General features: G+C 64.1%; 52 protein-coding genes and 1 pseudogene. 22 read left to right on the forward strand and 31 right to left on the reverse strand.

All coding sequences use genetic code 11. From position 1 onward, the window contains the following. The first annotated feature begins 108 nt into the window (after nt 1-108). Entirely contained in the window at nt 109-1062 is a 954-nt protein-coding gene (locus L6639_RS36965; protein ID WP_237866429.1) for an alpha/beta hydrolase, read from the forward strand. A 187-nt stretch (nt 1063-1249) separates the two neighbouring features. After that, nucleotides 1250-1495: a hypothetical protein gene (locus tag L6639_RS36970; protein WP_237866430.1), complete on the forward strand. Its 246-nt coding sequence runs from the start codon at nt 1250-1252 to the stop codon at nt 1493-1495. 87 nt (nt 1496-1582) lie between these two features. On the opposite strand, the gene L6639_RS36975 is transcribed toward L6639_RS36970, so the two are convergent. Next, nucleotides 1583-2656, reverse strand: a complete 1074-nt coding sequence (locus L6639_RS36975; RefSeq protein ID WP_237866431.1) for a TauD/TfdA family dioxygenase — start codon at nt 2654-2656, stop codon at nt 1583-1585. Nucleotides 2657-3849: 1193 nt separating this feature from the next. On the opposite strand from L6639_RS36975, the gene L6639_RS36980 reads away from it, so the two are divergent. The 3 genes from L6639_RS36980 (at nt 3850) to L6639_RS36990 (ending at nt 5701) form a co-directional block, all read left to right on the forward strand. After that, complete coding sequence (locus L6639_RS36980; protein WP_237866432.1) at nt 3850-4545, forward strand: helix-turn-helix transcriptional regulator; 696 nt, start codon at nt 3850-3852, stop codon at nt 4543-4545. 60 nt (nt 4546-4605) lie between these two features. Continuing rightward, nucleotides 4606-4989, forward strand: a complete 384-nt coding sequence (locus L6639_RS36985; protein ID WP_237866433.1) for a VOC family protein — start codon at nt 4606-4608, stop codon at nt 4987-4989. Between the two features lie 145 nt (nt 4990-5134). Beyond that, nucleotides 5135-5701, forward strand: a complete 567-nt coding sequence (locus L6639_RS36990) for a hypothetical protein (RefSeq protein WP_237866539.1) — start codon at nt 5135-5137, stop codon at nt 5699-5701. Between the two features lie 20 nt (nt 5702-5721). On the opposite strand, the pseudogene L6639_RS36995 reads toward L6639_RS36990, so the two are convergent. Then, nucleotides 5722-5859, reverse strand: a pseudogene (locus tag L6639_RS36995) (sulfite exporter TauE/SafE family protein); the annotation flags it as partial. Nucleotides 5860-5927: 68 nt separating this feature from the next. Between L6639_RS36995 and L6639_RS37000 the strand changes: the two are divergent. Both L6639_RS37000 and mdoH read left to right on the forward strand, forming a co-directional pair. Continuing rightward, nucleotides 5928-7439, forward strand: a complete 1512-nt coding sequence (locus L6639_RS37000) for a glucan biosynthesis protein G (protein WP_237866434.1) — start codon at nt 5928-5930, stop codon at nt 7437-7439. Then, a complete protein-coding gene (mdoH, locus tag L6639_RS37005) occupies nt 7427-9568 on the forward strand; it encodes a glucans biosynthesis glucosyltransferase MdoH (RefSeq protein WP_237866435.1) in 2142 nt (713 codons plus the stop codon). Before L6639_RS37000 ends, mdoH begins: the two co-directional genes overlap by 13 nt. A gap of 39 nt (nt 9569-9607) precedes the next feature. On the opposite strand, the gene L6639_RS37010 is transcribed toward mdoH, so the two are convergent. From L6639_RS37010 to L6639_RS37030, 5 genes are read right to left on the reverse strand one after another with little or no spacing between them, the layout of a single operon-like run. Continuing rightward, on the reverse strand, nt 9608-10375 hold the full coding sequence (locus tag L6639_RS37010; RefSeq protein WP_237866436.1) for a sulfite exporter TauE/SafE family protein: 768 nt from the start codon (nt 10373-10375) through the stop codon (nt 9608-9610). Further along, on the reverse strand, nt 10372-11625 hold the full coding sequence (locus tag L6639_RS37015; protein ID WP_237866437.1) for a CCA tRNA nucleotidyltransferase: 1254 nt from the start codon (nt 11623-11625) through the stop codon (nt 10372-10374). Before L6639_RS37015 ends, L6639_RS37010 begins: the two co-directional genes overlap by 4 nt. A gap of 10 nt (nt 11626-11635) precedes the next feature. Next, on the reverse strand, nt 11636-11899 hold the full coding sequence (locus L6639_RS37020; protein ID WP_237866438.1) for a DUF6111 family protein: 264 nt from the start codon (nt 11897-11899) through the stop codon (nt 11636-11638). Then, nucleotides 11896-12567 carry a CoA pyrophosphatase gene (locus L6639_RS37025; protein ID WP_237866439.1) on the reverse strand — a complete coding sequence of 224 codons (672 nt, stop codon included), beginning with the start codon at nt 12565-12567 and terminating at the stop codon, nt 11896-11898. The genes L6639_RS37020 and L6639_RS37025 overlap by 4 nt, the downstream gene beginning before the upstream one ends. Further along, nucleotides 12564-13175, reverse strand: a complete 612-nt coding sequence (locus L6639_RS37030; protein ID WP_237866440.1) for a DUF1285 domain-containing protein — start codon at nt 13173-13175, stop codon at nt 12564-12566. The genes L6639_RS37025 and L6639_RS37030 overlap by 4 nt, the downstream gene beginning before the upstream one ends. Before the next feature lie 261 nt (nt 13176-13436). On the opposite strand from L6639_RS37030, the gene L6639_RS37035 reads away from it, so the two are divergent. From L6639_RS37035 to L6639_RS37060, 6 genes are all read left to right on the forward strand, one after another. Next, complete coding sequence (locus L6639_RS37035) at nt 13437-14435, forward strand: AAA family ATPase (protein WP_237866441.1); 999 nt, start codon at nt 13437-13439, stop codon at nt 14433-14435. Next, a complete protein-coding gene (locus L6639_RS37040) occupies nt 14435-15379 on the forward strand; it encodes a DUF58 domain-containing protein (RefSeq protein WP_237866442.1) in 945 nt (314 codons plus the stop codon). The genes L6639_RS37035 and L6639_RS37040 overlap by 1 nt, the downstream gene beginning before the upstream one ends. Beyond that, nucleotides 15376-18189, forward strand: coding sequence for a DUF4159 domain-containing protein (locus tag L6639_RS37045; protein ID WP_237866443.1), 2814 nt, complete (start codon nt 15376-15378; stop codon nt 18187-18189). Before L6639_RS37040 ends, L6639_RS37045 begins: the two co-directional genes overlap by 4 nt. Before the next feature lie 7 nt (nt 18190-18196). Then, nucleotides 18197-20260: a hypothetical protein gene (locus tag L6639_RS37050; RefSeq protein ID WP_237866444.1), complete on the forward strand. Its 2064-nt coding sequence runs from the start codon at nt 18197-18199 to the stop codon at nt 20258-20260. A 157-nt stretch (nt 20261-20417) separates the two neighbouring features. After that, complete coding sequence (locus L6639_RS37055) at nt 20418-20828, forward strand: DUF2946 family protein (protein ID WP_237866445.1); 411 nt, start codon at nt 20418-20420, stop codon at nt 20826-20828. A gap of 150 nt (nt 20829-20978) precedes the next feature. After that, nucleotides 20979-23246: a TonB-dependent receptor gene (locus L6639_RS37060; protein WP_237866446.1), complete on the forward strand. Its 2268-nt coding sequence runs from the start codon at nt 20979-20981 to the stop codon at nt 23244-23246. Nucleotides 23247-23301: 55 nt separating this feature from the next. Here L6639_RS37060 and L6639_RS37065 read toward each other — a convergent pair whose 3' ends face one another. The 4 genes from L6639_RS37065 to L6639_RS37080 form a co-directional block, all read right to left on the reverse strand. Continuing rightward, nucleotides 23302-23685 (reverse strand): RidA family protein, encoded by a 384-nt coding sequence (locus L6639_RS37065; RefSeq protein WP_237866447.1) that lies wholly within the window; start codon nt 23683-23685, stop codon nt 23302-23304. Between the two features lie 25 nt (nt 23686-23710). Further along, nucleotides 23711-25321, reverse strand: coding sequence for an N-acyl-D-amino-acid deacylase family protein (locus L6639_RS37070; protein WP_237866448.1), 1611 nt, complete (start codon nt 25319-25321; stop codon nt 23711-23713). A 10-nt stretch (nt 25322-25331) separates the two neighbouring features. Then, nucleotides 25332-26651, reverse strand: coding sequence for an MFS transporter (locus tag L6639_RS37075; protein WP_237866449.1), 1320 nt, complete (start codon nt 26649-26651; stop codon nt 25332-25334). A gap of 277 nt (nt 26652-26928) precedes the next feature. Next, on the reverse strand, nt 26929-27699 hold the full coding sequence (locus tag L6639_RS37080; protein ID WP_237866450.1) for an IclR family transcriptional regulator: 771 nt from the start codon (nt 27697-27699) through the stop codon (nt 26929-26931). Between the two features lie 444 nt (nt 27700-28143). On the opposite strand from L6639_RS37080, the gene L6639_RS37085 reads away from it, so the two are divergent. Continuing rightward, on the forward strand, nt 28144-31326 hold the full coding sequence (locus tag L6639_RS37085) for a hypothetical protein (RefSeq protein WP_237866451.1): 3183 nt from the start codon (nt 28144-28146) through the stop codon (nt 31324-31326). 116 nt (nt 31327-31442) lie between these two features. Here the strand turns inward: L6639_RS37085 and L6639_RS37090 are convergent, their stop codons facing one another. The 5 genes from L6639_RS37090 to L6639_RS37110 are packed head-to-tail and all read right to left on the reverse strand — an operon-like array spanning nt 31443 to nt 35133. Further along, nucleotides 31443-31910: a DUF1801 domain-containing protein gene (locus L6639_RS37090; RefSeq protein WP_237866452.1), complete on the reverse strand. Its 468-nt coding sequence runs from the start codon at nt 31908-31910 to the stop codon at nt 31443-31445. Nucleotides 31911-31937: 27 nt separating this feature from the next. Then, nucleotides 31938-32453, reverse strand: a complete 516-nt coding sequence (locus L6639_RS37095) for a GNAT family N-acetyltransferase (RefSeq protein WP_237866453.1) — start codon at nt 32451-32453, stop codon at nt 31938-31940. 57 nt (nt 32454-32510) lie between these two features. Further along, on the reverse strand, nt 32511-33446 hold the full coding sequence (locus L6639_RS37100) for a glycosyltransferase family 2 protein (protein WP_237866454.1): 936 nt from the start codon (nt 33444-33446) through the stop codon (nt 32511-32513). Further along, complete coding sequence (locus L6639_RS37105; protein ID WP_237866455.1) at nt 33443-34594, reverse strand: hypothetical protein; 1152 nt, start codon at nt 34592-34594, stop codon at nt 33443-33445. The genes L6639_RS37100 and L6639_RS37105 overlap by 4 nt, the downstream gene beginning before the upstream one ends. A 47-nt stretch (nt 34595-34641) precedes the next feature. Beyond that, nucleotides 34642-35133 (reverse strand): NUDIX domain-containing protein, encoded by a 492-nt coding sequence (locus tag L6639_RS37110; protein ID WP_237866456.1) that lies wholly within the window; start codon nt 35131-35133, stop codon nt 34642-34644. Nucleotides 35134-35237: 104 nt separating this feature from the next. On the opposite strand from L6639_RS37110, the gene L6639_RS37115 reads away from it, so the two are divergent. Continuing rightward, nucleotides 35238-36119 carry a metallophosphoesterase family protein gene (locus L6639_RS37115; RefSeq protein WP_237866457.1) on the forward strand — a complete coding sequence of 294 codons (882 nt, stop codon included), beginning with the start codon at nt 35238-35240 and terminating at the stop codon, nt 36117-36119. Nucleotides 36120-36155: 36 nt separating this feature from the next. Here L6639_RS37115 and L6639_RS37120 read toward each other — a convergent pair whose 3' ends face one another. From L6639_RS37120 to L6639_RS37130, 3 genes are all read right to left on the reverse strand, one after another. After that, entirely contained in the window at nt 36156-36713 is a 558-nt protein-coding gene (locus tag L6639_RS37120; RefSeq protein WP_237866458.1) for a hypothetical protein, read from the reverse strand. Between the two features lie 191 nt (nt 36714-36904). After that, complete coding sequence (locus L6639_RS37125) at nt 36905-37114, reverse strand: DUF4170 domain-containing protein (protein WP_008137787.1); 210 nt, start codon at nt 37112-37114, stop codon at nt 36905-36907. A 23-nt stretch (nt 37115-37137) separates the two neighbouring features. Next, the gene (locus tag L6639_RS37130; RefSeq protein WP_237866459.1) at nt 37138-38772 is read right to left on the reverse strand and encodes an isocitrate lyase; all 1635 of its coding nucleotides are present in this window, start codon (nt 38770-38772) and stop codon (nt 37138-37140) included. Between the two features lie 233 nt (nt 38773-39005). Here L6639_RS37130 and L6639_RS37135 point away from each other — a divergent pair, with 233 nt between their 5' ends. Continuing rightward, nucleotides 39006-40451: a helix-turn-helix domain-containing protein gene (locus L6639_RS37135; protein ID WP_237866460.1), complete on the forward strand. Its 1446-nt coding sequence runs from the start codon at nt 39006-39008 to the stop codon at nt 40449-40451. A gap of 139 nt (nt 40452-40590) precedes the next feature. Here the strand turns inward: L6639_RS37135 and L6639_RS37140 are convergent, their stop codons facing one another. Further along, a complete protein-coding gene (locus L6639_RS37140; RefSeq protein WP_074120044.1) occupies nt 40591-40884 on the reverse strand; it encodes an antibiotic biosynthesis monooxygenase in 294 nt (97 codons plus the stop codon). Between the two features lie 229 nt (nt 40885-41113). On the opposite strand from L6639_RS37140, the gene L6639_RS37145 reads away from it, so the two are divergent. Both L6639_RS37145 and L6639_RS37150 read left to right on the forward strand, forming a co-directional pair. Beyond that, entirely contained in the window at nt 41114-41926 is an 813-nt protein-coding gene (locus L6639_RS37145) for a hypothetical protein (protein ID WP_237866461.1), read from the forward strand. Nucleotides 41927-42101: 175 nt separating this feature from the next. Continuing rightward, the gene (locus tag L6639_RS37150) at nt 42102-42470 is read left to right on the forward strand and encodes a hypothetical protein (RefSeq protein ID WP_237866462.1); all 369 of its coding nucleotides are present in this window, start codon (nt 42102-42104) and stop codon (nt 42468-42470) included. Between the two features lie 13 nt (nt 42471-42483). Here L6639_RS37150 and L6639_RS37155 read toward each other — a convergent pair whose 3' ends face one another. From L6639_RS37155 to htpX, 3 genes are all read right to left on the reverse strand, one after another. Further along, nucleotides 42484-43125, reverse strand: a complete 642-nt coding sequence (locus tag L6639_RS37155) for a tetratricopeptide repeat protein (protein WP_237866463.1) — start codon at nt 43123-43125, stop codon at nt 42484-42486. Between the two features lie 172 nt (nt 43126-43297). Beyond that, the gene (locus L6639_RS37160) at nt 43298-43477 is read right to left on the reverse strand and encodes a hypothetical protein (protein WP_237866464.1); all 180 of its coding nucleotides are present in this window, start codon (nt 43475-43477) and stop codon (nt 43298-43300) included. Between the two features lie 254 nt (nt 43478-43731). Next, nucleotides 43732-44664 carry a zinc metalloprotease HtpX gene (gene htpX, locus L6639_RS37165; RefSeq protein ID WP_237866465.1) on the reverse strand — a complete coding sequence of 311 codons (933 nt, stop codon included), beginning with the start codon at nt 44662-44664 and terminating at the stop codon, nt 43732-43734. 182 nt (nt 44665-44846) lie between these two features. On the opposite strand from htpX, the gene L6639_RS37170 reads away from it, so the two are divergent. From L6639_RS37170 to L6639_RS37185, 4 genes are all read left to right on the forward strand, one after another. After that, nucleotides 44847-46148 carry a lytic murein transglycosylase gene (locus tag L6639_RS37170; RefSeq protein WP_237866466.1) on the forward strand — a complete coding sequence of 434 codons (1302 nt, stop codon included), beginning with the start codon at nt 44847-44849 and terminating at the stop codon, nt 46146-46148. 109 nt (nt 46149-46257) lie between these two features. After that, entirely contained in the window at nt 46258-46761 is a 504-nt protein-coding gene (locus L6639_RS37175; RefSeq protein ID WP_237866468.1) for a DUF1993 domain-containing protein, read from the forward strand. A gap of 178 nt (nt 46762-46939) precedes the next feature. Next, a complete protein-coding gene (locus L6639_RS37180; RefSeq protein WP_237866470.1) occupies nt 46940-48040 on the forward strand; it encodes an alkene reductase in 1101 nt (366 codons plus the stop codon). A 132-nt stretch (nt 48041-48172) separates the two neighbouring features. Continuing rightward, entirely contained in the window at nt 48173-48979 is an 807-nt protein-coding gene (locus tag L6639_RS37185) for a tetratricopeptide repeat protein (protein WP_237866471.1), read from the forward strand. On the opposite strand, the gene L6639_RS37190 is transcribed toward L6639_RS37185, so the two are convergent. The 8 genes from L6639_RS37190 to glpD form a co-directional block, all read right to left on the reverse strand. Continuing rightward, complete coding sequence (locus L6639_RS37190) at nt 48968-49678, reverse strand: hypothetical protein (RefSeq protein ID WP_237866472.1); 711 nt, start codon at nt 49676-49678, stop codon at nt 48968-48970. The genes L6639_RS37185 and L6639_RS37190 overlap by 12 nt on opposite strands. Nucleotides 49679-49846: 168 nt before the next feature. Beyond that, nucleotides 49847-51628: an ABC transporter substrate-binding protein gene (locus L6639_RS37195; protein ID WP_237866473.1), complete on the reverse strand. Its 1782-nt coding sequence runs from the start codon at nt 51626-51628 to the stop codon at nt 49847-49849. A 75-nt stretch (nt 51629-51703) separates the two neighbouring features. Next, nucleotides 51704-52033, reverse strand: a complete 330-nt coding sequence (locus L6639_RS37200) for a DUF2160 domain-containing protein (protein ID WP_237866475.1) — start codon at nt 52031-52033, stop codon at nt 51704-51706. A gap of 10 nt (nt 52034-52043) precedes the next feature. Continuing rightward, nucleotides 52044-52850, reverse strand: a complete 807-nt coding sequence (locus L6639_RS37205) for a carbohydrate ABC transporter permease (RefSeq protein WP_237866476.1) — start codon at nt 52848-52850, stop codon at nt 52044-52046. Continuing rightward, nucleotides 52850-53824, reverse strand: a complete 975-nt coding sequence (locus L6639_RS37210; protein ID WP_237866477.1) for a carbohydrate ABC transporter permease — start codon at nt 53822-53824, stop codon at nt 52850-52852. Before L6639_RS37210 ends, L6639_RS37205 begins: the two co-directional genes overlap by 1 nt. Further along, a complete protein-coding gene (locus L6639_RS37215; protein ID WP_237866479.1) occupies nt 53824-54909 on the reverse strand; it encodes an ABC transporter ATP-binding protein in 1086 nt (361 codons plus the stop codon). Before L6639_RS37215 ends, L6639_RS37210 begins: the two co-directional genes overlap by 1 nt. A gap of 12 nt (nt 54910-54921) precedes the next feature. Continuing rightward, nucleotides 54922-55998, reverse strand: a complete 1077-nt coding sequence (locus L6639_RS37220) for an ABC transporter ATP-binding protein (RefSeq protein ID WP_237866480.1) — start codon at nt 55996-55998, stop codon at nt 54922-54924. After that, nucleotides 55995-57545, reverse strand: coding sequence for a glycerol-3-phosphate dehydrogenase (gene glpD, locus L6639_RS37225; protein WP_237866481.1), 1551 nt, complete (start codon nt 57543-57545; stop codon nt 55995-55997). Before glpD ends, L6639_RS37220 begins: the two co-directional genes overlap by 4 nt. Between the last annotated feature and the right edge of the window lie 126 nt (nt 57546-57671).

A 57671-nucleotide genomic window follows, 5' to 3' on the forward strand; every position in this document is an offset into this window, starting at 1 on the left:
ACCACCCATGAATCATTGAAAAATTGATTCGGGAATCCTATAAATCGCGGCAAAATCAACAATCTGCCAAAGTAGTGCTAGCCTTCTGAACTCGGCGGGACGTATCGGATGAAGGTCACCAGAGAAATGGTGGATGAAGACTTGCGCGGCCGATATGCCTTTGGGCGGATCATCGCAAGCTTCGTTCACACGCGATGGTTCTCTCTGCTTGTGTTCCGCTTCTCTGCGGCGATCTTGCGGGGAAGCAACATCAGGGGACTTGTCAACGAAGAGCGACACATTCCAAGCAGGAATGGCGGGGCGCCTATTCGTGTGAGAATCTATCGGCCAACCGCGGCGATTGGGCCGCTGCCGATCATGCTCTATTTGCACGGTGGCGGTTACGTTCACGGGGTGCCCGAGCAATTCGGCTCGATCCTCAAGGACTTCATCGATACGGAGCCGTGCATCATCGTCGCGCCGGACTATCGAAAGGCCGCTCAATCCCCGTACCCGGCCGCATTCAATGACTGCTACGACACCTTGCTATGGATAAGGGATCATGCGGCCTCCCTCGGCGGAAGGACTGACAAATTCATCGTGTCGGGCCATAGCGCGGGCGGTGGGCTTGCAGCCGCCGTCTCGCTCAAGGCGACCGATACCGGCGACGCAAAAATCGCGTTTCAAATGCCGCTCTATCCAATGATCGATGACCGGCAGAATAGCGCATCTGTTGTTGGAAACGACGCACCCGTTTGGGATGAACGAGCCAACAGGCTGGCGTGGTCGCGCTATCTCGAGGGCGTGAAGACCATTACGCCCTACGCGGCTGCGGCACGCTGCACGGACTATACGAAGGTGCCGCCGACGATCACGTTTGTCGGCAGTCTCGAGCCATTTCGGGATGAAACGAAAATCTACGTCGAGAACCTTCGTCGGGCCAACATTCCGGTTGAGTTCGAAATGTTCGACGGCGCGTATCACGGTTTTGATATGATGGTGCCAGACGCTCCGATCAGCAAGCGCGCACATCGGTTCTTGATGGAAAACTTCCGGAAGTTTGCTCAGCGGTATTTCAATTAGACTTCAAAACGGTGGAGCGATGCTGCGTGGACAGACATCGCTTGAGGTCGCCAGGCAACATTTGCCAAATCGCACGACTGCTCACGCGGCCCGCGATGCCGGGAATGTGACCCGTCGTAACGCCGTGATCCGTTGGGGCTTTGCGGTCGCGCGCTAACTAAGGGCGACGGCATCTGGAGAAAAAGCGATGCGTTCCATTCTGGCTTTGAGCCTTTTGATTTCCCTATGCGGCGTTGCCAACGCCGCGCCGGTGCACCATCCCCACCGCCATCCGGTTCGCGCTTCGAGCTATGCCTACGTGCCACCTCGGGAGACGCTCCGGGACCGGCCCGGCACGGCGGACTGCAACAAGCCTGAACCGTATTTCGGCGCTTGTCAGGGTTATGCGCCTGGCGAGAAGGAGCGCTTCCTCCAGAGCGTATTCAGCCCGTGAACGCTCGAAGCGGGGAAATCACTTACATTTCGCTGGCGACCCCATTGGGACGAATGCCGTCGCGCGACGCACTTCTGGCTTCGGCCCTCAATCCAGCGCAACGTTCAAACTGGTCCCTTTGACGATGATGCCGCCGCGGTTGCCGATCTCGATCGAGCCGTAGCGCTGCCTGAAGCAATCGGGCAGCGGCCGGTCGCCTTCCATGCTGAGCCACAGCCGCAACAGATGACGCTTCTGGCTGACATCCGGCCAGTCGCGGAATCCGGTCCGATCGTGCAGCAGGGCATGATTGTACACGAACTGCATGTCGCCCGGCTGCAGCCGCATGCCGAAATGCAGATTGGGGTCATTTGCAAGCGCGTCAAACAGATCGAGCGCCTCGACGTGATCGGGCGTCAGCCTCATCGCATCGGGAAAGCGCTGCGCACTGTCGATGTACTGGCGCTGGTAGAACCCGGTGAGGAATCCCGCGTGCCAGTTCAGCACCGGGATTTCGAGATAGGGCTTTTCGTTCTCCGGCACCTCGCCGCGCCGGTCCGTCGCGATTGGATCGAACAAGAGAGCAACAAGATCCGGGCGTCTGGCCAACATCTCGTTGTAGATCGTCGACGTGCTGACAAGGAGAGAGTCCCCTCCCTCCATCGCCTCGCGGATGCACAGCAATCCAACCACATCGGACGAGTCGGTGTGGAATGTTTGCCGTTCCGACGTCTGATAGATCCTGACGTTCGGATCCTTCGCGTCGGCACCGACGTCGCGGACATGACCGAGAATATGCCCCGCGGCATTTTGCGATCGCGCCGATCCCAAATGCGCACCCACCCCGCAGAAGATGGTCGCAGCAAGCTCCTGGGTATACTTTGCGACCGGCAGGCCGCGGATGACTTCGAAGCCAAGGCCAGTGAGCAGCGTTGTCTTGAGCTGTTCCAGGTGCGCGCCGAATTGAGGCAGCGGAAAGCTCTCCTTCGTGATCTCGGCGATCTTCCTGCTCCGCCCCAGATAGGACTCAGCCGCGTTCTCGAGCTCGGCGATCTCGCCGGCGTTGAGCGATACCAACCAACGATCGGGATTGGCCTTCATCTCGGCGCCCAGCCAGGCGGAGGGGATGTCGATCTTCCCCGGAGGGCGATTGATCGCGCGGGGTGCAGAGACATCGTTCATATGACTGGTTCCTGGGAAGTGCGGTCGTCAGACCGGGCGTCGAACAATCGACGGTATTGTGCCGACCGCTTGTTTGCAACTTGGCGAGACCGATCGCCCGAGAGCAAACCGTGGGATGGATTGCGCGATGGTGAAACGAAGGCGCGGCCAGTCGCGCACGCGTTTCATCACAAATTGCTTGATCGGGTTGGCGTGCGACCATGTCGGACGGCTAGCGCGAGACAAGAGCGATGGATTTCGCAAGAGCTCAACTCATCCTGCAGCTCACACTGCGGTCACTCGCGAACATCACAGGATGTCACAGAAGAATCGGAAGCCGGCATCGCAACCGCACGAGCGGCCTGCGTTCTGTTGGCGACCATGTCGATGGCGCAGACGATCATGCGGCCTTTGAATTTGTCGGTATTGGAGTGCCGTGATACAACCCTTGGCTGTCGGGACGGCTGTTCCGTCCCCGATTTGGGAGGCACCTCATGAGATTCTCGTTAGGCTTCGCCGTGCCGTCAGTCGTCGCGACCTTGTCAACTGTCTTGCTGTGCAGCAGCGCGGCAATGTCGCAACCCACACCGAACTCCTCGCTTCCCGCCGTCTCGGTCGAAGCACCGAAGGCAAGACAAACCGTTGTGCCGAGGCCGGGGCCAACGACCGCGACATCCCATCACCGGACATCTGGCTCATCGACGGCTCAGAATCCGGCGTTCGCGCCGGGTACACCATTGGCAAGGCTTGCCAAGCTGGAGCGATCCGCCAGCAGCTGCAACGGTGGTTGCGAAACCAGCTATCGAGTAGGCAACGCCCCGTGGGTCGGATGCAGCTTCAGCAGCGGCTCTGAGCCCTTTACTTCTCATTTCTCGCCAACGTGCCGGGACACGCTGACCTACAATACCTACGCGCAGTGCGTCGAGACCAAGTCCTTCCTCGGCGCATCGCCCCGAGAGACCAGGTGGCTTTGCACCAGCCTGCTGGCCGGGGGCAAGCTGGCCGGCGAAAAGCAAGTCGCCGAAAGCCGCCGCTAGTCCACACCCGCAATCGGGAGCGCCGCCCGGAATGCCGGGCGGCCGCTTCTGGTCTGCCCCGCCGCGATCCCGTCAGCTGATCTTTGCCGCAGCCCTCGGCGGCGTCACGGACGACGCCCAGCCGAGCTGGACTTCGATGCTGACAGAATCTGGCAGTAGCGCGTGATATCAGCCGGTATGTCGCGCGCTCAACGCCTTCTTGATGTGATCCAGCTCCTGCGCAGGCATCGTCGGCCGGTCGCGGCATGCCGGCTGGCCGAGGAACTGGGTGTCTCTCTCCGGACGATCTATCGGGACATCGAGACGCTGAAGGGCCAAGGCGCCCACATCGATGGCGAGGCCGGCATCGGCTATGTGCTACGGCCGGGGTTCATGTTGCCGCCGCTGATGTTCTCGGAAGAGGAGATCGAGGCGCTGGTGCTGGGCGGCCGGTGGGTTGCCGCACAGCCGGATGAGCCGCTCGGAAGGGCGGCCAAGAACGCGCTTGCGAAGATCGCCGCCGTATTGCCCGACGATCTGCAGCGGAGCCTGGAAACGTCAGGCCTGATGGTCGCTCGGCGCGATCCGGCGGCAGGTGACGCCGAATTGCCGATCATTCGCGCCGCCATCCGCAGCGAGCGCAAATTGCGCATCGTCTACAGCGACGAACGGGACAACCGCACCAGCCGCACGATCTGGCCGATCGCGCTCGGATTCTTCGATCGGGTCCGCATGGTGGCGGCCTGGTGCGAGAGCCGCGGCGACTACCGCCATTTCCGCACCGACCGGATCCTGTCGATCACGCTCACGGAGCGCCGCTACCCGCGACGCCGCACCGATTTGCTGCGGGAGTGGCGGCAGCGGGACAGCATTGGCGAGCAGCAACCATGCTGACAGAAACTGGCAGCACCTTCCTGTAAGCGTCGGCCATCGCCAGCTGAACGGGAGATGCAAATGGCCGACTTCAATCTCGTGGTGCTCTATGTCAACGATGCGCAAGCGAGCTCCACTTTCTATCAGACCCTGCTGGGGTGCCCCGTCGCGCAATCATCCCCCAAATTCGTGGTTCTTCCGCTCGGGAGCGGCGTCATGCTGGGCCTGTGGCAGCGGGATGCGGTCGTGCCGCCTTCCGCTTCGGAGGCCGGCTGCAACGAGATCTGCTCCAGCGAGATCTCCTGGGCGGTCGCGAACGCGGAGGCGGTGCGCGCGACCCACGACACATGGCTGACCCGCGGGGTGCGGATTGCGCAGCCTCCGACCGCCATGCCCTTCGGCGACACCTTCGTTGCGCTCGATCCCGACGGCCATCGCCTGCGCGTGCTGGCGACCGCCGCTTAAGGGCTGCACTGCTTCGCGTGAGAGGCTGAGCGAGGCACTGCCGCGCCCAGCCTCTCTGTAGCAGCGCCTCGGCGGGGACCCCCTATGCATGCCGATCGCCGAAGCACCAATTGCGCGGAGCGAAAAGGCTGACTAGGAAATTCGGATGAATTCCGAATCGACCCCCAGTTGGCCAGTCGTGGAGCCACCGCCCTTCCTTCCCGCGCCCCGTCGCCGGTGGCCGCTTGCGCTCGTCATTGCCGTAGTCCTTGCGCTCGCGGGGGCAGCGGCCGGTTATGTCTGGCTGAACGGGGGATTGTTCCTTCCCTCGGCGGGACGCGAGGCCGCGGATGCCGAGACCAGCGCCAATGACAAAGCTGTCATGACGGACCTGCTCGCCACGCAGCAAAAGACGGCTGACGATTTGGCCGCCATCGAAAAGGCCGTCGCCGATCAGCAAGAGCAGCTGAAGGCGATCGTCAATCAGCTTGCCAACCTGAGTTCGAAGATCGACGCGCTGAAGAGCCAGGCCCCGCAGCCAGCGGCCGCACCGTTCCCGTCGCCGGGGCCTGTTACGTCGATGCCGCCAGCCTCCGTGCCCGCTGTCGCACCCGCTCCGGCAGCGCGCGTCGTCCCACGGCCAAAGAAGCCGCCGCGTGTCGCGACCCCGACGGGTCCGATCTCGGTCGGCGGAGCGCCGCTGAACGCTACGCCCGATACGCCCGCGCGCTGACTGAGCAAGCCCATCTCAGCGATCAGCTGCTTCGCCGCCGCCGAGATCATCACCAGGCCGCCGGTGATCACCGCGACGTCGAGGATGGCTGCGTGGATGTGCACCGGCATCCGCTCGACCAAAGCCTTTGCCAGGAACGCGCCGGGGAGGCGGAGAGCCGCAGAACGAGGAATGGAACTCCGGGGAAATTGAGCCGTTTGCACTTGTTCCGAACCAGGAGACCAGTGTGAACCGCCGACAACTTCTTCGCGGATCGGCTGCAGTTTCAGCTGCAGCCATACTGCCGCGGGCCGCACACGCTCAGCCCAGCGCCGCCCCGCCCTTCAGCCCATCCTATGTGCGCGAGCTGGCGCGCGCGCTTGCGGCCAAGCCGTTCGCGGCTCCGGACGAGAAGCTGCCGGATGCACTGAAGAATCTCAACTACGACCAATACCGGTCTATTCGTTTCGCGCCCGAAAAGGCGCTGTGGCGCGCAGAAAAGCTGCCATTCGAAGTTCAATTTTTCCACCGCGGCTTCTTCTACAAGAACAGGGTCGACATCTTTCAGGTGGTGGACAGGAGCGTCACACCGGTCTCGTACCGGCGCGATGACTTTTCGTTCGGCGAGGGCCTCGGACAATGGCCGGATGCGGACCTTGGATTCGCCGGCTTCCGCATCCACGCCCCGATCAACAAACCGGATTATTACGACGAACTCTGCGTATTCCTCGGCGCAAGCTACTTCCGGGCCGTTGCGAAAGGACAGACCTATGGTCTGTCGGCGCGGGGGCTCGCGATCGATACCGGCGAAAGCAAAGGCGAAGAGTTCCCGGTGTTCAAGGCCTTCTGGCTGGAGAAGCCGGCGCTGAATGCCTCCTCGATGGTGGTCCACGCGCTGCTCGACAGCAAGAGCGCGGCCGCAAGCTACCGTTTCACCATTCGGCCCGGCCAAACCACGGTTTTCGACGTCGAGATGGCGCTCTATCCGCGGGTCGACCTCGAGCACGCCGGGCTCGGGCCGATGACCAGCATGTTCTTCTTCGGTCCGAACGATCGAAAGGATTTCGACGATTTCCGCCCCGCCGTTCACGACTCGGATGGACTTTCGATCTTCAACGGCAGAGGTGAACAACTCTGGCGACCGCTCAACAATCCGCACGATCTGCAGGTCAGCAGTTTTGCCGACGTCAATCCGGGCGGCTTCGGCCTCATGCAGCGGGAAAGGAATTATCTCGCTTATCAGGATCTGGAATCCAGTTTCGAAACGCGCCCGAGCCTCTGGTTCGAACCGATCGGCGATTGGGGCGAAGGGGCGGTAAAACTGTTCGAGATTCCGACCAAGGAGGAAGTCCACGACAATATCGCCGCGCTCTGGCAGCCGAAGCAGCCCCTGACGGCAAAGAGCGAACACATCTTTACCTATCGACTGCACTGGGGCACGGACGCGCCGAAGGCCGACGCGCTCGCACGATTTACCAGAACGGGAATCGGCAGTCGGGGAGATGACAGCAAGCTGTTCGTCCTGGAACTGATGGGCGACCGCCTCAAAGGCGTTGATCCCAAGGCCATCAAAGGGGTGGTGACCGCTGAAAAAGCCGACATCAGCAACATCGTCACGCAACCAAATCCCGTGACCGGCGGATGGCGCCTGAGCTTCCAATGTTCGGTCAAGGGGCAGGCGTCGATCGAGCTTCGTGCCTTCCTGGCGCAGAATGATGCACCGGTCTCCGAAGTATGGATCTATCGATGGACGCCCTAAAGCAATCGCAGGCGCCGCTGCGAAGCGCGCCCGCCCGCCCGTTCTTGCCGCAGGAACGCCCGCTCTCGATGCTGCCGTGTCGGCTCGACCGCGCGGCTGAAGTCAGGCAATCGCCGGTCCATAGCGGGGCCACGTTGATCGTTCGCCGTCTTTTCATCTTCGTCGGGACGGCCCTGCTGACGCTTGCAGGCGGCTACGGCATGTACGACGTGGTGAAGGTCGGCGGTGTGACATTTCTCGAGGCGCTGCTGCTTGGTCTGTTCCTCGTGCTGCTCGCCTGGGTCGCATTCTCCTTTATGTCCGCCCTCGCCGGATTTTTCGTGCTGCTGACGCGCCGGCAGCCCAATCTGCCGATCGACACGACAGGCCCGCTGCCTCACGTCACCTCGCGCACCGCGATGCTGCTGCCGACCTATAACGAGGATCCGCATCATGTCATGGCGCGGCTGCGCGCGATGTACGAATCCATCGACGCGACCGGATATGGCGAAAAATTCGATTGGTTCTTGCTGAGCGATACGACCGACCCGGACATCTGGATCAGCGAAGAGATGGCCTTCATCGAGCTACGCCGCGCCTGCGGCGGAGATCGGCTGTACTACCGGCGCCGCTCCGACAATACCGCGCGGAAGTCCGGCAACATCGCCGACTGGGTCACCAGGTTTGGCGCGGCCTATGATCACATGGTCGTCCTCGATGCGGACAGCCTGATGGAGGGTGATACGATCGTTCGCCTCGTCCACGCAATGGAACGCAACCCCTCTTGCGCGCTGATCCAGACACAGCCGGTCATCGTCAACGCCCGTACCCTGTTTAGCAGGCTGCAGCAATTTGCTGGGCGCGTATACGGCCCCCTCATCACGGCGGGCAATGCCTGGTGGCACGATGGCGACGGCAACTATTGGGGCCACAACGCCATCATCCGGCTCGAGGCCTTCGCTGCGGAGGCCGGACTGCCCGAACTGCGCGGTCGCAAACCTTTCGGCGGACACATCCTCAGCCATGATTTCGTCGAGGCCGCGTTGATGCACCGCGCCGGCTGGGCGATCTACATGGTCCCAGCCGTTCGCGGCAGCTTCGAAGAGGTCCCACCGTCGCTGCTGGACTTTGCGGGGAGAGATCGTCGCTGGTGCCAGGGTAACCTCCAGCATCTGGCGGTCCTGCCCACGCGCGGGCTGCACTGGGTCTCGAGGCTACATCTGCTCACCGGCATCGGATCCTACGTGACGGCGCCACTTTGGCTTCTGTTCCTGTTGGTCGGTCTGCTCATTTCGCTGCAGGCGCACTTCATCCGGCCGGAATACTTTCCGAAGGGCTTCAGTTTGTTTCCCACCTGGCCGCAACAGGACCCGGTGCTTGCGGCCTGGGTCTTTGCCGCGACAATGGGACTTCTGATCCTGCCGAAGCTGCTGGCTTATCTTGTGCTGATCAGCAATCGTGACGAGCGGGCCGGATTTGCAGGAAGCTTCCGTGTTCTGGCGGGAGTCGTTTGCGAGACATTTGTGGCGGCATTGCTTGCTCCCTGCATGATGATCCTCCAGACCAAGGCCGTCATGGAAATTCTCGCTGGTCGAGACGCGGGCTGGCAGGTGCAACGCCGAAGCGATGGACAGCTCGCCCGCGGTGAAGTCTATCGAAAGCTCGCCGGGCCTGCACTGTGCGGCTTGGTCCTGTCGCTGTGCGCCTATGCCGTCTCTTTGCCGCTGCTGCTCTGGATGTCGCCCGTGGTGCTGGGTCTGCTGCTTTCAATCCCGCTCGGGATCATGACGTCTTCGCGATTGAGCTCGCCCGGAGTCTTTGCCACGCCGGAGACCAACTATCCGCCTGCCGTGGTGCTCCGTGCGAACGAGCTTGCCGCATCCGAGCCCGCCGAAATGGCCGGAGCTCTGCAACAGCTCAAGCTTGACCCAAAGTTACTGGGCGAGCATTTGGACTCGCTTTCGCTTGCCAGCCCCCGCAGGTTCGGCCCCATCAACGTGCCGCTTGCGACTGCAACCGCCAAGGTCGAGGAATGCAAAAGCCTGGAGGACGCCGCGACATGGCTCGACAAGCGAGAACTACTCGCTGTTCTTGGCCATCCCACGCTGCTCAAGACAGTTCTTGAGATGCCCCCGGGCAAGCAAGATTAGCGATCCAAGCGCGAATGCCACCCAAGCCGCTATTGTCTGTCAGATCAGCTGCTTCGCCGCTGCCGAGATCATCACCAGCCCGCCGGCGGTCACCGCGACGTCGAGGATCGCGGTGTGGATGTGCACCGGCATCCGCTCGACGAACGCTTTTGCCAGGAACGCGCCGGGGATGGCGATGCCGCCGATCAGCAGCGCGAAGGCGAGCACTTGCGCGGTGACGGCGCCGGCGAGGCCGAACACGGAGATCTTGATGAGGCCGGTGCCGAGCGAGATCATCGCGTCGGTCGCGATCACGGCGGCGCCTTCGAGGCCCGCGGCCATCAGCAGCGAGAGCAGGATCACGCCGGAGCCCGACGTGCCGCCGACCAGGACGCCGTAGCCGACCGATCCTGTCGCGAGGCCCGCATCTCCAATCTTGACATGACGGCGGCGGAGCACGCGGCGCAGCGGCACGCTCAGGATCAGCATGGTGCCGATCACGATCGCGGCGCCGGCGTTGGTGAGGCGGGTGTAGCCGTAGGCGCCGAGCGCGGTCGTCACCGCCGCGCAGGCCAGCACGATCGCTGCACGGCGGCGATCGGCGTAACGGAGATAGGCAATTGCGCGGCTGGAATTGGTGAAGAGCGCCGAGATCGCGATGATCGGCACCACGGGCTCGGCGCCGACCAGGGGCACCAGCACCAGGGGCATCAGGGCGCCGGTGCCGTAGCCGGCGAGACCACCGATGATCGAAGCAAACAACGCCATCATCGCGACCAGCACCAGCTGGAAAATCGAGATGTCGGCGAAGCCTGAGACGATGGTCAATTTTTCTCGCGAGTGGCGCGTGCTGTGGCTTGATCGGCGATGGCAGCGAGTGCGGCTTCCTCTAGTGGAAAATCCGCCGCAAGCCAAGCGTCCTCGGCGAGTGTCAACACGTGTCCGAGCGCAGGTCCTTCCGCCATGCCGCGCGCGATGAAGTCGACGGCCTTCAGCGGGAATTTCGGCGCGGTCCAGCGCTGCGGCAGCTCGGCGAGCTCGCGCCAGCGCGACGAATTCGCCTCAGCACCGCTGCGCGCCCAGGCCAGCAACACGCGATCGTGATAGCGCTCGGGCCCCAGCCGGTAGAGCAGCCGCCGTGCACGCGCCTCGTCCATGGCGGCGAAGCGCCACCAACGATGGCCCATCGAATCAAGCGCCTTGGCTTCCGCGTTGGAGAGCCGGAGGCGCGTCGCAACACGCTTGGCGTCTTCAGTGACGGCGACGGAGAGCGCAGCGAGACGGCGCGTGCTGCTGGCCGTCAGGTCAAGCGTACCCTCGATGGCGATCATCGCTACCAGCGGCCCGGCATAGGCAACGCCGCCGATCATCGCCTGCAGCAGGCCAGCCTCGACCATCGCAAGCGCTGCGGCGGATGCGCCTTGCGCCACCAGCAATTTCAGCATTTCCATGCGCACCCGCTCGGCCGAGAGCGTGGCAAGGCCTGCGCGCCCACGGATGCAGGCGAGAGTGCCGTCGCGGTCGGGCTCGCCGGCGCCGAAGGCGGCGTGGATGCGGAAGAAGCGCAGGATGCGCAAATAATCCTCGGCGATGCGCTGGTCCGGCGCGCCGATGAAGCGAACGCGGCGCGCTTTCGCATCCGCGATGCCGCCGACATAGTCGTAGACGACGCCGCCGGCGTCGACCGACAGGCCGTTCATGGTGAAGTCGCGCCGCTCGGCGTCCTTCACCCAGTCGCGGCCGAAGGCAACCTTGGCCTTGCGGCCGAAGGTCTCGGTATCCTCGCGCAGCGTCGTAACTTCATAGGGCGCGCCGTCGATGACCAGCGTGACGGTGCCGTGGTCGATGCCGGTTGGCACGCATTTGATGCCGGCGGCTTTCGCCCGCCGCACCACCTCCTCCGGCAGCGCCGTGGTGGCGATATCCATATCGCCCGGCGGCAGGCCGAGCAGCGCGTTGCGGACGGTGCCGCCGACCACGCGCGCCTCTTCGCCGTCAGCGTTGAGCAGTTGCAGGACGCGCGCGGTCCCGCCTGCAGTCAGCCAGGGCGCACCAGCAAGGATCGGCTCCGCGCTCATCGTCCGGCCCTTATCTTTCGGTGCCCGGCACGAGCCTGCCGTTCTCGACATGGGCGGGAATGTAGGTCGAGTTCGGCGCGGCGCCGGAGAAATGCGCAAGGCCAACCAGCCCGGCGATGACGAGCACGAGCGCCACCAGGATGAGGCGCGCGACGACGGTGATCGGCCAGGACGATTGCACGAACAGGCCGGACCGCGTGGCGGCCAGAAACAGCGCATAGACGGCAAAGGGAATGAGGAAGATTCCGATCTCGGTCAAAACCGGCCGGATCATGACGAATAGATCCGCTCATACAGCACACGCAGCATTCCGGCCGTGGCGCCCCAGATATAACGCTCAGCAAACGGCATCGCATAGTAAAACCGCTCCATGCCGCGGAATTCCTTGCTGTGGACCTGGTGATTGGCCGGATTCATCAGGAAGGATAGCGGCACTTCGAATGCGTCATCAACCTCGGAATGGTTGATCGTCAGTTGAAAACCGGGGCGCACCCTGGCGACCGTCGGCAGGATGCGGAAGCCGAACGCTGTGCCGTAGAGATCGAGATAGCCGATCGGGTCGACGAAATCCCTGCTCAACCCGACCTCCTCCTCGGCCTCGCGCAGCGCGGCATCGAGCGGGGAGGAATCGATCGCATCGATCTTGCCGCCGGGAAAGGCGATCTGGCCGGCGTGGTCGTTGAGATGCGCCGAGCGCTGCGTCAGGAGGATGGTCGGCTCGGGATGGTCGACCACCGCGATCAGCACCGCTGCGGGCCGCACCGGCTGCTCGCGCGCGACGATCTCCAGCATCTTGTCGGTGCCGGGATCGCCGGAAGCCGGGATGATGTTCGGATCGAACAGGCCGGGCGGCACGTCGAAGCTGAGCTTCGCCTTGGAGCGGGCGAAGAAATCCGGCGCGCGGAACGCGACTTGCCCGTTCTTCGCAATAGGCTTGTTCAAAGCGCGGCCCTCACCTGCTCCGCGTCGGCCATGGCGAAGAACTCGCCGGCCGACTCGACGCCAAACATCGGCTGGCCATCGACCATCCGCTCCTCGCCCATGTCAACCAGATCGTAATAGAGCGCGCGTGTGACCTTGGCCCAGAGATCGGCGCGGACATGCAAGTAAGGCGTCAGGCCGCCGTCGGCCGCCTGCTCGAAGCGCAGCCGGTGCGCGGCATCGCAGATGACCCAATCGTCGACATTGGTGCGGAAGCTCAGCACGCGATGGTTGTCCTCGTCGCGCTTCAGCATCTCGACCGCCATGAACGGCGCGTCGTCGACGACGATGCCGACCTTCTCCACGGGCGTGACGAGGAAATGCTTGTCGCCCTCCCGCTTCAAGATGGTGGAGAACAGGCGAACCAGCGCGTGACGGCCGATTGGCGTACCCATGTAGAACCAAGTACCATCGGAAGCGATTCGGATGTCGAGATCGCCGCAAAACGGCGGATTCCACAGATGCACCGGAGGCAGGCCCTTTTTGGCGCCTTCGGTATTGGCAGCACTTTTGGCGGCGGCAGTCAGCCCCTCAAGACCGCGATCGGCGCTCTGCCCTTGGTTCGCCATGGTTTGCCCTGACTTTGTCCGTTGGCACGATTGGTGCAGGTCTACGTTGTACGTAAGTCTACGGTTCCACCCCGGGTTCGTCCGGTGTGGAGGTCTCCACTTCGTGATGCCGTACATAACCCGAAGCCGATAAAGTGGGGATAGGTTAATTCAACGAATACATGGCGTTCCTGCAAGTCTAGCATAGGGGCCATGACGCAGATTGATGCGATAAATTCGACGACGCAGAAAAGCCGCGTGGCAGGCTTGAGGAGCTAACGGATGGCAGAAAGTGTCGAGAAGCTCGAAGACGGCATCGTCCGTTCAGCCGAGCAGGTGTCCAGTCAGATTCGCGCAGCGAAGGATGCGATCGGGTCGGTGATCTTCGGCCAGGATCGTGTGGTTGAGAACACGCTCGTCACGATCCTCTCCGGCGGCCACGCGCTCTTGATCGGCGTGCCCGGCCTTGCCAAGACAAAACTGGTCGAGACGCTCGGCGTCACGCTCGGTCTCGATGCCAAGCGCATCCAGTTCACGCCTGACTTGATGCCGTCGGACATTCTCGGCGCCGAAGTGCTTGACGAGAGCACCGCGGGAAAACGCTCGTTCCGCTTCATCTCGGGTCCGGTGTTCGCGCAGCTTCTGATGGCCGACGAGATCAACCGCGCCAGCCCGCGCACGCAATCGGCGCTGCTGCAGGCGATGCAGGAGCAGCACATCACCGTGGCCGGCGCGCGCCACGATCTGCCGAAGCCGTTCCATGTGCTGGCGACGCAGAACCCACTGGAGCAGGAAGGTACATATCCGCTGCCCGAGGCGCAGCTCGATCGCTTCCTGATGGAGATCGACGTCGACTATCCCGACCGCGACGCCGAGCGCCGCATCCTGTTCGAAACGACCGGCGCCGAGGAGACGCTGGCGAAGGGATCGATGAATGCGGATGCGCTGATCACGGCGCAGCGGCTGGTGCGCCGCCTGCCGGTCGGCGATTCCGTGGTCGAAGCCATCCTCTCGCTGGTGCGCGCGGCGCGTCCGGGTCCTGACAGCGGCGAGGCAGGAAAATTCATTGCCTGGGGCCCCGGCCCGCGCGCCAGCCAATCGCTGATGCTGGCCGTGCGCGCCCGTGCGCTGATCGACGGACGCCTCGCGCCCTCGATCGACGACGTGCTCGACCTCGCCGAGCCGGTGCTGAAGCACCGCATGGCGTTGACGTTCCAGGCACGCGCCGAAGGGCGGACGATTCCGGACGTGATCCGGCAATTGAAGACACGGATCGGTTGATGGCTGCAGAGACCGGGCACACGGCGAAGGAGATCATCGCAATCCGACGTGCAGATGGCGAAAGCCGCACGCTCGCAGCTTCCTTGCCGCGCCTGGTTCTCGAGGCCCGCCGCATCGCCGCCAACGTCATCCATGGTCTGCACGGCAGGCGCCGCGCCGGCTCCGGCGAAAATTTCTGGCAGTACCGCCGTTTCGTCTCGGGCGAGCCGTCGCAGAATGTCGACTGGCGGAGATCGGCGCGTGACGACCATCTCTACGTCCGCGAGCTCGAATGGGAGGCCTCGCACACGGTGTGGATCTGGCCTGATCGCTCGCCCTCGATGGCGTTCGCCTCGAAGACCGCGCGCGAATCCAAGCTGGAGCGCACGCTGATCGTCGCCTTCGCGCTGGCCGAGCTGCTCGTTGCAGGCGGCGAACGCGTCGGCATTCCCGGATTGATGGCACCGACCACGAGCCGCAGCGTCATCGACAAGATGGCGCAGGCGATGCTGCATGACGATGCCATCAGGCTGAGCCTGCCGCCGTCCTTCGTGCCCGCGGCGCTGGCCGAAACCATCGTGCTGTCGGATTTCTGGTCGCCGATATCAGAGATCAGGACGACGCTCGCCGGGCTGTCCGGCTCCGGCGCGCATGGCACCCTGGTGCAGATCGTCGATCCCGCCGAAGAGAGCTTCCCCTATTCCGGCCGCATCGAGTTCGTCGAACCGGAAGGCGCTGGCGTGATCACCGCCGGCCGCGCCGAGAGCTGGGCGCAGGATTACACCACGCGCCTTGCGCTGCACCGCGACCAGATCCGCGCCGAGACCAACAAGCTCGACTGGCTGTTCACGACCCATGCGACCGACCGCTCGGCCGCCGAGCTGCTGCTGTTCCTCCATGCCGGCATGCAGGTGAGCAAGTCGGGCGCCCGCGTCACCTCGATCAAGGCGGGGCCGGCCGCATGATGGGATTGCCGCTCGCCTTCACCGAACCGTTGCTCCTGATCGGGCTCGTCAGCCTCCCGGTGCTGTGGTGGCTGCTCCGCGTGATGCCGCCGCGGCCGCGCCGGATCGAGTTTCCGCCGACCCGCCTGCTGTTCGACATCGCGCCTCGCGAAGAGACGCCGGCACGGACACCATGGTGGCTGACGGCGCTGCGCCTGCTCGCCGCGGCGCTGGTGATCTTCGCCGCCGCCGGCCCGATCTGGAATCCGCAGGTTGGCCTTGGCGCCAGCAAGGCGCCGCTGATGATCATGCTCGACGACGGCTGGAGCGCCGCTTCGAACTGGGACACCAGGATCAGGGCCGCCGACGAGCTGATCGCCAATGCCGACAACGACCGCCGCGCGATCGCGCTGGTGCCGCTGTCGGAGCCGAACCGCGACATTACGCTGATGCCGGCGGGCGCGGCGCGCGTTGCGCTGCGGCAGATCGTGCCAAAGCCCTATTCGATCGAGCGCGTTGAAACCCTCACCGCGATCGATCGTTTCCTCAAGGCAACCGGCGATTGCGAGATTGCCTGGTTGTCTGACGGCGTCGACACCGGCCGCGGCGAGGAGTTCGTGGCTGGGCTCGGCAAGACCATAGGGGATCGCAGCTTGACGCTGTTCGAAGGCGGCACCTCTTCGCCGCTCGCGCTGGTCGCGGCGGAAAACGCGGCTGCGAAGATGACAGTGAAGGTGCTGCGCACCGACAGCGGCATTCTCGCCGGCACCGTGCGGGCCCTCGACCAGAAGGCCTCGCCGATCGGCGAGGCGCGCTTCACCTTCGGACCGCAGGACAAGGAAGTCGAAGCCGCATTCGACCTGCCGGTCGAGCTGCGCAACGATATCTCCAGGCTCGAGATTTCCGGCGAGCGTTCGGCGGGCGCGGTGCAGCTGCTCGACAAGCGCTGGCGCCGCCGCGCCATCGGCATCGTCTCGGGCTCGACCAGCGAGACCTCGCAGCCACTGTTGGCGCCGACCTTCTACCTGACGCGCGCGCTGGCGCCATTCGCCGACGTGCGGCTCGCCGACAAGGGCGCCCCGCAGCAGGGCATCACCCAGTTTTTGGACCAGAAGCTGCCGATGATCATCCTCGCGGACGTCGGCACCGTCGCGCCCGAACTGCGCGAGCGCCTCAACGCCTGGATCGACCAGGGTGGCGTGCTGGTGCGGTTTGCCGGGCCCCGCCTGGCGCAAGCCGAAGACGATCTCGTGCCGGTCAAGCTGCGCAAGGGCGGCCGCACGCTCGGCGGCAGCCTGACCTGGGAGAAGCCGCAGCATCTCGCCAGCTTCACTGCCGACGGACCGTTTGCCGGCATCGCCGTACCCAAGGACGTCACCGTGAGCCGGCAGGTGCTTGCCGAGCCCGATGCCGTGCTCGCCACCAAGAGCTGGGCCTCGCTCGAGGACGGCACGCCGCTCGTAACAGGCGAGCACCGCGGCAAGGGCATCGTCACCCTGTTCCATGTCAGCGCCGACATGCGCTGGTCGGATTTGCCGATGTCCGGCACCTTCGTCGAAATGCTCCGGCGTGTCGTCGACATGTCCAGCTACACCGCCAAGCCGGGCCCCGGCGTTGCCACCGAGACGACCGCCGAGACGCTGGCGCCGCTGCACATGCTCGATGGCTTCGGCGCCTTCGGGCCGCCGCCCGCCACCGCCAAGCCGCTGACGGCTGATTATCGCGACCGCGCCACGCCGGACCATCCGCCCGGCTACTACGGTCCGGCAGAAGGACCGCTCGCCGTGAACACGCTCGCCAGCGCCGACCGCATCGCAGCCCTCAACACCGCGCCCCTGAACGCAAGGCGCGCCACCTACACCAATGCCGAACCACGCGACCTGCGTGGCTGGCTGCTGTCGACCTCGCTGGCGCTGTTCCTGATCGACGCCCTGATCGTCGCGCTGCTCGGCGGCGGTCTTGCCGCATTGCTGCGCCGGCGTGCCGCACCCGCCATGATCCTGCTTGGCGTTCTGCTCGCCGGCATCGCGGTGCTGTCTCCGACGCCCTCGCGCGCCGACAGTGCGTCGGACGAGTTCGCGATGAAGTCGACGTCGCAGACCCGCCTCGCTTATGTCGTGACGGGCAATGCCGACGTCGATTCCATCGTCAAGGCCGGCCTGTCCGGCCTGACGCTGTTCCTGGCGCAGCGCACCGCGCTCGAGGCCGGCGATCCCGTCGGCGTCGATCCCGCGCGCGACGAGCTCGCCTTCTTCCCGCTGATCTACTGGCCGATCGTGCCGGGCCAGCCGAAGCCGCCGCAGGACGCCATCAACAAGATCGACGCCTATATGAAGCAGGGCGGCACCGTGATCTTCGACACCCGCGACGCGGTCGAAGCGCCACCCGGCGATAGCGGCGCCGCGCAGACGCCGGGCATGCAGGCGCTGCGCGAGATCCTGTCCTCGCTCGACGTGCCCGAGCTCGAGCCGGTGCCGCGCGAACACGTGCTGACCAAGACGTTCTATCTGCTGCGCGACTTCCCCGGCCGCTTCAATTCAGGCCAGACCTGGGTCGAGGCGCTGCCGCGCGAGGACGACGACGAGAGCGCACAACGCCCCGCGCGCGGCGGCGACGGCGTCTCGCCGATCATCATCACCTCCAACGACCTCGCCGGCGCCTGGGCACTCCGTCCCGACGGCCAGCCAATGCTGCCGCTCACGCCCGGCGAGCCGCGCCAGCGCGAATTCGCCTACCGCGCCGGCGTCAACATCGTGATGTACACGCTGACCGGCAATTACAAGGCCGACCAGGTGCACGCACCGGCCCTGATCGAACGGCTGGGGCAATAGGATCGATATGAATTACGGCATCGCGTTCACGCCGCTTGTCCCAGCGATCGTCCTCTGGATCGCGCTCGCTGCGATCGTCCTCATCGCCATCGTGCTGCTGGTGGCGCGGGCACGCGGCGCGGCCGTGCGCGTGGCGGCGCTGGCGCTGTTCCTGCTGGCCCTTTCAAATCCGTCCTTCACGCGCGAGGACCGCGATCCCCTCACCTCGGTCGCCGCCGTCGTCGTCGACAAGAGCCCGAGCCAGAATTTCGGCAAGCGCAACCAGGAAGCCGCCAAGGCGCAGGAGGCGCTGGTCGACGGCCTGAAGAAGATCAAGGGGCTGGAGGTGCGCATCGTCGAGGCCGGACAGGCCGACGGCGAGACCGACGGCACAAAACTGTTTGGCGCACTCGCCTCCGCGCTGTCGGACGTGCCGGTGGACCGCGTCGCCGGCGCCTTCCTGATCACCGACGGCCGCGTTCACGACATCCCGGCCAACGCCGCCGCGCTCGGCTTCCAGGCGCCGGTGCAGGCGCTCATCACCGGTCAGAAGGACGAGCGCGACCGCCGCATCGCGATCACGGCGGCACCACGCTTCGGCATCGTCGGCCAGAACCAGACCATCGGCTACAAGCTCGACGACCAGGGCGTCACCGGCGAGCGCGCCAAGGTCACGGTGCGCCGCGACGGCGAGGTCATCAACGAGCGCACGCTGACAAGCGGCCAGAGCGCAAGCGTCGACGTCGAGATCAAGCATGCCGGCCCGAACATCGTCGAGATCGAGGCCTCGCCCCTCGAAAGAGAATTGACCCCGGTCAACAACCGCGCCGTCGTCGCCATCGACGGCGTCCGCGACAAGCTGCGCGTGCTGCTGGTCTCCGGCGAGCCGCATTCCGGCGAGCGCACCTGGCGCAACCTGCTGAAGTCCGACGCCAGCGTCGACCTCGTGCATTTCACGATTCTGCGTCCGCCGGAGAAGCAGGACGGCACGCCGATCAACGAGCTATCGCTGATCGCGTTTCCGACGCGCGAGCTGTTCCAGCAGCACATCAACGAATTCCAGCTGATCATCTTCGATCGCTACGCCCGCCAGGGCGTGCTGCCGATCCCCTATTTCGAGAACATGGCACGCTATGTGCGCGCGGGCGGCGCCGTGCTGGTCTCGGCAGGCCCCGACTATGCCTCGACCAGCAGCATCTGGCGCACGCCGCTGGACGCAGTGCTGCCGGCCGAGCCGGTCGGCGTCACGGAGAAACCGTTCTATGCGCATCTCTCCGACATCGGCAAACGCCATCCCGTGACGCGCGGGCTGGAGGGCGCGGCATTCGAGCCGCCGCACTGGAGCCGCTTCTTCCGCACCGTCGAAACCCGCAATGCGGTCAACCCGCCTGTGATGACGGGTGCGGACGGTAAGCCGCTGCTGTTCTTGTCGCGCTTCGGCGAGGGCCGCGTTGCGCTCTTGCTGTCCGACCACATCTGGCTATGGGCGCGCGGTTACGAGGGCGGCGGTCCGCATCTCGATCTGCTCAGGCGGATGTCGCACTGGCTGATGAAGCAGCCCGATCTCGACGAGGAAGCGCTGCGCATGCAGGTGCAGGGCAAGGATCTCGTCGTGGTGCGCCAGACCATGGCCGACACCGTGCAGCCGGTGAGCGTGACGTCGCCTTCCGGCGTCTCCCATGATTTGACGCTCAGCCCCGGCGATCCCGGCGAGTGGCGCGCCAGCCTTCCGGCGAACGAGCTAGGCCTGTGGCAGGCGACCGACGGAACGCTGAAGGCGCTGATCAATGTCGGCCCGACCAATCCGAAGGAATTCTCGGAAGTCACCTCCACCACCGAGACCCTGAAGCCGCTGACGCAGGCGACCGGCGGCAGCTCGTTGCGGATCGCGGATGGCGGCAGCGTCGAGCTGCCGCGCATCGTCCCGGTGCGCTCGGCGAGCGTCTTCGCCGGCGACGGCTGGATGGGCGTGCGGATGCGCGACGCCAGCATCGTGAAGGGCGTCGGCGTGCTGCCGATCTTCTCCGGCCTGATCGGCCTGCTGCTGCTGCTCGGTGCGTTTGCTGCGACCTGGGTCCGCGAAGGGCGGTGAGGCGCGACGATCGCGTTGCCCGAACGCCACATCGGATCGGCCGCCTGCGCGCGCCGGCCCCTCCCTCAGTTGACATCCGCTGACCGATCGGGCGATGTTACATTATAACATCGCAACGCCCGGTCGGCGTCGCCCGATGTGGGATGGTGTTTTCCAGATGAAGTGGTTCCGGTCGAATATCAGGCACGGTGCCCGGCTCGCGATATTCGCGATGCTGGTGCAGATAGCGCTGACCTTCGGCCACAGCCATTGGTTCGCACAAGCTGCACCGCTTGCTCAGTCCCAGCTGAGCGATCACGCCAAGACCATTGCCAAGACAATCGCATCGCCCGATAGCGCGGCGGTTCAGAAGCAATCACCTGCAAATCCCGACCGCGAACAGCCGGGAGACGACAATTGCGCGATCTGCGCATTGGTCGCGATGGCCGGTACGGTCGTGTTCGCGACGCCGCCTCTGCTGCATTTGCCGCAGGCGGTCGAGCTGCTCTATCGCACCACCGATGCCGAATTCATCCATCTGGAATCGGCAAAGCACGCGTTCCAGCCGCGCGCCCCTCCCGCCTCCTGATCCCCATCGATTGAGCCGCCTTCGGCATCGGCCGCGCATGCGCGCCGATTGCGCTGGGCTATCCAAGATGATCCGTCGCGTGTCGACGGCGCGTGCTGCCTGCATGTGCTCTGCAGAGCTGCGGCGGCGCGCGATCCGGAAATCAGGACAATGGTGTCTTCAAAAGCAATATTGGCGGGCGCAAGCCTCGCCGCACTCACGCTGTTTCATTCCGGCGATGGCGCCTTGGCGCAGACGACGGCCCCGATGACGACGCTGCCCAGCGTCGAGGTCGACGCGCCCAAGCAGACGCAGGCGCCGCGCCGTCCAAAAGTTCGTGTCGCCATCGACAAGCGACGTTCAACGTCGCAGGCGCGTCCACAGACCGAGGCGCCAGCCGCCGTCGAGGGCCAGAGCAACCGGTTAGATGCCGCGCGCCAATCTGTGCTTCCACCAGGCGGGGCCACGACCCACACGCTCACGCGCCAAGCGATCGAGGCGCTGCCGCAGGGCAGCAATGCCTCGCTCGACAAGGTGCTGCTGCAATTTCCCGGCGTCACCCAGGACTCGGCGGCGAGCGGCGACCTGCATATCCGCAACGAGCACGCCAATCTGCAATATCGCATCAACGGCGTGATGCTGCCCGATGGTGTCGGCGCGTTCGGGCAGATCCTCGACACCGGCATCGTCGGCAGCCTCAGCCTGCTCACCGGCGCGCTGCCGGCGCAATATGGCCAGCGCACCGCAGGCGTGCTCGACATCCAGACCAAGGCCGACGCCTTCAACAATTCCGGCGTGGTCGGCGTCTATGGCGGCAGCAACGGCACCATCTCGACCAATATCGAATATGGCGGGACAGTCGGGCCAACGCAGTATTTCCTGTCGGGACGTTTCCTGCAGAACAATCTCGGCATCGAGAACCCGACCCCGTCAGTCAACGCGATCCACGACCGCACCAACCAGGAGAAGGGTTTCCTTTATCTGTCGACGATGATCGATCCAACGAGCCGCCTCACCTTCATGAGCGGCGTGTCGAACGCGACGTTCCAGATTCCGAACAATCCCGGGCAGGCGCCCGCGAACACGGCGTTCGGCGTCTCGAATTTCGACTCGTCCCGGCTGAACGAGCACCAGAACGAATTCAACCAGTTCAACGTCGTCTCCTACCAGACCTCGAACGGCGAGTTCGACACACAAACATCGTACTTCAACCGTTACAGCCAACTCCATTTCTACCCCGATCCGATCGGCGACCTCGTCTTCAACGGCGTCTCCTCGGACGTCTATCGCCAGAGCGCGGTCAACGGCATCCAGCAGGACACCGCCTGGCGCATCGGCTATGCGCACACGCTGCGCTTCGGTCTTTCGGTGAGCGCGGAGCGAACGCTGGTGAACAGCGGGACCACGATGCTGCCGCTGGCCGATCCAAGCGATCCGACCGCGGGCACGATCGACGCGCCGTTCTCGGTGTTCGATTCCAACGCCAAGACCGGCTGGCTGGTCGGAACCTATGTCCAGGACGAGTGGAAGATCACCAATAGCCTGACGCTCAATGCCGGCCTGCGCTTCGACCAGATGGTTCAATATGTCGATGCCAACCAGCTCAGCCCGCGCGTCAGCCTGACCTGGAAGCCGTTCGACGGCACCATTTTCCATGCCGGTTATGCGCGCAACTTCACCCCGCCCTCGCAGGTGATCGCCAGCCCCGTCAATCTTGCACTCGTGACCCCGCCTGGCCCGCCTGCCAACACGCAAACGCCGGAGGTCGGACAGAGCAGCCCGGTGCTGCCGGAGCGGTCGCACGTATTCGACGTCGGCGTCACGCAGAAGATCCATGCGATCCCCGGCCTCGAGGTCGGCGCCGACGCCTATTACAAGAAGGCGCGCGACCTGCTCGACGATGGCCAGTTCGGCGCGGCCTATGTGCTGAGCGGCTTCAACTACGATCGCGGCGAGAATGTCGGCGTCGAGCTGAAATCGACCTACAGAAGCGGCAATTTCAGCGCCTATGCCAACCTCGCCTGGGCCAAGCAGATCGCGACCAATGTGGTCTCGAACCAGTATCTGTTCGGCGCGGACGAACTCGCCTATATCGACGGCCATTACATCTACACCGACCACGCCCAGATGCTGTCGGGATCGGCCGGCGCCTCCTATCTCTGGGAGGGCACGCGCTACAGCGTGTCGATGATCTATGGCAGCGGCCTGCGCTCGGGCTTTGCCAACACCGATCATCTGCCCGGCTACACGCAGGTCAATCTCGGCCTGTCGCACGACTTCAACATCGTGGCGCCGAACAAGCCGACGACGGTGCGGTTCGACGTGGTCAATGTGTTCGACACGATCTACCAGATCCGCGACGGCTCCGGCATCGGCGTGTTCGCCCCGCAATACGGACCGCGACGCGGCTTCTATGTCGGCGTCTCGCAGCGGTTCTAGCTGCGCGGCTTGCGTGCGTCGGGGCCTGCGGGCCCCCGGCGCAGCAGGCGGCGGCTCACTTGCGATAGGCGACGCAGTCGATTTCCACCTTGCAATCCACCACCATGCTCGACACCACACAGGCGCGCGCGGGCGGGTTGGCGCCGAAATATTCGGCGAAGACCTTGTTGAAGCTCTGGAAGTCCCGGGGGTCGTCGAGCCAGACGCCGCAACGGACGACATCCTTGGGCTCGTATCCAGCTTCAGCCAGGATCGCGAGCATGTTGCGGATCGCCTTGTGCGACTGCGGGATGATGCCGCCCTCGATCACCTCGCCGTTCTCCATCGGCGTCTGGCCGGAGACGTAGAGCCAGCCATCGGCTTCGACCGCGCGGGCAAACGGAAGGTGCTGGCCGCCGGTGCCGGTGCCGCCGGCCGCGCCGTATCGTTTCAACGTCATTGCATGGTGTCCTGCGTGTGATGGTTTAGGTCAGGGCACGGCCCGGCCGTGCGAAGGTGCTGCGCCCGTCCGCGACCACGGCCTCGCCGGCGACGAAGACCGCACGGATGCCTGCGGGCATTTCCGTCGGCGTCTCGAACGTCGCCTTGTCCATGATGGTCTCGTCGAACAGCGTGAGATCCGCGATCATGCCCGGCCGCAGGATGCCGCGGTCGGACAGGCCGAAGCGCTGGGCGGGCATCGCGGTCATCCGCCGTACGGCATCTTCCAGCGTGAACCAGCCCTGCTCACGTGTCAGCCGGCCGGCGACGCGCGGAAAACTGCCATAGGCCCGCGGATGCGGCTTGGTACCGGGACGTGGAATGCCGTCGGAGCCGACCATGTGCAGGCGATGGGTGAAGGCCGCGCGCAGATCGGCCTCATCGAGCTGGAACATGATGATGCCGGTCTGGCCCTGGTCCTCCTCGATGCAGCGAACCATGAGATCGAACGGGGAGATGCCGAGCTCGCGCGCGGCATCGACCATCGACTTGCCCTCGAGCGGCTTCAACGCCGGATTGGCGGTGGCGGAAATGCGGACATTGTGCCAACCGATCAGCACGATCTTGGACTGCGCCGCATGCGGATCGGGATCGCCCTCCTCCACCAGCACGCGCAGCGCTTCGCGCTGGGCGGGATCGCGCAGCCGCGCAAGCAGCGCGTCGACGCCGCCTTCGAGCGCGGCCGGCGGCAGCAATTGCAGCATGTAGGAGCTGCCGGCGGGATAGGGATACATGTCGAAGGAGATGTCGATCCCCTCTGCGCGCGCGGCCTCCAGCCGGTCGAGCGCCTTCGGGATAGCGCCCCAGTTCGGCTTGCCCGCCGATTGCAGATGCGACAGCAGCCCCGCGGCACCTGAGGCGCGCAGGATCGCGATGAACTCGTCGATGGATTGCAAGAGGCCCGCTTCGTAGCTGCGGACATGCGCGGTGAGCAGCTTGCCATGCGCCCTGACGGTCTCTGCCAGCGCGTTGAGCTCGTTGGTATCGGCAAAGGCGCTCGGCGGATAGACGAGGCCAAGCGACAGGCCGGCCGCCCCCTGATCGAGTTGCTGCGCGAGCAACGCCTGCATCGCCGCGATCTCCTCGATGCTCGCCGCGCGGCGCTCGTAGCCGAGCACGGCGAGACGGATCGCGGCGTGCCCGACCAGGGAGACGAGGTTGAGTCCCACGCCCGGCCCTTCCAGGGCTTGCCGGTAGCCGTCAAAACTGTCGAAGACTTCGTTCGTCCTGACTTCGCCAGCGAGCCCCGAGAAATGCAAACGCAGCATCTCGGCGGAGCCGGCAGTTGCCGGATAGAGCGAGAAGCAGCAATTGCCGACCACGAGCGTGGTGACGCCCTGCAACACCTTCTCGGGCCTGTCGGGCTCGCGCAGGCAAATCAGGTCGTCATGGCAATGCGCATCGATGAAGCCCGGCGCGAGATAGCATCCGCGCGCGTCGATGATGTCGGCCCCCTCCGCCGGCAGCGCGGCCCCGATCGCCGCGATGCGGCTGCCGCTGACGCGCAAATCCGCCTCGAACCACGGCGAGCCAGTGCCGTCGATCAGGCGCGCGTTGCGGATCAGCGTGTCCTTGCCGTTGGAAGTCCGGGGCATGCCCCTCTCCTCAGTGAACAGGCACGGCACCGGGCGGTGGTACCTCTTCGTAATCGGGGATCGATTCGATCGGGCCGAGCACCACGACATAGAAGAAGATGCCGATCAACAGCACCACGCCGGCGATCATGAAGGCACCGGCAAAGGATTGGGTCCAGTCCACCACGATGCCTGTGACGATCGGCGCGAGCACACCCATCATGTTGTTGGTGAAGTTAACAATGCCGCCGACACTTCCCGCACCGCCCTTGGGTGCGATCAGCGACACGATCGAGGAGCCGACGGGCGCTGCGGCCGACAGGCCGGAGATCGCGATCGACAACCACAGCAGCGCCCAGCCCGGCCTCACGGTGAACGCGGCGCCAATCACGGCGAGCCCCATCAGCATACCGACAATGATCACCGACTGGCGCACCCGCGTCGAGTCGTAGCCGCGCGCGATCAGATGATCGACCAGGAAGCCGCCGATCAACAGGTCCGACAAGGTCGCGAAGATCCAGGGGATGGTCGAATAGCCCGCGGCCGACATCAGGTTCATGTGCATGGTCTGGGCGAGATAGCCCGGCAGCCACGTGAGGAAGAGATAGAAAGTGTAGCCATAGGCGGAGAAGCCGATGGTCAGGCCCCAGACCTTGCGGTTGCGCAGGAGGTAGCCGAGCATGCGGCTCTGCCCCGCTGCAGCCGGGCCTTCCGGCGTTCCGCCGCCGGCGACGATGTAGTCATGCTCCGCCTTGGAGAGCTTCGGATCCTCGCTCGGATTGCGGTAGATGATGTAGTAGGCGATGAAATAGAGGAAGCTCAGCACCGCCGTGACGCCAAAACCCCAGCGCCAGCCGTACAGAAAGATCACAAAGGCGACCAACGGCACGCCGATCACGTTGGAGAACTTTGCGGCGGAATCGAAGATCGCGGTCGAGCGCGCGCGTTCGTCGAGCGGAAACCAGTGGCCGGTCGCCTTCTGGCTGGCCGGAAACGCCGGCGCTTCCGCGACGCCGAGCAACAGGCGAGCGCCAGCGATGCCCCAGAGCCCGCTGGCGAGTGCGGTGATGGTGGCAGCGATGGCCCAGAGAAAGCTCGAGGCGCGGCCGACCATGGTGACGCCGAAGCGATCGAGCACCATGCCGCCGGGGACTTGCAGCAGCGAATAGGTCCAGAAGAACGCGCTGCCGAGCAAGCCGATGTCGGTGGCTGTGAGGCCGAGCTCCTTGGTGAGCTCCGGCGTCGCGGCCGAGAGGCCGACGCGATCGATGTAGTTGATGAGAATTCCGACGCCGAGGAGACAACCGATCAGCCAGCGTCGTCCAGGTACCTGTTGGGTTGCCTTCGCCATTTCGAATCCTCGCTTGGACACGCAGGATCGCGTCTTCCGCCCCGACATGGGACCGAGAGAACCTCGCCGCGCCTACAATCATACTGTCTCTTATAGTGGACAATATTATCTTATAGCGACACGTTAGATATTGCAGCGGCATGATGTCAAGCCCGGACATTCTAGTCCCGCTCGGCACGACGCGCATTCGCCGTGACGCGTTTCATTGGAACGCGCGACGACGACTCTCGAAAACGATGCGGATAAATCAGTCAGCGACGCTGACGGTCGGCTGAGTTCAGGAACGATCCGAGAGTTCCGTTGCGGTGGCGACCAGATCGTCGAGCAGCGCGGTCCTGCGCTCCTTCACCGAGTCAGCGGGAACGACGAAGCAAAGCGTCGCGGCCGCGACACCCTTCTTGTCGCGGATCGGCGCAGCAAGGCACGACGTAAAGCGATCGGACAGCGCCGTCGTCACGCATTTGCCGTCGCGCCGCGCGCGTGCGACGTCCTTGATGAAATCATCGACGTCGAGCACGCGGCCATCAGGAAGACGAAAATCCTCTTTCGGCACGAACGCGCGAATCTCCGCCGGGCTCATGTGATCCAGCAGCAACCGGCCGGATGCCGTCCAGGGCAGCGGCACCTCGATGCCGACGTCCGTCGTGATCCGGAACAGGCCCGACCCGTCACGCGTGTCGACCACCACATATTTGCGGCCGCGCAGCGCGCAGAGCTGCGCGGTGGCACTGTGCTGGGTCGCGAGACGATCGAGCGCCTCGCGGCAGCGGCGATGCAGCGGATTGGCGTCCGCATAGGCGCGCCCGTAGAGATGCACCGCCTTGCCGAAATAGACCTGGCCGCCCTCGCCGACGCTCTCGAGCAGGTCCGCCTCGATCAGGCGATTCGCAATGGCATAGACGGTCGATCGCGGCGCGCCCATTTGTTTGGCGAGGTCGCTGAGCTTGGAGGGCGCGCGCAAATGCAGCAGCGCTTCCAGGAGATCGATGGTCCGATCAATCCCGTTCTGGCGTTCCGCGGGCGAGGCGCCCTTCTTCGATGCGGCCAAACTTCACAATCCTTCGTCAGCTTCGGTTTCCGGTTTTGCCACAAACCGCGCCAACGGTATAGCGCGTCCGCCTTTGCGCATTCGGAATTCAGCTTCAATGTTATCCAGTTCACAAAGCTGCAGCCGCTCAGCGACTGTTTTGCCGCAAGCGTGATCAACGCCCCTTCAAACCTGTGGTAGCATCTCCTCGTTAAACTCTATTGGCGTGCAATTGTTTTGAGCACCATGGCAGGTTGTGATTTCAACACTGCCCGTGCCGAATTCGGCCAGCAACGATCGCATTGCTTGCGTTCAACCTGCCGGACAACTGACCCAATTTATTTGCGCGCAGGCGAGGTCAAGCGTCTGCAAGCCACAGCACCTTGAACTGCGGAATTTTCTCGAAGCCGCGCCTGCGCAAAACCAGAAGCGATCGCGAGACATTCAGTTTTAAGGAGTAGCAACATGGCCCTAAGCAGCACCAGCTTGACTGATATTGGACAAGGCGCCGGCAAGACCACCAATTTCTGGATACGATACGAGAATTCGCTGCCCGATCAGGCCAACGTCATCAACAACGCCAATTCCCTGCTCGGCAACATCAGTCCCTCGCTGAGCGTCATCGAGAACGAGTTCAACGTCACCACCGGCTGGTTCGGCACGCCCTCCTCCCAGTTCGGCACCGGCGCGCGGCAAGAGGTCCGCCTCGATCAGGCCGACTCTGCCCTTTCGGGTGGAGGCTTCTCCTTTCCCGGCGCCAGCAACAACGGCGTCGGCAATCCGATCAGCCTCGACTCGCAAAACCTGATGAGCGACGCGCCGCTGCCGGCGCAGCGCGTCGGCATGGTGTTCATTGCCGAGTGGGTCGAGGTGCTGATGGGCATCCGCGGCAACTGGAACGCCGGCGACAGCAGCGGCGAAGGCTTGTCGCATTGGTCGGCCATCACCCGCTTCCAGCAAGGCCATGACAATTACTACGGATCGTTCGTCGCGAACTGGCTGAATGGCGACGGCAACCCCAATCAGGGAACGATCCTGCCGAATCCGGCGCGCGGCGACTGGGTCACCACGACCTACACCGGCTCGACCGTGAGCGACGGCACGTTCGTCCACGGCGACGGCGATCCCGTCAGCTACGGCTGTGCGCTCGGCTTCATCTACTACCTCAACGTCCAGCTCGGCTTCAGCATCAACCAGATCATCGCGAACTACAATTCCAACCTCGCCAGCATCTATCACGCCCTGACCAGCGACAATTCCAATCCGTTCCCGATCTTCCTCGGTCTCGTCGAGAGCGTCTATCCACCCGGAGCGACCGCGTCGATTTCCGGTCCCAACCGAAACAATCCCTTCCCGATCGCCCGCGTCTCCTTCGGTGCCGGCAAGAACACATTCGGCAAGGACGAGACGCAGGACATCATCAACACGCAAGGAGGCTACGTTCCCAACGCCTTCACGATCTTTATCGAGGGTTTCAGCAAGAACTCGTTCCTGTTGCTCGGCATCACGGTCGGAAGTTTTGGCGGCTCGTTCCCAGGCCTCCCCGGCGTGGCGATCACGCCCAGTCCTACCGGCGTGCAGTTCGAGAGCGGCATCAACGACTTCGCGCCGCAGCGTATCGAGATTCCCTACGATCTGCATATCGACACGCCGTTGCTGGGGCAGTTCCCCGCAAGCAACGAGACCGAATTCGACCTCACGGTCTCGCTGAACGCCTCTGCGACCGGACAGGTCAGCGGCTCGCAGGCCACGATGCAGTTCGAGCTGATTGCCGGCGCCGATCCTTACTTCACCAATTTGAACGCGGACCACAGCAACCTGCCCTATCTCAGCCAGGACCTGCGCGTCTTCACGGTCACCCCGGCGCTCAACGCGACGCCGATCCCCGGCGTGCCTGCGCTCGCAGACAGCGTCTCCGGCGCCTACACTTACATCCAGAACCTGCTGTCGCGCTGGAATTCCGCGGCCAACGGCTTCACCAATCCGAACGGTCCCGATCCGTTCACGACGATCCTGCCCGATCAGGGCGACGCCAACCAGGGCGACTCGTCCGTGAACCCGTTCACCGTGCAGATCAGCGGCACGTTCCCGCCCAATATCAGCATCGACAACAATTACAGCTTCGCCGTCGCGCGCGTGCGGCTGCGCGGCTCCGGGGGATCGCAGGCCAGCAATGTCCGGGTCTTCTTCAGGCTGTTTACCACCCAGACCAATGACACCGACTATGACGTCAACGGCGCCTACCTCTCCAACAATGATGCCGCCGGCAAGCCGGGGTCACCGAAGCTGGGCGCCGGCAACACCTCGATTCCGTTCTTCGCAACCAACAATTTTTCGAGCCAGACCGACTATTCGACCGGCCCCAACATTCAGCCGCTGACGATCCCCGACCATCAGGATCAGCTCTGGGCATATTACGGCTGCTTCCTCAATCTCTACGACAGCGGCAACGTCATCAACGGCGCGCAGGTGCAGACCTATCTGAACGGCACGCACCACTGCATCGTCGCCCAGATCGCCTTCGACGACGCGCCGATCCCCCAAGGCGTCTCGCCGCTGTCCTGGGACCAGCTGGCGCAGCGCAATCTCCAGGTCACGCGCTCCGACAATCCGGGCCCCGCGGCCGCGCATCGCATTCCGCAGACGTTTGACACGAAGCCAGGCCGCGTCGTCCGTCCGCCGCATGGGCCGAACACGATCTATCCGGACGAATTGATGATCGAATGGGGCAACGTCCCTACCGGCTCGGTCGCCTCGCTCTACTGGCCGCAGGTGCATGCCAGCGAGGTGCTGGCGCTCGCCAAGGCCTTCTACGGCGTCTCGCCGCTCGGCATGAGCGATGCCAATACGATCCGGATTCCGATCACACGCGGCGTCAGCTATGTGCCGATTCCGCCGGGCACCGGCGAAAATTTCGCCGGCCTCATTACCATCGACCTTCCCCAGGGCGTTCGCAGCGGACAGGTGTTCGACGTGACGATCAAACGGCTCGGCACCCGCATCGGCAAGCCGCTGCCGCCGCCACCTCCACCTCCGCCGCCCGGCCCCAAGCTGCAGACCGCGCCGGCATTGCTGCATGCCGACGGCAAGACGGCACAGGTGGGAACCGCCAAGGGCAGCTCCAAACCCCATCGCACGCGGCCCACGGAGGTGGAGCGGCTGACGCAATGGCGCTACGTCGTCGGCACGTTCCAGATCCGCATTCCCGTGACCACGGGCGACAAGATCCTCCCCGCTGAAGAGACGACGCTTGCGATCATGAAATGGCGGCTGGAGCAGATGTCACCGTCCAATCGCTGGCACCCGGTGCTGGTACGTTACATCAAATACATCTCCGACCGCGTCGACGGCCTCGGCGGCAATGCGAGCGCCGTGCCGCCTTCGCTGACCTTCGTGCCGCCCTTGCCGAAGCGGCCGCATGAACCGGAGCGAGAGCGTTGCGGTAAGGTCTGCGAGGTTCTGTACGACTGTCACGGCGAGTTCACCGGCTTCATTCTCGAAGATTGCTGCGAGACGCATGTGTTCCACAGCCGAGCCAGAAACGTCGGCAGTCTTGCCGTGGAAGCCTGTCGCTACGGATTGACACTGTGCGTCTGGGTCGACGGCAAGGACCGCGAGAAGATCCGCAAGCTCGCGATCAAGGCTTAGAGCTGGGGCGACGACGCGATCCCGGTCGATAGGATCGCATGATCGTGAGAACGCAAGCTAATTCGAGCGAAAGCGCCGCGCACAAGGGCTCACACCTTTGGCGCGGCGCCGCCAGATCAGGACCCCTGCATGTAGCGAACGGGATTTTCGGGATCTGCTTCGAAGATGCCGGCAACCTCGGCGAACAGGGCCGATACGGCATCCTGCTTGAGATCGTCGAACCGCTCGAAACTGAAGTTATTGCCGCCCATGCGCAACTCGCCCAGTTTGCCGGCATAGCGGGATACGACCGGGGCGCCTTGCCTGGTTACCGTCACGTACACGCTGATGTAGTTCTTCTGGAGCGCAACACCGATCACCGGCCAGTCCGTGCTTTTTCCGGACTTGATGGCGTAGCGAAACTTGCCATAGCCGATCATCTTCATGCGCATGCCCGCCTCGCCCGCCGGCGTTCCCTGATGGAAATGGCGCTTGAGCGCTGGCGCGACCGAGACGATGAGCTTGTGCAACGCGGTCAGATCGCGCTTTCGCTCGGGATCGAAATCGAGATAGGCCTGCAATGTATCGGCGGTGACGCGGAACATGTGAGCCTCGACCGGTGGTTGGGTAGGCTACCCCCGCGCCTTGCTCCAGTCCGGAGCAACCGCGCCCGAGACGCCTTCGAAGGCGCCGTCGACGAGCTCGAACACCAGGACACGCGCGGCATCGACCGGGCCCGGCATGGTGACGCGGCCCTTAGGGACCAGCTTGAAGCCCACACGGCTGTAATAGGGCTCGTCGCCGACCAGCAGCACGATGCGATGACCCTTGTCCCTGGCCTCGTTCAACGCCCGGTCCATCAGCATGCGGCCGATGCCGCGGCTGCGGAACGGCGGCTCGACGGTGAGCGGCCCGAGGAGCAGCGCCGGCGTCTCGCCGACCGTCACAGGCAATTGCCTGACGGAGCCGACCAGCAGCGTGCCGATGCGGGCGGTGAAGGAGACGTCGAGCAGGTGCTCGACATGTTCGCGGATGCGATAGGCGCTGAGAACGAAACGGCCGGGGCCGAAGGTGCGTTCGTGCAGCCGCTCGATCGCCTGGGCGTCGCCTGGAGCTTCGGGACGGATCGTGATTGAGAGATCGTTCATATTACGTTGCGGGATAGCATCTGCGCCTGTTGAGGTCCATGGGCGTCGCGCCCAACTTCAGTCGCTTTTCAGCGCCGGCTGGGACAAATAGGCCAGCATCTTCATCTCCCGCCGGCCGCGCGTCACGGTATCGAGCACGAGCCCGGACGAGACCGACAGCATCGCCATGATCATCAGGCCCATCGACAGGATGGCAGTCGGAAAGCGTGGCACCAGTCCGGTCTCGATGAAAGTGATGACGATCGGGATCGCGAGGATGATCGCGACCAACGCCAGCAGGATTCCGATCACCGTGAAGAAGCGCAGCGGCCGCTCCGAGCGGTAGAGCTTGAGCATGGTGCCGAGAATGCGAAAGCCGTCGCGCCAGGTGTTGAGCTTCGAGAATGAGCCCTCGGGGCGGGCGTAATAGGGTGTCTCGACCTCGGCCACCGGCAGCGACAATTCCAGCGCGTAGACCGCAAGCTCGGTCTCGATCTCGAAACCGTCGGAGAGCACAGGGAAGGATTTGACGAAGCGGCGCGAAAAAACGCGGTAGCCGGACAGGATGTCCTTGAACTCCTGTCCGAAGGTGGATGACAGGAAGCCGGTCAGCATGCGGTTGCCGGTGCGATGGCCGAGACGGTAGGCCGCCTGCGACTGGTCGATGCGGAGCCCGACCACCATGTCGAGATGCCCGTCGAGCAGCTTGTCGATCATGGCGGGGGCGCTCGGCGCGTCGTAGGTGGCATCGCCGTCGACCAGCACGTAGATGTCGGCCTCGACGTCGGCGAACATACGGCGCACGACGTGGCCCTTGCCCTGCCGCCGCTCGCTACGGACGATCGCACCGGCCTCACGCGCGACGGAAGCGGTGCGGTCGCGTGAGTTGTTGTCGTAGACATAGATCTCCGCGGCAGGCAGCGCGCTGCGGAAATTGGCGACGACAGTCGCAACCGCCGCCTCCTCGTTGTAGCAGGGCACCAGCACGGCAATGCGAGGTTGGGCCGATGTCATTGCGGTATCGCTCCGCGACTGGCCGGCTCATGCCGAGTCGATGCAGCCTCAGGCACAGCGGCAGGCTGCAGCAGCCGGGCAAACGACAGCGTCCACAGCGACAGCATCGCAATCGGCACGACATAGTACGGCGTGAAGATCGGATGGCTCATGAAGAAGCCGAGATTGACGACGAGGTTGCCCGCAACGACGAGCGCGGCCTGTCGCATATGCCCCTCGCCGGCCCGCAGCAGCCAGAGTGTCGCGCCGATCGCGAGCACGATCAGCACGAACTGCATGTCGCGCAAATACTGGCCGAACACGGCAAGATCGAACGCGGGCGCGACCACGTCGGCGCTGCCATAGGTCGTCGCCAGCGCGCTGCCGGCGTTGATGGCCTGCGCGACCAGCGTCGGCGCCATACCGACCAGCACGCCCGCACCGAAGGCAAGGCCCTGCACGAACGTTACGAGGGAGCGCGTCCACAAAAAGGGAATACCGAGGAACAGGAAATAGCCGGCGGCGAGCAGTGCGTTCGGCAGCCTGAAATTGACGGAGATGCCGAGCAGGAGACCTATCAACGCAATCAGCAGAACGCTGCGTTTGTCTCTGCTCAGCCAAACCGCAGTCAGGAAACCTGCAACAGCGCACACGGCCATGGTCGGCGCGATCGAATAGCTCGCCTTGGCCGGGTTGATCATGAGATAGACGGTAAGTGCGCCGAACAGGCCTGCGCCGACGACCGACGGCAGCGTCCGCGCCAGACCAATGCCTGTTAGCGCGAGGCCGCACACGACCAGGCTCGCGGCAATGTAGAGCGGCACCACCTGATGGCCTTCCGGAAACAGCGCCAGCAGGAAGCCCGTGCCCGGCGGATATTGCAGCACGATCTTGCCGCCCCGCATCGGATTGTGGCACGGCCAGCGGAGCTGATCCGTCCACTCGGGAAAGGCGATCTCCTTCATCTTGCCTTCGAAGTAGCGATCGTCGTCCCTCACCACATTGGTGTCGAGCCCGCCGGCGCCGAAGCGCTGAAACAGATGTGCCTGCCTGAGATAGCAGATGTCGTCGTAGACCCCACGCGCCTCGCTCCAGCGCGACATTGTCCAAATGTTGCTGGCGAGGATCGCAAGGCAGATCAGGCCGAAGACGAGTTTTGCAGCTTTCATCAGGTTTCCGTGGTGCCCGTGCGGACCCGTACTAGCATAGCCCGCCCTCAGCGCCACGTCGTCATCAGGGGCTTGCCATCGAGCACTTCCGCGATCCGCAGCCGCGTGCCGGGCGTTACCCCCTCCGGCAGCGCGGCAGCGTCGAAGAAGCCGCATTCGATGATCTCGCGGTTGGGCTCGGGCAACCGGTCCTGCCGGAAATGCCTGACGACGTAGACCGCGACATGGTCGCGGCGGGAGACATGGCTGTTCAGGAAGATGCCATGCAGCAGGGCCTCTCCGGTCAGGTCGATGTCGCCCTCCTCCTTGAGCTCGCGGCGCATCGCCTGTTCCATGGTCTCGCCAAAGTCGACCCCGCCGCCGGGCAGATACCAACCGGAGACGTAGCTGTGCTTGACCAGAAACACCTTGTTGTCGGCATCGAGCACCACGGCGCGAACGCCCAGCGTCATGCCACGGACCACCAGGAAATAGGCGTGGAAGAACCGCCGCAGCAGCGGCTCGAATTTCCGTCGGATCCGGTACAGACGCTCTCCCATCAGTCTTTCAGGCTTTCCTCTTTCAGGCTTTCCTTGCACGTTGCCGGCGACCTTGCCATTACAGCATATGAATAGCGAGGCAATCGCGCGCGATGGCATCTTTCATGGCACCCTTCACGCTCGCCCATCTGTCCGACCCGCATCTGCCGCCGCTGCCGAAGCCGCGGCTGACCGAGCTCGCCGGCAAGCGCGTGCTCGGCTACGTCAACTGGACGCGCAACCGCCATAAATACCAGCGCCGCGAGGTGCTCGACGCGCTGGTTGCGGATGTGCAGGCGCAGGCGCCGGACCATATCGCGGTGACCGGCGATCTCGTCAACCTGGCGATGGAGGCGGAATTCGCACCGGCGCGCGCCTGGCTCGACAGTGTCGGCCCGCCCGACCGCGTCACCACAATTCCCGGCAATCACGATGCCTATGTCCGCGCGACCTATCACCGCTTCGGCGAGACCTTTGCGCCTTATCTCGCGGACGACGAGGGCCGCGTTGGCTTTCCCGGCGTGCGCCGGCGCGGGCCGGTTGCGCTGATCAGCCTCTCCAGCGCCGTGCCGACGCTGCCCTTGATGGCGACGGGCACGCTCGGGCGCGATCAGCTCGCCAATCTCGAACAGGTGCTCGTGCAGCTCGCGGCCGAAGACGTCTTCCGCGTGTTGCTGGTGCATCACCCCCTGAAGTCCGACGCGCGCCAGAAGCGGCTGACGGATTCGGTCGCGCTGCTGGCGCTCCTGAAGCGCCAGGGTGTCGAGCTGATCCTGCACGGGCACGACCACATTCATTCGACCATGTGGTTCGAAGGCCCTGATGGCAACATTCCCGCGATTGGCGTGCCATCGGCCTCCGCGCTCGCGCACGGGCGCTATCCCGCGGCGGCCTACAATTTGTTTGCGATCGAGAAGGACAATGCCGGCTGGCGCTGCGAGCAGATCGTGCGGAGCATCGATCATGGCCTGCAGATCCGGGAGATCAAACGCACGCGGGTGGTGTAGCTGGCTGTCATTCCGGGGAATGACGGTGGATAAAACTTACCAGCTCCGCAACACCGCGAGCACGGCGACACCGAACAGCGCGGCGGCCCCGAGGATGAAGCCGAACAGGAACGGCCAGACGCGCGAGCGGCGCGGCGGCTGCTCCGCAACTTCTTCCTTGGGCTCTGGCGGCACCACCATCGCATGCTCGCGCTCGATCATGCGGCGGGCGACGTAGTCGGTCACGGCGTCCACGATCACGGCGGTGTCGTGCGATTCGGCGAGCACGATGCGGCCGAACCGGGTGTCCTGGACGAAGCGGTATTGCCGCTTGTCGCGTCCCATCATGATATGGGCAACGACGTCGACCCAGAGTCTCGGCGTATCACCCTGGCTGATGCCGCGGTCGAACAGATCGATCCTGTCAGGCACCTGGGCGAATAGCGGATCGAGCGCGTCGTTGAGGATCTCGAGCCGGGCCACCTCGGCGTCCCTGAGATCGACGACCACGCCGGTCCGATCGGCAGCCTCAATCCGCGCGCGCAACAGCGCATCGCGCAGCCGCACCGGACGCGGCTGGCCGGGATTGATACTGCTGGTCTCGGGCTCTGACATTGTCGTCCCTGTCCTCAACTCTCCCATTAACCTATCAGCAACCAACAGCCCCGCAAAGGGCCCATTATTCCAGATACTTACGGTGCCCACAGGCCGCTGATGTGTGCCAAAAACAGACGATCCCACCCGGCTTGCGCCGGATGGGACCTTCCGTCCTTGGACGTCTTCTTAAGTCGTTTATCAGCCAGCCGTCAGGCCGAGACCCGGGACGGCTCTTCCACGATCGAGAAACGGACGCCGGCCTTGTGGCGGTTCTCTTCCGAAACCGAGCGCCAGGCGTCTTCGGCTTCCTTGCGGGTCTTGAACGGACCCTGCACCTGGGCCGAGCCTTCGACGAGCTTGTGGAAGTTCATCGAGCCGAACTCGCCGCCGATCACCCAGAAATTGCTGCCTTTGGTCATTGTCAGTCTCCTGTCGAGGTGCGTTAGCCGAACTGGTTCATGGTGTTGTGGGCGCCGCCCGCCTTCAGGGCCGCTTCGCCCGCAAAGTATTCCTTGTGGTCGTCGCCGATGTCGGAGCCGGCCATGTTCTGGTGCTTGGCGCAGGCGATGCCCTGACGGATCTCCTGGCGCTGCACGTTCTTGACGTAGCCGAGCATACCCTGCTCGCCGAAATACTCGCGTGCGAGATTGTCGGTGGACAGCGCGGCCGTGTGGTAGGTCGGCAGCGTGATCAGGTGATGGAAGATGCCGGCGCGCTTGGCCGAATCCGCCTGGAAGGTGCGGATGCGCTCGTCAGCCTCGATGGCCAGCGGCGTATCGTCATATTCCGGCTTCATCAGTTCGGCGCGGCTGTACTTGCTGACATCCTTGCCGGCTTCCTTCATCGCGTCGTAGACCTGCTGACGGAAGTTGATGGTCCAGTTGAAGGACGGCGAGTTGTTGTAGGCGAGCTTGGCGTTCGGGATGACCTCGCGGATGCGGTCGACCATCTTGGCGATCTGCTCGATATGCGGCTTCTCGGTCTCGATCCACAGCAGGTCCGCACCGTTCTGGAGCGAAGTGATGCTGTCGAGCACGCAGCGGTCCTCGCCCGTGCCGGCGCGGAACTGGTAGAGGTTCGAGGGCAGCCGCTTCGGACGCATCATCTTGCCGTTGCGGTTGATGATGACGTCGCCGTTCCTGGCATTCGCCGCCGTGACTTCCTCGCAGTCGAGGAAGCTGTTGTACTGGTCGCCGATATCACCGGGCTTGTGGCTGACAGCGATCTGCTGCGTCAGGCCGGCACCGAGCGAGTCGGTGCGGGTGACGATGATGCCGTCTTCGACGCCGAGCTCGAGGAAGGCGTGGCGGCAGGCGCGGATCTTGGCGATGAACACCTCGTGCGGCACGGTGACCTTGCCATCCTGGTGACCGCACTGCTTCTCGTCCGAGACCTGGTTCTCGATCTGGAGCGCACAGGCGCCCGCTTCGATCATCTTCTTGGCGAGCAGATAGGTCGCCTCGGCGTTGCCGAAGCCGGCGTCGATGTCGGCGATGACGGGAACGACGTGGGTCTGGAAGTTGTCGATCTTCGCGATCAGCTCCTTCTCACGCGCGGTGTCGCCTTCCTTGCGCGCCTTGTCCAGGCCGCGGAAGATGTCGTTCAGCTCGCGGGAATCCGCCTGACGGAGGAAGGTGTAGAGCTCCTCGATCAGCGCCGGCACCGAGGTCTTCTCATGCATCGACTGGTCGGGCAGCGGGCCGAATTCGGAGCGCAGGGCCGCGATCATCCAGCCGGACAGGTAAAGATATTTGCGATCGGTCTTGCCGCCGAAATGCTTCTTGATCGAGATCAGCTTCTGCTGCGCGATGAAGCCGTGCCAGCACCCCAGCGACTGGGTGTACTTGGTCGGATCGTTGTCATAGGCCGCCATGTCGGCCCGCATCAGCGCCGCGGTGTAGCGGGCGACGTCGAGGCCGGTCTTGAAACGGTTCTGCAGGCGCATGCGCGCGACGGCCTCGGCCGTCACCCCGTTCCAGGTCGGCTGGGTCTTGAGGAGCGCCTGGGCCGCATCGATCTCGCTCTGATACGAGGCCGGGCCCTGAAGGGTGCTGATGCCGCGGGGCTGGTAGTTCATGTGCCTTATCCTTCTCGACGGATGACAAAACGAAGTGCTTCGTCATCGACATTTTTGACAATGCATTGCGAAATGCGTGTCTCGAGATAAACGCGAGAAAGAGAAGTTCGTATAGAGGCCTTGTATTTGAATGGTGATGTCATGTAACATCAGAACATGTAATAGATGTTATTTTGTAAATGTTGTAAATTATAGGTCAGAAAGACTGACCTTGATCCCTCTGGAGGCCTGAAATGCCCGCTGAGTCCGGGAAAAAGCTGTTCGTCGGCCCCCGCTTCCGGCGGATCCGGCAACAATTGGGATTATCCCAGACCCAGATCGCCGAGGGGCTCGGGATCTCGCCGAGCTATGTCAACCTGATCGAACGGAACCAGCGCCCGGTGACGGCGCAGATCCTGCTGCGGCTGGCCGAGACCTACGACCTCGACTTGCGCGACCTCGCCACCGCCGACGAGGACCGCTTCTTCGCCGAGTTGAACGAGATCTTCTCCGATCCGCTGTTCCGCCAGATCGACGTGCCCAAGCAGGAGCTGCGCGACCTCGCCGAGCTCTGCCCCGGCGTCACCCATGCACTGCAACGGCTCTATGCCGCCTATACCGAGGCGCGCCAGGGCGAGACGCTGGCGGCCGCGCAAATGGCCGACCGCGACGTCGGCACGCGCTATGAGGCCAATCCGGTCGAGCGCGTGCGCGAGCTGATCGAGGCCAATCGCAACTATTTTCCGGAGCTCGAGCAGGCCGCGGAAAACCTGCGCGACGAATTGAATGTGCCGGCCGAGGGGCTCTATGCCGCGCTTGTGGAGCGCCTGCGGGAAAAGCATTCGATCCAGACCCGCATCATGCCTGTCGACGTAATGCGCGAGACGCTCCGCCGTTTCGACCGCCACCGCCGCCAGTTGCTGATCTCGGAGCTGGTCGATCCGCCCGGCCGCGCCTTCCAGCTCGCCTTTCAGCTGGGCCTGGGCGAATGCGCGCAAGCCCTGGAGACCATCATCGGCCGCGCCGGTCCGCTCGACGATGCGCCGCGGCGGCTGTTCCGCATCACGCTCGGCAATTACTTTGCGGCCGCCGTGATGATGCCGTATCCGGCGTTCCTCGCCGCGGCCGAAGCACTGAACTACGACATTCACGTGCTGGCGCAGCGCTTCAATTCCGGCTTCGAGCAGGTCTGCCATCGCCTCACCACCTTGCAGCGGCCGAACGCGCGCGGCATTCCGTTCTTCCTCCTGCGTGTCGACAATGCCGGCAACGTCTCCAAGCGCTTCTCGTCCGGCACGTTCCCGTTCTCGAAATTCGGCGGCACCTGTCCTTTATGGAACGTGCACTCGACCTTCGACACGCCGGATCGCCTGCTCAAGCAGGTGATCGAGCTCTCCGACGGCACGCGCTATTTCTCGATCGCGCAGATGGTGCGCCGTCCCGTCGCGCCGCACCCGCTGCCACAGCCGCGCTTCGCCATCGGCCTCGGCTGCGAGATCCGTCATGCGTCACGCCTGGTCTATGCAGCCGGCATGGACCTAGAGAAGACGGAAGGCACGCCGATCGGCGTCAACTGCCGCCTCTGCGAGCGCGAAAACTGCGCCCAGCGCGCCGAGCCGCCGATCACGCGCACGCTGATTTTGGACGAGACGACGAGAAGGGTGTCGAGCTTCGCGTTCTCGAATGCAAGGGAGTTGTGAAGCTCAACTGTCATGCCCCGCGAAAGCGGGGGCATCCAGTACGCCGCGGCGCCTCGGTTCAACCACCACCGTCTCGGCGTACTGGATCGTCAAGCCGGGCGATGACAGTTGAGCGCGAGGCGAGCGCGAACCGCCACCCTCACGCCAGCGTATGCACGATCACCGGCCCGGCCGCGGCGCTCGCGTGCCCGGCCAGCAGCGAGCCCAGATCCTTCTCGATCCAGGCGATCGCGCGCTTGTTGGCCTCCTCGGCCTGCTCGAATTTGTCGAAGATGGAGATCGCGGTCACGGTGTCGTCGCCGGCATAGACCACGTAATAGGCCCTGAAGCCGTCGACGTCGCTGATGATCGGAACGGCACCGTCCTTGATGCGGCGAGCAAGCTCCTCGGCGCTTCCGCTCTTGGCCTTGGCCTGACGGATGGCGGCATACATGGCATCCTCCCTTCCGGGTATTGCTGTGGGCATGGTGCCCGGCTTCGATCCTACGCCGAAGCGCGGAGCCGGGATACCCTGCTTGGTTAACCCTGCCCTAATCCGCCTGCGCGATCTGCAACCAAGGATTAAGCACGCCTCAACATCGCTGCCTTAGTCTCGCCCCACTCACTTTTCGCAAACAACGGCAGCTTATCCTGCCGCGTGAAGTGACATCAGGGGGTTCATCATGCGCATTGCGTTGCTGCTGACCGCGACCGTTGTCGGCGCGCTCTTTGCCAATCCGTCCAACGCCGGCTCGCTCGACGTTGCGTCGGCCGATGCCGCGAAGCCGCTGCCGCCCGGCTTTCAGAGCTATCGCGGCTACATGTTCGACGTGTCGGAGGCGTCCGATCGCAAGGACCTCGACAAGCTCACAGACAATCTGAAGCAGCAGATCGACGTCGTCGAGGCCGCCGGCCTCTCGCCGCGCGTGATGCGTTTCTTCCACACCGTTCCGATCATCGCGAGCGAGCTGGCTTGCCTGGACGAAGGCGCCGCGACCGCCTGCTACGGCCGGGTCACGCCGGACATCCAGCGCACCTCGCCCCGCACGCTGACGGTGTGGGACCATGACAAGCAGCGCTGGACCAATCCGAACGCCGTCGACCTCGCGGTCGATTCCGGGCTCGGCGTGATCATGATCCGGCCGGACATGATGCGCTACGAGAAAGAGGCCGTGCTGCTGCATGAAATGCTGCACGCCTATCACGCACGACTCTTGCCCGACGGCTACGCCAACAAGGGCGTGATCAGCTATTACGCCTATGCCAAGTCCAAGGATCTCCTGCCCAAGGAGGCCTACGCGATGAAGAATCACATGGAATTCTTTGCCGTGACTGGGAGCATTTTCCTGGCGGGAAAGAGCGATTACCAGGATCCGAAGACCCGCGCGGCGCTCAAGGAGAAGATGCCGGACTATTACAAATATCTGGTCGGCGTGTTCGGCTTCGACCCCGATCCGGCAGCGGCCTCGAGCGGACCGGTCGCCTCGCTGAAGTGAGTTCGGTCTGGCTCACCTGCGCCAACCTCAAGCCAAAAGCCGCGCGACATGCGCGGCTTTTTCGTTTTGGAAGGCCGGAAGCTGCGGATGACGCACGGGCGGCAATTGCCAAGGCGGGGGCTGATCTGCATAGTCCCGCCGCATCGATTGGACTGTTTCGAAGAGGATAGAAGACATGGCGGACGCCGACCTGGATGTCGTGATCCGGCAACTGGCAAGACAGCTGCAGACGGGCCTGATGACCCGCGCCAAGGAGCGGCGGGATCGCTTCAGCGGCCTCGCAGCCAAGGCCAAGAGCAAGGAGACCGGCGCCCGCTTCAAGATGATGGCCAAGGCCACCATGGAACAGGCCACGGCCGCCGCAAGGCGCCTGCAGATGTCCGCAGACAACGTCGCCGACAGCTACGCCCGCGCGATGCGGCTCGCCGCCAGCACGCAAGCCGAGGTGAAGGCGGAAAAGCCTGCCAAGGAAAAGCCCGTGAAAGACAAGCCGGCGAAGAAGGCCGCGAAGGCCAAGGCGGCAAAAGCAAAGAAAGCAAAATAGCCGGCCGGCGCTTTCACCGCCGCGGTGTCGAGACCTCGGTCGGCTCGGAACGGGTGAGCTCGGCGAGCTTGGCGCGCGCGGCGTCATGGGCCCGGCTGTCCTTGCCGGGAGGCAGCGCAAGGGCGGCTTCGAAATCGGCGCGGGCCTCGATGGCCTGGCCGCGCGCAAGGAATGCGAGGCCACGGTCGAGGCGGGCCTGCGCATCGCGGGGGTCGAGACGGACCGCCGTGCTGTAGCTCAGGATGGCGCGGTCGAGATCGCCTTTGGCGATGAGTGCACGGCCGCGCTCGCGATAGGGCGCCGCCGGCTTGGGATCGAGCGCGATCGCCTCGTCATAATCGGTGATCGCAAGCTCCGGCTCGCCGTTCTGCCGATATGCCTGCGCGCGGTCGCGGTAGAGCGAGGCGCGGTTGGGATTGAGCTGGATGGCCTCGTTGAAATCGGCGATCGCCCGGCCGTTGTCGCCGTGCCGTAGCGCGATCCGTCCACGTCCCTCATAGGCGAAGGCGATCAGGGAGCCGCGCAACGGCGAGAAGCCGATCACGGCCGAGCAGATGTCGGGCTCATCCTCGTCGCCGCAATTCACGACCGTATGCGTGGACAGGCCGATGGCCACGCCCAGGACGATCAATAATGGCAGGGCAACTCTGGTCATCTTCGACGGCGACCGGCAGGCCGGCCGCACATCCCCTTTCGAAGGAACACTCTGGGTCGGCTGTTAACACCCCCCGAGGCGGCCCTCTGTGCGCCAGATCACAATGGCAGCATAATGCATGACCGCGCAAGGCGGCCTCCCGCTCGCCTGCCGTCCCTTGGGCTAGGCCAATCTAGGCCAATTGGAGCACCCAGATGCAGCACTTCCAGACCACCAGACCAAGCAGGTAGCACCAGACCACCGTTACCGAGGCCAGTGACGTCAGGAGAAGCGCGCCTTCCATTCGTTCCAGAAAGCCTTCACGCGGCGCAATGTCGCGTTCGACCACACGCTCGATCTGCAACGGTACCATGCGAACCTCCGGCGATTTGCATGCGCAAATCTTGCCACTCGGCAAGCATTCCAACCTGTTGCTCCCCCAGCCAAGGCGAGCAGTGACAGGTCTGGCGCAACGGCCGACGGAGTGCAAGCTACATTTCGGATCGTGCGCAGCAACAATCGGCACCCTGACGATGATCACGCCAGACGCCGGCAATGCGACGTTGCATCAGAAATTTCTCGCTTGAATTGCAGCGCCGTGAGAATACGCCGGCGCTGCTCGCGAGCTCATCCCCACGGACCGCGCGAGGATGATCGGCCCCACGGGCCGCGCGGCGGATAGTTCTCGTTGGCGCCGACCGAGGGCGTCGCCTGCGTGCCGAGCTCGGCCGCGAGCTGCTGGAGCGCCGCGATGCGGTTCTGCGTCGAGGGATGGGTGGTGAAGAGATTGTCGATGCCGTGGCCCGACAGCGGGTTGATGATGAACATATGCGCGGTCGCCGGATTGCGCTCGGCATCATAATTCGGCACCTGATGCGCGGCACTCTCGATCTTCACCAGCGCCGAGGCAAGCCACATCGGCTGTCCCGCGATCCGCGCGCCAAGATTGTCGGCGGCATATTCGCGGGTGCGGCTGATGGCCATCTGCACCAGCATGGCTCCGAGCGGGGCGAGGATCATCATCAGGATCGAGCCGACGATGCCGGGACCGTTGTTGTCGCGATGGCCGCCGAAGAACATGCCGAACTGCGCCAGCATGGAGATCGCACCCGCGATGGTCGCGGTGATGGTCATCAGCAGTGTGTCGTGATTTTTGATATGCGCAAGCTCATGCGCGATCACGCCGGCGAGCTCCTCGCGGCTGAGCTGGTTCATCAGGCCGACGGTGACGGCGATGGCGGCGTTCTCGGGATTGCGGCCTGTCGCGAACGCGTTCGGCTGCGCCTCGTCCATCACGAACACCCGCGGCATCGGCAACCCAGCGCGGCCAGCAAGCTCGGCCACGAGCCCGACCAGCTCCGGCGCGCTTTGACGGTCGACCTCATGGGCGCCGTACATCGAGAGCACCATGCGGTCGGAGTTCCAGTAGGTGACGAGATTGGTCGCCGCTGCAATCACGAGCGCGATCATGGCGCCTGAGGCGCCGCCGATCAGATAGCCCACGCCCATGAACAAGGCGGTGAGGCCTGCGAGAAGCATTCCGGTACGTAGATAGTTCATGACCGTCTCCAGCGCCGGCCATGGCCGCCAAAGGCACTGCGGGCCGGCAGACATCAGGTAGGAACGACCCCTGCTGAAGCGCAAGGTTTCAAGGTGCGTCGCGGAGCCGCGGCACTGGCTTGAGCTCGATCATTCCATTAAACTTCGTCGAGAATCCAAGCCTCTCCCCTTTCGGAAACCTCATGCTCCTGACCCGATTTGCGATCGCGGCCGTTACCCTCGCCGCGCTCTCCCTTCCCGCCTCCGCCCAGTTCGCGCCGCCGCCCGCAAAGCCCGCGGCGCCCAGGGCGACTGCGCCGTCGCCACGCGCCGCCTCGTGCCACAACGGAGCGGGCTTCGATCGCTTCCTCGCCGAGGTGAAACAGCAAGCGGTCGCCGCAGGCGTGTCGCAACGAACGATATCGGAGGCTTCGCCCTACCTCGTCTACGACCAGGGCATCGTCAATCGCGACCGCGGCCAGCGCGTGTTCGGCCAGCTCTTCACCGAATTCGCCGGCCGCATGGCCGCGCCCTATCGCATGCAGAACGGCCAGCAGCACATCAAGCAGCACGCGGCCGCATTCGCGCGCGCCGAGAAGGAGTACGGCGTGCCGCCTGCGGTCATCGCCGCGTTCTGGGGTCTGGAGAGCGACTTCGGTGCCAACATGGGCAATCTGCCGACGCTGAAATCGCTGGTGTCGCTCGCCTATGACTGCCGGCGCTCGGAGATGTTCGTGAACGAGACCATCGCCGCGCTGAAGATCATCGATCGCGGCGATCTCACGCCCGACGAGATGATCGGCTCCTGGGCCGGCGAGCTCGGCCAGACGCAATTCCTGCCGACGCATTATGTCAACTACGCCGTCGACTATGATGGCGACGGGCGGCGCGACCTCTTACGCAGCGGGGACGATGTGATCGGCTCGACCGCGAACTACATCGCCAATGGGTTGAAGTGGCGGCGCGGCGAGCCGTGGCTGGAAGAGATCAAGGTCCCGCAGAACCTGCCATGGGATCAGACCGACCTCAGCGTGCAGCTGCCGCGCTCGAAATGGGCACAGTTCGGCGTCACCTATCCCGACGGCCGGCCGCTGCCGAACGATAATCTTCCGGCTTCCGTGCTGCTGCCGATGGGACGCTTTGGGCCAGCCTTCATGGCCTACGCGAATTTCGCCGCCTATACCGAATGGAATAACTCGCTGATCTATTCGACCACCGCAGGCTATCTCGCCTCGCGCATCGCGGGCGCAGCGCCGATGCGCAAGCCTGCCGGGCAAGTGGCGCAATTGCCGTTCAACGAGCTCAAGCAATTGCAGCAGCTGCTGGTCCAGGCCGGCTTCAATGTCGGCAAGGTCGACGGCGTTCTCGGCCAGCAGAGCCGCGCGGCCGTCAAGGCGATGCAGATCAAATACGGCCTGCCGGCCGATTCCTGGCCGACCGTGGAGCTTCTGGCCCGCATGCGCGGCGGCACGGCACAGGCGCAGCCCCAGGCGACAGTGCGATAGAATTTTCGCACCGCACAAGCCATTTTCGCAATTGTATTATTCCATGAGGCTCCCATGTGAGTGGCTCAGGTTTTCCGCCTGAGATTCCCACCATCAAAGCGAGCATCACATGTCCTTCTATGACGCCGTCGTCCCCGCCTATTTGCAAATGCTGAACAGCTTGACCGGCTTGCTCACCAAGGCCGAGGCGCATTGCGCGGCCAAGAAGATCGACCCGAGCGTCATGCTCGGCTCCCGCCTGTTCCCGGACATGCTGCCGCTCTCGAAGCAGATCCAGCTGGCCAGCGATTTCGCTGCCAAGGGCTGCGCCCGGCTGACCCATGGCGAGCTGCCTTCGATGCCCGACACGGAAAAGACGTTTGAGGAGCTGAAGCAGCGGCTCGCGAAGACGATCGACTATGTGAAGTCGTTCAAGCCAGAGCAGTTCGAGGGCGCCGACAGCAAGGACGTGACCTTCCCGGCTGGCCCGGACCGGACCATGACGCTCAGGGGTCAGCAGTTCTTCAGCGCCGTCTCGCTGCCGAACTTCTATTTCCACGCCACGACCGCTCACGGCATCATGCGCCACAACGGCGTTGAGATCGGCAAACGCGATTTCCTCGGCGCGAACTGATTGCTGGATCGCACGGCCACGACAGCGGAAATCCGCTGCCACGGCCGAATTTGCGCATGAATCATGCTGCGCGGGCCCTGCCGCGCAGCTCGCCTGCACTTTCCGTATGGCTCATCCCTTGCGCCTGATGCCGCGATGCACAAGTGTTCCAGACCTCTTAACCTCTGGAAGCATCCCGATGAGCCGCTCGACCAAATTGTTTGAGACCTACAAGCTCGGCCCGATCACGCTGGCCAACCGCCTGGTGATGGCACCGCTGACGCGCAACCGCGCCGCGCCCGGCACCTTCGTCCCCTCCCCGCTCGCAGCTGAGTATTACGGCCAACGCGCTTCCGCAGGCCTGCTGATCACCGAAGCGAGCCAGGTCTCGCAGCAGGGCCAGGGCTACCAGGACACCCCCGGCATCTACAGCAAGGACCAGGTCGCCGGCTGGCGCAAGGTCACCGACAAGGTGCATGAGCGCGGCGGCAAGATCTTCATCCAGCTCTGGCATGTCGGCCGCATCTCGCATGTCGACCTCCAGGCGAATGGCGCAGCCCCGGTGGCGCCGAGCGCGATCCGCGCCAAGGGCAAGACGTTCGTGAACGGCACCTTTGCCGACGTCTCCGAGCCCCGTGCGCTCGAGCTCTCCGAAATTCCGGGAATCATCGACGATTTCAAGCGCGCCGCGAAGAATGCGCTGGAAGCCGGCTTCGACGGCGTCGAGATTCATGGCGCCAACGGCTATCTGCTCGAGCAGTTCGCCAAGGACGGCGCCAACAAGCGCACCGACGCCTATGGCGGCTCGATCGAGAACCGCGCCAGGTTGATGCTGGAAGTCTCCAAGGCCGTCGTGACTGAAGCCGGCGCCGACCGCACCGGCATCCGCATCTCGCCGGTGACGCCCGCCAACGACATCTCGGATTCGAACCCGCAAGCTCTGTACGACCATATCGTCGACGGCCTCAGCGCGCTGAAGCTTGTCTATCTCCACGTCGTCGAAGGTGCCACCGGCGGTCCGCGCGACGTCGCCCCGTTCGACTATGCGAGCATCCGCAAGCGCTTCGCTGGTGCCTACGTCGCCAACAACGGCTACGATTTCGATCTCGCCACCAAGGTGCTCGACGCAAATGCGGCCGATCTCATCGCCTTCGGCAAGCCGTTCATCTCCAACCCCGACCTGGTCGAGCGGCTGAAGACGGGCGCGGCGCTGAACGATTGGGACAAGAACACGTTCTACGGCGGCGGCGCCAAGGGATACACGGACTACCCGACGCTGGCGGCCGAGCCGGCGGAGTGATCGTCTCCCTCTCCCCGCTTGCGGGGATAGGTGAGAAAGACAAAAGGCCGGGATCACTCCCGGCCTTTTTTCCTTCGGTGCGCCCAGTCCCGCTATATTGCTGGACCCTCGCATCCTTGCTCTAATGCGGCGATGGATGACACTGAGACACTCGTTCGCCGCGCGGCTGACGCGTTCAATGCGGGCAAGCCGGACGAGGCGCAGCGTCTATGCGAAAAAGGCCTTGCACGCGCGCCCGCCGATCCGGTGCTGCATCATCTGCTGGCCGCCGTGTTGTTCTCCAGAGGCGTCATCGCCCCGGCTCACGCACATATCGACGTCAGTCTGGCCAAGCGGCCCAACAATGCGCCGGCCCGACTGCTGGCCGCCCGCATCGCGCGCAGCGAAGGCCAGCTCGACGCCGCGCTCGGACATCTCGATGCCGCGATCGCCACCAGCCCGCAGCGCGAGATGTTCGTCGAGAAGGCCCGGACGCTCGATATGGCCGGACTGCGAGATCAGGCGCGCGGGGCGTGGCAGGCGATCCTCAAGGTCGTCCCCGGTCATCAGGAAGCGACGGCGCGGCTTGGACGGCTGGCGTGGGAAGACGGCGATCCCGCCACCGCCGCAAGCCTGCTCGCGAAAGCGGTCGCAGCGAGCGCGCCGGCTTCGGTGTGGTTCGATCTCGGCGTTGCGCGGCAGGATCTGCGCGATCACACCGGCGCTGCCACCGCCTACCGCGAGGCGCTCGAGCTCAAGCCCGATCATGCCGAGGCCGCACTCAACCTCGGCATTGCCCTGCAGGAGGGTGGAGACGTCGACGCCGCCATGGGTGCCTTTGCCCAGGCCTATCGCTTGCGTCCACAGCTGTTCGGCTCGATCGCAATGGCGCTGACGTCGGCCTCGCACGGCCGTCTTTGGCTCGACGAGGACGGGCTGCGCCGCGCTCTAGCGCGTTAGCCGCCCGCGTTTTGCGCGAAACTGCTTCCGGTAGACGTTGGGCGCAGCCAGCACTTCGGCGACAACCTTCGCGTAGGATTGCCGATGCGCCTCGTCGAAGGACTCGAACATCAGTTCGGGCGCCTGCCGCGGAACGGCAAAGCATTGCGCGAAAGGCGTGCCCTTTTCCAGGACACCTGAGAATTCGGGCTTGATCCAAACGGCCGGAAAATTGATGCCGCCGTCGTGGAAGCGATCGGCGTCGACCAGGCCCGACACCAGGCGAAACGGCAGGTCATCCCGGTTGACGGGATGCGTCGCGAACAGCGACCAGCCGGGCTCGAGCTCGATGGTCCAGAAGCTGTTGAACTTGATGGCGGAGCGTCCGTTCGCGAAAGGCGCAGCAGCGAACTGCGCAGCGGGATGGAAGCTCAGAGGCGCGCGCGGATGCCCCGCCGTCTCCGGCTCGGGGATGTCCCAATCCCACGAAAACTCCCCTGACTCGATCCTGATGTCGCACGGCAGCGGAATCATGACTCCATAGGCCATCGCATCGACGAAGGGCGGGCACTGCTTGACCGTGCGGATGTCGCGGTCGTGGATGTCCGAATGCGCCGTCGCCGGCATTGCCCGCAGCCAGTCCGGCAAGGCGCTGCGCGCCGGAAAGGGCTGCAGCAGATGACCGGCCAGCTTTGGATCGCAACGGAAAATCATTCGCATGGTGAAGTCTCGCGTCTGAATCCGAGCCATCCAGGACCGGATCTTGGCCAATTCAGATCACCACTGCCGATAAGGCAATAGCCAATAAGACAAAAGGCCGGGATTGCTCCCGGCCTCCCGCTTTCATGGATAGCCGGGACGAGCCCGGCCATCATGATGTCTCGCGAATTACTTCGCTTCGGCGCGCTTCGGCGGCGAGGCCGGCCACGACTTGATCAGCGTGTCGTAGTCGACGGTTTCGCCCTTCGGCTTCTCGTTCGCGAGCTTGCGCTGCGGAGCGATGTTGCCGTCCTTGGCCGACTTGGCGAACCAGTACTCGGCGGTCTCCTTCTTGTTGAGCTTCGGACCGCAGGCACCCTGCACGCCCGACTTCTCGAGACGCTCCATGACCGAGTCCTGAGCGGCTGCCAGCGCATCCATCGCCGCCTGCGGCGTCTTCGCACCGGACGACGCATCACCGATGTTCTGCCACCAGAGCTGAGCGAGCTTCGGATAGTCAGGCACGTTGTTGCCGGTCGGGGTCCACTGCACGCGCGCGGGCGAGCGGTAGAACTCGATCAGGCCGCCGAGCTTCGGCGCGCGTTCCGTGAAGGACTTGTCCCAGATGTCGGATTCACGGATGAAGGTCAGACCGACATGGCTCTTCTTCAGCGACACCGTCTTGGAGACGATGAACTGGAGGTAGAGCCAGGCCGCCTTGCGGCGATCGACCGGGGTCGACTTCAGCAAGGTCGCCGATCCCACGTCCTGGTAGCCGAGCTTCATGCCGTCCTTCCAGTACGAGCCGTGCGGCGACGGGGCCATACGCCACTTCGGCGTACCGTCCGCGTTCATCACGGGCAGGCCGGGCTTCACCATGTCGGCGGTGAAGGCGGTGTACCAGAAGATCTGCTGGGCGATATTGCCCTGCGACGGAACCGGACCGGACTCGGAGAAGGTCATGCCCTGTGCCTGCGGCGGAGCATACTTCTTCATCCAGTCGAGGTACTTCACGATCGAATAGACCGCCGCCGGACCGTTGACGTCGCCGCCGCGCTCGACGCTCGAGCCGACGGGACGGCAGCCTTCCATGCGGATGCCCCATTCGTCGACCGGCAGACCGTTCGGAATGCCCTTGTCGCCGTTACCGGCCATCGACAGCCAGGCGTCGGTGAAACGCCAGCCGAGCGACGGATCCTTCTTGCCGTAGTCCATGTGACCATAGACACGGACGCCGTTGACTTCCTTGATGTCGTTGGTGAAGAACTCGGCGATGTCTTCATAGGCCGACCAGTTCACGGGAACGCCGAGATCGTAGCCATACTTGGCCTTGAACTTGGCCTTGTAGTCGGGATTGGTGAACCAGTCGTACCGGAACCAGTAGAGGTTCGCGAACTGCTGGTCGGGCAGCTGATAGAGGTGACCGTTCGGCGCGGTCGTGAACGACTTGCCGATGAAGTCGTTGACGTCGAGCATCGGGTCGGTGACGTCCTTGCCGTCCTTCGCCATCCAGTCGGTCAGGTCGACCGCCTGGCCATAGCGGAAGTGCGTTCCGATGAAGTCGGAGTCGTTGATCCAGCCGTCATAGACGTTCTTGCCCGACTGCATCTGGGTCTGGATCTTTTCGACGACGTCACCTTCCTGGATGATGTCGTGCTTGACCTTGATGCCGGTGATTTCCTCGAACGCCTTCGCCAGCGTACGAGATTCGTATTCGTGCGTGGTCAGCGTCTCGGAGACAACGTTGATCTCCATGCCCTTGAAGGGTTCAGCGGCCTTGATGAACCACTGCATTTCCTTCAGTGCGTCGTCCTTCGAGAGGGTCGACGGCTGGAATTCGCTGTCGATCCACTTCTTGGCGGCGGCTTCGTCCGCGCGTGCAGGCGCGGCGATCGTCACCGAAGCCGCGATCAGCGCAACCGCGCTGCTCATGGTCAGAAGACTGGCCTTGGTCGTTCTCAAGTGTCGCATTAGTTTCCTCCGGTTGAAGCGACAAACTAAAATCCAGGCCCGGGTAGACCCCGGATCTGCTCTTTCTCGCCTGCCTCAGACGGTGCGAAAAATCACCGCGCCTGAGACAAGCGAAATCACGGTTGCGAGCCACAGGCTCGTAATCTCAAATCCCTCCTCTCCGATCGGGACCGTTGCGATCGGGTCAGTGCCGACGAGACCGATCCACACCAGATGGATGACGGCAGCCACGATCAGCGAGATGAACAGCCGGTCGCCGCGCGTGGTCGGGATACGCAGAATCCCGACACGTTCGGCCTCGGGATAGGTGGCGGCGAGCCAGGTCATCACCGCCAGAGTGCAAGCCAGCGCCGCAAAGAAGATCGCGGTCGGCAGCGTCCAGGCCATCCATGCGATGGATTCCATCGTTGCCCCCTTACACCCGGCCGAGCGCGAAGCCGCGCGCAATGTAGTTGCGGACGAACCAGATCACGAGCGCGCCCGGAATGATGGTGAGCACGCCGGCCGCCGCCAGCAGGCCCCAATCCATGCCGGCCGCCGACACCGTGCGCGTCATCACTGCGGCAATCGGCTTGGCATTGACCGACGTCAGCGTGCGCGCCAGCAGCAATTCGACCCACGAGAACATGAAGCAGAAGAAGGCGGCGACGCCGATACCGCTTGCAATCAGCGGCACCAGGATCCGGACGAAGAAGCGCGGGAAGGAATAGCCGTCGAGGAAGGCCGTCTCGTCGATCTCGCGCGGCACGCCGGAGACGAAGCCCTCGAGTATCCACACCGCCAGCGGCACGTTGAAGATGCAGTGCGCGAGCGCAACCGCCCATGGCGTATCGAACAGGCCGATCGCCGAATAGAGGTTGAAGAACGGCAGCGCATAGACCGCCGCCGGCGCCATGCGGTTCGACAGCAGCCAGAAGAACAGATGCTTGTCGCCGAGGAAGCGATAGCGCGAGAACGCATAGGCCGCAGGCAACGCCACCGAGATCGAGATCAGGGTGTTGATAACGACGTATTCCAGCGAATTTATATAGCCGGAATACCAGCTCTCGTCAGTGAAGATGCGCCTGTAGTGCTGCAGCGTCGGGGCGTGCGGCCACAGCGTCATCGTCGAGATAATCTCGCCGTTGGTCTTGAAGCTCATGTTGACGAGCCAGTAGATCGGCAACAGCAGGAAGATCAGGAACAGCCCCATGATGAGGCGGCGGCCGGGAATCGAATGCATCAGGCCACTCCTTCCTTCGGCGTGAGTGCGGGCGCGGGCTGGAGCGCGCCTGCGGGCTTGGGCTCCGCCGCCGGCTCCTTCGCCGTCTGTGCCTTACGCTCGACGCCGGCATTGGTCATGACGGTGTAGAAGATCCAGCAGACGATCAGGATGATCAGGTTGTAGACCAGCGACAGCGCGGCAGCCTTGCCGAGATCGAACTGGCCCAGCGCGATCTTGACCAGCTCGATCGACACGAAAGTGGTCGAGTTGCCGGGTCCGCCGCCGGTGACGACGAAAGGCTCGGTGTAGATCATGAAGCTGTCCATGAAGCGCAGCAGCACCGCGATCAAGAGCACGCGGTTCATCTTCGGCAGCTGGATCGCCTTGAACACGGCCCAGCGCGAGGCGCCGTCGATCTGGGCGGCCTGGTAATAGGCCTCGGGAATCGACTTCAGGCCGGCGTAGCAGAGCAGCGCGACGAGGCTGGTCCAGTGCCAGACGTCCATCACGATGACGGTGACCCAGGCGTCGACTGCATCGGACACGTAGTTGTAGTCGATGCCCATCGCGTTGAGCGTATAGCCGAGCAGGCCGATGTCGGGCCGGCCGAAGATCTGCCAGATCGTGCCGACCACGTTCCACGGAATCAGCAGCGGCAGCGCGAGGGTGACGAGGCAGGCCGCGACCGTCCAGCCCTGCCGCGGCATCGACAGCGCGACGACGATGCCGAGCGGCACCTCGATCGCAAGGATCACCAGCGAGAAGAACAGATTGCGCCCGAGCGAGGCCAGGAAACGGCCGCCGAGATCGGTCGAGGGATCGAGCAATTCCTTGAACCAGCCGACGCCGTTCCAGAAGAACTGGTTGTTGCCGAAGGTGTCCTGCATCGAATAGTTCACCACGGTCATCAGCGGCAGCACCGCCGAGAACGCGACGACCAGGAACACCGGCAGCACCAGGAACCAGGCTTTTTGGTTGACGGTCTTGTCCATCAGGCGGCTCCTTCCACCAGAAGGCTGTCGGCATAGACGTGGACGTGTCCCGGATCGAATTTCAGCCCCGCATTGCCATCGGAGCCGGTGAAGCCCGCCGGCGCACGCGCCGCGATCCTGGCCTCGCCGAGGCGCACACGCGCGAAACGGATGCGGCCGAGGTCGTCGATGCGCTCGATCCTTGCGCTGAGCAGGCCGGGGGCCGGCGCAACCGCGTCGACGAATTCCGGACGCACGCCGATCTCGATCTTGGCGCCAGCGGGCAGGTTGTCGTAGCTGCGGTTCAGCGCAATGACATGGCCATCGACCTTGGCCTCGCGCCCCTTCACTTCGGCCGGCAGGATGTTCATGCCGGGGGAGCCGATGAAATAGCCGACGAAGGTGTGGGCGGGCTTGTCGAACAACTCGGCCGGCGTGCCGCTCTGCACCACGCGGCCGTCATGCATGACGACGACGGTGTCGGCGAAGGTCAGCGCCTCGGTCTGGTCGTGGGTGACGTAGATCATCGTGAGATCGAGCTCGCGATGCAGCGCCTTCAGCTTGGAGCGGAGCTGCCATTTCAATTCGGGATCGATCACCGTCAGCGGCTCGTCGAACAGCACGGCGGCGACGTCGGAGCGGACGAGGCCGCGGCCGAGCGAGATCTTCTGCTTGGCGTCGGCGGTGAGCCGCGTCGCCTTGCGGTTCAGATAGGGTTCGAGGTCGAGCAGGCGGCCGATCTCGGCGACGCGCCTGTCGATCTCGGCCTTCGGCACGCCACGGTTCTTCAGCGGAAACGCCAGGTTCTGCCCCACCGTCATGGTGTCGTAGATCACCGGGAACTGGAACACCTGGGCGATGTTGCGCTTCTGCGTTGACAGCGGTGTGATGTCCTGGCCGTCGAACAGGATTTTCCCGCGCGAGGGCGTGATGATGCCGGAGATCACGTTGAGCAGCGTGGTCTTGCCGCAGCCGGAGGGCCCAAGCAGCGCATAGGCGCCGCCCTGCCGCCAGGTCATGGTGACCGGCTTCAGCGCAAAGGTTTCCTGCGGCGCGTCATTGCCGCCGTAGGAGTGAGCGAGATCGACGAGGTCAATGCGGGCCATGGCGCATCTCCCTCAGGAACCGGGTGCCGCGACGAGGCGATCAGCCGCGTCGAAGACAAAAACATCATTGGGATCGAGCACGGCATCAATGGTCTGGCCGGGCTCGAACTCGTGCACACCGTGCAACACCGCAACCCAGTTCGATCCGTCGCGGGTCAAGTGCACAAAACTCTCCGAACCGGTGATCTCGGTCACCGTGACAGTGGCATGGAAGGCGTGGCGGTCAGTCTCGCCATTGGCGAGCGCAAGCTGGTGGGCGCGAAAACCGACGCGGTAGGCGCCATCGGCGAGCGAGGAATAGAGGCCGGACGCCGGCGCGGCGATGCCTCCCGCATATTGCACGGAGCCGTTCTTCTTCTCGATGCCGACGAGGTTGAGCGGCGGATCGGAAAAGACCTGCGCGACCCGCAGCGTCTGGGGACGGCGGTAGACGCCGGGCGTCTCGCCGATCTGGAGCGCCTTGCCTTCCCACATGCACACCGTGTTGCCGCCGAGCAGCAGCGCCTCGGTCGGCTCGGTCGTGGCATAGACGAAGATCGCGCCTGATGCCTCGAAGATGCGCGGCAGCTCGGCGCGCAGCTCTTCACGCAGCTTGTAGTCGAGATTGGCGAGCGGCTCGTCGAGCAGCACGAGATCGGCACCCTTTACCAGCGCGCGCGCCATGGCGGTGCGCTGCTGCTGACCGCCGGAGAGTTGGAGCGGCGTTCGCTTCAGGAACGGCTCGAGCCGCAACAGCCTGGCGGCTTCCGCCACGCGCGTCTCGATCTCCGCGCGCGGCTTGCCCTGCACGCGCAGCGGCGAGGCAATGTTCTCGTAGACTGTCAGCGAGGGGTAGTTGATGAACTGCTGATACACCATTGCGACCGAACGCTGGCGCACGTCGATGCCAGTGACGTCCTTGCCGTTGACCAGCACCTTGCCCATGGTCGGTTTGTCGAGGCCGGCGAGCAACCGCATGATCGAGGTCTTGCCAGACAGCGTCGGCCCGAGCAGCACGTTGAGCGTGCCGCTCTCGAGAGTCAGCGAGACGTCGCGGATATGCTCGATACCGTCGACGGTCCGGGTCACGTGCTCGAGTGTCACACTCATGAGCGTCCTCCTGCTTCCAGCAGAGGACTTTGCGATACAATGTGCGTGCTGATCCAGTCGTCCAGTGCGGCAATCTCGTCGGCAGACAGCCGCAGACCGAGCTTGGAGCGGCGCCAAACGATATCTTCGGCGGTCACCGCCCATTCGTTGATCATCAGGTAGCGAACCTCACGTTCGGTCAGGGTTGCGCCGAAGGCCTGGCCGAGATCGGCCGCCGATTTGGCGTCGCCCAGCAGCTTGATGGCGCGGGTACCGTAGGCGCGCGCGAGACGACGCGCATGCTCATGGCTCAGGAAGGGATAGCCGCGCTGGAGCTCGGCGATCAGACCATCGACGGCAGAGACGTCCATGTCCCCGCCCGGCAGCGGCCATTTGCCGGTCCAGCCTTCGCGCGCCTTCGCACTGCGAAGATAGGGCGCGAGCCGCTCCAGCGCCTCTTCGGCAAGGCGGCGGTAGGTCGTGATCTTGCCGCCATAGATCGACAGCAGCGGCGAGCCGCCGGGCGTGTCGAGCTCGAACACATAGTCGCGGGTCGCGGCCTTGGCTTCGCTGGCGCCGTCGTCATAAAGCGGTCGCACGCCGGAATAGGTCCAGACCACGTCTTCCGATGTCACGGGCTTGGCGAGATACTCGCTGGCGGCCTTGCAGAGATACTCGATCTCCTCCGGCGTCGCCTTCACCTTGGAGGGATCGCCGTCATAATCGCGGTCGGTGGTGCCGATCAGCGTGAAGTCGTCCTGATAGGGGATGACGAAGATGATGCGGCCATCGGCGTTCTGGAACATGTAGGCGCGATCGTGGTCGTAGAGTTTCTTGACCACGATGTGCGAGCCCTGCACCAGGCGCACCTTGGCTTTCGCGTTGACGCCGGCACCGCGGCCGAGCACGTCCTCGACCCAGGGGCCACCGGCATTGACCAGGGCACGCGCCTGGACCTGCGAGCGCGCGCCGGTCAGCGTGTCGACCATGCTGACGGTCCAGACGCCGTCGGACTGCTTGATGTCAGTCGCACGGGTGCGGGTACGGATCTCGGCGCCCTTGTCGGCGGCGTCTCGCGCATTGAGCACAACCAGGCGGGCGTCATCGACGAAGCAGTCGGAATATTCGAATGCGCGGCCGTAGCGATTCGGGATCAGCGGCTTGCCGACCTCGTCGCGCCTGAGATCGAGCGAACGGGTCGCCGGCAACAGATGCCGACCGCCGATGTGATCGTAGAGGAAGAGGCCAAGGCGCAGCAGCCAGGCCGGGCGAAGGCCGGCGTGATGCGGCAAAACGAAACGCAGGGGACGGATGATGTGGGGCGCGATGCCCCAGAGAATCTCGCGCTCGATCAGCGCTTCGCGGACCAGGCGGAACTCGTAATATTCGAGATAGCGCAGGCCGCCATGCACCAGCTTGGTCGACCAGGACGACGTCCCGCTCGCCAGATCGTTCATTTCGCACAGGAAAACAGTGTTGCCGCGGCCCACGGCATCGCGCGCGATGCCGCAACCGTTAACACCGCCTCCAATGATGGCGAGGTCGAAAATACGCTCCAACAGACGCATCCCCCGGAAACCGCTCGTTCAGTCGCGCGGCAGCTTTCGTTTTTGATTAGATCACACCGCAAAACGAAAGCAAGACGAAAGAGAGACGAAAGAAAGCGAAAATGGAACTTTCCACCGATCAAGATG

The organism is Bradyrhizobium zhengyangense, assembly GCF_022012555.1.
Taxonomy (GTDB): domain Bacteria; phylum Pseudomonadota; class Alphaproteobacteria; order Rhizobiales; family Xanthobacteraceae; genus Bradyrhizobium; species Bradyrhizobium zhengyangense.

Coding starts and splice junctions, on each gene's coding strand:
- L6639_RS36965 (WP_237866429.1), top strand. CDS start 109: ATGAAGGTCACCAGAGAAATGGTGGATGAAGACTTGCGCGGCCGATAT.
- L6639_RS36970 (WP_237866430.1), top strand. CDS start 1,250: ATGCGTTCCATTCTGGCTTTGAGCCTTTTGATTTCCCTATGCGGCGTT.
- L6639_RS36975 (WP_237866431.1), bottom strand. CDS start 2,656: ATGAACGATGTCTCTGCACCCCGCGCGATCAATCGCCCTCCGGGGAAG.
- L6639_RS36980 (WP_237866432.1), top strand. CDS start 3,850: ATGTCGCGCGCTCAACGCCTTCTTGATGTGATCCAGCTCCTGCGCAGG.
- L6639_RS36985 (WP_237866433.1), top strand. CDS start 4,606: ATGGCCGACTTCAATCTCGTGGTGCTCTATGTCAACGATGCGCAAGCG.
- L6639_RS36990 (WP_237866539.1), top strand. CDS start 5,135: ATGAATTCCGAATCGACCCCCAGTTGGCCAGTCGTGGAGCCACCGCCC.
- mdoH (WP_237866435.1), top strand. CDS start 7,427: ATGGACGCCCTAAAGCAATCGCAGGCGCCGCTGCGAAGCGCGCCCGCC.
- L6639_RS37015 (WP_237866437.1), bottom strand. CDS start 11,625: ATGAGCGCGGAGCCGATCCTTGCTGGTGCGCCCTGGCTGACTGCAGGC.
- L6639_RS37020 (WP_237866438.1), bottom strand. CDS start 11,899: ATGATCCGGCCGGTTTTGACCGAGATCGGAATCTTCCTCATTCCCTTT.
- L6639_RS37030 (WP_237866440.1), bottom strand. CDS start 13,175: ATGGCGAACCAAGGGCAGAGCGCCGATCGCGGTCTTGAGGGGCTGACT.
- L6639_RS37035 (WP_237866441.1), top strand. CDS start 13,437: ATGGCAGAAAGTGTCGAGAAGCTCGAAGACGGCATCGTCCGTTCAGCC.
- L6639_RS37040 (WP_237866442.1), top strand. CDS start 14,435: ATGGCTGCAGAGACCGGGCACACGGCGAAGGAGATCATCGCAATCCGA.
- L6639_RS37045 (WP_237866443.1), top strand. CDS start 15,376: ATGATGGGATTGCCGCTCGCCTTCACCGAACCGTTGCTCCTGATCGGG.
- L6639_RS37050 (WP_237866444.1), top strand. CDS start 18,197: ATGAATTACGGCATCGCGTTCACGCCGCTTGTCCCAGCGATCGTCCTC.
- L6639_RS37055 (WP_237866445.1), top strand. CDS start 20,418: ATGAAGTGGTTCCGGTCGAATATCAGGCACGGTGCCCGGCTCGCGATA.
- L6639_RS37060 (WP_237866446.1), top strand. CDS start 20,979: ATGGTGTCTTCAAAAGCAATATTGGCGGGCGCAAGCCTCGCCGCACTC.
- L6639_RS37065 (WP_237866447.1), bottom strand. CDS start 23,685: ATGACGTTGAAACGATACGGCGCGGCCGGCGGCACCGGCACCGGCGGC.
- L6639_RS37070 (WP_237866448.1), bottom strand. CDS start 25,321: ATGCCCCGGACTTCCAACGGCAAGGACACGCTGATCCGCAACGCGCGC.
- L6639_RS37075 (WP_237866449.1), bottom strand. CDS start 26,651: ATGGCGAAGGCAACCCAACAGGTACCTGGACGACGCTGGCTGATCGGT.
- L6639_RS37085 (WP_237866451.1), top strand. CDS start 28,144: ATGGCCCTAAGCAGCACCAGCTTGACTGATATTGGACAAGGCGCCGGC.
- L6639_RS37090 (WP_237866452.1), bottom strand. CDS start 31,910: ATGTTCCGCGTCACCGCCGATACATTGCAGGCCTATCTCGATTTCGAT.
- L6639_RS37095 (WP_237866453.1), bottom strand. CDS start 32,453: ATGAACGATCTCTCAATCACGATCCGTCCCGAAGCTCCAGGCGACGCC.
- L6639_RS37100 (WP_237866454.1), bottom strand. CDS start 33,446: ATGACATCGGCCCAACCTCGCATTGCCGTGCTGGTGCCCTGCTACAAC.
- L6639_RS37105 (WP_237866455.1), bottom strand. CDS start 34,594: ATGAAAGCTGCAAAACTCGTCTTCGGCCTGATCTGCCTTGCGATCCTC.
- L6639_RS37110 (WP_237866456.1), bottom strand. CDS start 35,133: ATGGGAGAGCGTCTGTACCGGATCCGACGGAAATTCGAGCCGCTGCTG.
- L6639_RS37115 (WP_237866457.1), top strand. CDS start 35,238: ATGGCACCCTTCACGCTCGCCCATCTGTCCGACCCGCATCTGCCGCCG.
- L6639_RS37120 (WP_237866458.1), bottom strand. CDS start 36,713: ATGTCAGAGCCCGAGACCAGCAGTATCAATCCCGGCCAGCCGCGTCCG.
- L6639_RS37125 (WP_008137787.1), bottom strand. CDS start 37,114: ATGACCAAAGGCAGCAATTTCTGGGTGATCGGCGGCGAGTTCGGCTCG.
- L6639_RS37130 (WP_237866459.1), bottom strand. CDS start 38,772: ATGAACTACCAGCCCCGCGGCATCAGCACCCTTCAGGGCCCGGCCTCG.
- L6639_RS37135 (WP_237866460.1), top strand. CDS start 39,006: ATGCCCGCTGAGTCCGGGAAAAAGCTGTTCGTCGGCCCCCGCTTCCGG.
- L6639_RS37140 (WP_074120044.1), bottom strand. CDS start 40,884: ATGTATGCCGCCATCCGTCAGGCCAAGGCCAAGAGCGGAAGCGCCGAG.
- L6639_RS37145 (WP_237866461.1), top strand. CDS start 41,114: ATGCGCATTGCGTTGCTGCTGACCGCGACCGTTGTCGGCGCGCTCTTT.
- L6639_RS37150 (WP_237866462.1), top strand. CDS start 42,102: ATGGCGGACGCCGACCTGGATGTCGTGATCCGGCAACTGGCAAGACAG.
- L6639_RS37155 (WP_237866463.1), bottom strand. CDS start 43,125: ATGACCAGAGTTGCCCTGCCATTATTGATCGTCCTGGGCGTGGCCATC.
- L6639_RS37160 (WP_237866464.1), bottom strand. CDS start 43,477: ATGGTACCGTTGCAGATCGAGCGTGTGGTCGAACGCGACATTGCGCCG.
- htpX (WP_237866465.1), bottom strand. CDS start 44,664: ATGAACTATCTACGTACCGGAATGCTTCTCGCAGGCCTCACCGCCTTG.
- L6639_RS37170 (WP_237866466.1), top strand. CDS start 44,847: ATGCTCCTGACCCGATTTGCGATCGCGGCCGTTACCCTCGCCGCGCTC.
- L6639_RS37175 (WP_237866468.1), top strand. CDS start 46,258: ATGTCCTTCTATGACGCCGTCGTCCCCGCCTATTTGCAAATGCTGAAC.
- L6639_RS37180 (WP_237866470.1), top strand. CDS start 46,940: ATGAGCCGCTCGACCAAATTGTTTGAGACCTACAAGCTCGGCCCGATC.
- L6639_RS37185 (WP_237866471.1), top strand. CDS start 48,173: ATGGATGACACTGAGACACTCGTTCGCCGCGCGGCTGACGCGTTCAAT.
- L6639_RS37190 (WP_237866472.1), bottom strand. CDS start 49,678: ATGCGAATGATTTTCCGTTGCGATCCAAAGCTGGCCGGTCATCTGCTG.
- L6639_RS37195 (WP_237866473.1), bottom strand. CDS start 51,628: ATGCGACACTTGAGAACGACCAAGGCCAGTCTTCTGACCATGAGCAGC.
- L6639_RS37200 (WP_237866475.1), bottom strand. CDS start 52,033: ATGGAATCCATCGCATGGATGGCCTGGACGCTGCCGACCGCGATCTTC.
- L6639_RS37205 (WP_237866476.1), bottom strand. CDS start 52,850: ATGCATTCGATTCCCGGCCGCCGCCTCATCATGGGGCTGTTCCTGATC.
- L6639_RS37210 (WP_237866477.1), bottom strand. CDS start 53,824: ATGGACAAGACCGTCAACCAAAAAGCCTGGTTCCTGGTGCTGCCGGTG.
- L6639_RS37215 (WP_237866479.1), bottom strand. CDS start 54,909: ATGGCCCGCATTGACCTCGTCGATCTCGCTCACTCCTACGGCGGCAAT.
- L6639_RS37220 (WP_237866480.1), bottom strand. CDS start 55,998: ATGAGTGTGACACTCGAGCACGTGACCCGGACCGTCGACGGTATCGAG.
- glpD (WP_237866481.1), bottom strand. CDS start 57,545: ATGCGTCTGTTGGAGCGTATTTTCGACCTCGCCATCATTGGAGGCGGT.